58 protein-coding genes (2 of these 58 running past the window's edge) are annotated in these 55169 nt (G+C 58.3%); 36 read left to right on the top strand and 22 right to left on the bottom strand.

Features of this window, described 5'->3' with window-relative positions; genetic code table 11:
- Positions 1-1150 carry the 5' portion of a S1 RNA-binding domain-containing protein gene (locus FZX13_RS05715; protein WP_115023916.1) on the bottom strand. Its footprint begins 98 nt before the window's first position, so only the first 1150 of its 1248 coding nucleotides appear in the window; it begins with the start codon at positions 1148-1150; its stop codon lies off the left edge, out of view.
- Positions 1151-1224: 74 nt separating this feature from the next.
- Between FZX13_RS05715 and FZX13_RS05710 the strand changes: the two genes are divergently transcribed.
- The 6 genes from FZX13_RS05710 (at position 1225) to folE (ending at position 6522) form a co-directional block, all read left to right on the top strand.
- On the top strand, positions 1225-2067 hold the full coding sequence (locus FZX13_RS05710) for a creatininase family protein (protein WP_226408103.1): 843 nt from the start codon (positions 1225-1227) through the stop codon (positions 2065-2067).
- A gap of 75 nt (positions 2068-2142) precedes the next feature.
- Complete coding sequence (locus FZX13_RS05705; protein WP_115023913.1) at positions 2143-2862, top strand: aldehyde oxygenase (deformylating); 720 nt, start codon at positions 2143-2145, stop codon at positions 2860-2862.
- A 113-nt stretch (positions 2863-2975) separates the two neighbouring features.
- The gene (locus FZX13_RS05700; RefSeq protein ID WP_166016878.1) at positions 2976-4016 is read left to right on the top strand and encodes a long-chain acyl-[acyl-carrier-protein] reductase; all 1041 of its coding nucleotides are present in this window, start codon (positions 2976-2978) and stop codon (positions 4014-4016) included.
- A gap of 13 nt (positions 4017-4029) precedes the next feature.
- Positions 4030-5019, top strand: a complete 990-nt coding sequence (locus FZX13_RS05695; RefSeq protein WP_115023910.1) for an acetyl-CoA carboxylase carboxyltransferase subunit alpha — start codon at positions 4030-4032, stop codon at positions 5017-5019.
- A gap of 24 nt (positions 5020-5043) precedes the next feature.
- Entirely contained in the window at positions 5044-5751 is a 708-nt protein-coding gene (locus tag FZX13_RS05690; protein ID WP_226408101.1) for an SDR family oxidoreductase, read from the top strand.
- A gap of 9 nt (positions 5752-5760) precedes the next feature.
- Entirely contained in the window at positions 5761-6522 is a 762-nt protein-coding gene (gene folE / locus FZX13_RS05685; protein WP_226408099.1) for a GTP cyclohydrolase I, read from the top strand.
- An 11-nt stretch (positions 6523-6533) separates the two neighbouring features.
- Here folE and FZX13_RS05680 read toward each other — a convergent pair whose 3' ends face one another.
- Positions 6534-7205, bottom strand: coding sequence for a phosphoribosylanthranilate isomerase (locus FZX13_RS05680; protein WP_226408097.1), 672 nt, complete (start codon positions 7203-7205; stop codon positions 6534-6536).
- A gap of 62 nt (positions 7206-7267) precedes the next feature.
- Between FZX13_RS05680 and FZX13_RS05675 the strand changes: the two genes are divergently transcribed.
- The gene (locus FZX13_RS05675; protein ID WP_226408312.1) at positions 7268-8518 is read left to right on the top strand and encodes a site-2 protease family protein; all 1251 of its coding nucleotides are present in this window, start codon (positions 7268-7270) and stop codon (positions 8516-8518) included.
- Here the strand turns inward: FZX13_RS05675 and FZX13_RS05670 are convergent.
- Entirely contained in the window at positions 8482-9192 is a 711-nt protein-coding gene (locus FZX13_RS05670) for a lipoate--protein ligase family protein (RefSeq protein WP_226408095.1), read from the bottom strand. The two genes, FZX13_RS05675 and FZX13_RS05670, sit on opposite strands and share 37 nt — an antisense overlap.
- A 27-nt stretch (positions 9193-9219) precedes the next feature.
- Between FZX13_RS05670 and FZX13_RS05665 the strand changes: the two genes are divergently transcribed.
- Positions 9220-9987 (top strand): sulfite exporter TauE/SafE family protein, encoded by a 768-nt coding sequence (locus tag FZX13_RS05665; protein WP_226408084.1) that lies wholly within the window; start codon positions 9220-9222, stop codon positions 9985-9987.
- A gap of 12 nt (positions 9988-9999) precedes the next feature.
- On the opposite strand, the gene FZX13_RS05660 is transcribed toward FZX13_RS05665, so the two are convergent.
- Positions 10000-10470, bottom strand: a complete 471-nt coding sequence (locus tag FZX13_RS05660) for a CRR6 family NdhI maturation factor (RefSeq protein WP_115023902.1) — start codon at positions 10468-10470, stop codon at positions 10000-10002.
- A gap of 83 nt (positions 10471-10553) precedes the next feature.
- Between FZX13_RS05660 and psaM the strand changes: the two genes are divergently transcribed.
- The 3 genes from psaM to FZX13_RS05645 all read left to right on the top strand — a co-directional run bounded on the left by psaM (position 10554) and on the right by FZX13_RS05645 (position 12124).
- A complete protein-coding gene (gene psaM, locus FZX13_RS05655) occupies positions 10554-10658 on the top strand; it encodes a photosystem I reaction center subunit XII (protein WP_170951253.1) in 105 nt (34 codons plus the stop codon).
- A 140-nt stretch (positions 10659-10798) separates the two neighbouring features.
- Positions 10799-11101 (top strand): hypothetical protein, encoded by a 303-nt coding sequence (locus FZX13_RS05650; protein ID WP_115024328.1) that lies wholly within the window; start codon positions 10799-10801, stop codon positions 11099-11101.
- A gap of 69 nt (positions 11102-11170) precedes the next feature.
- On the top strand, positions 11171-12124 hold the full coding sequence (locus FZX13_RS05645) for a protochlorophyllide reductase (RefSeq protein WP_226408082.1): 954 nt from the start codon (positions 11171-11173) through the stop codon (positions 12122-12124).
- Positions 12125-12341: 217 nt separating this feature from the next.
- Here FZX13_RS05645 and bchL read toward each other — a convergent pair whose 3' ends face one another.
- The 4 genes from bchL to FZX13_RS05625 form a co-directional block, all read right to left on the bottom strand.
- Positions 12342-13232 carry a ferredoxin:protochlorophyllide reductase (ATP-dependent) iron-sulfur ATP-binding protein gene (gene bchL / locus FZX13_RS05640; RefSeq protein ID WP_226408080.1) on the bottom strand — a complete coding sequence of 297 codons (891 nt, stop codon included), beginning with the start codon at positions 13230-13232 and terminating at the stop codon, positions 12342-12344.
- Positions 13233-13382: 150 nt separating this feature from the next.
- Entirely contained in the window at positions 13383-14957 is a 1575-nt protein-coding gene (locus FZX13_RS05635) for a ferredoxin:protochlorophyllide reductase (ATP-dependent) subunit B (RefSeq protein ID WP_226408078.1), read from the bottom strand.
- 4 nt (positions 14958-14961) lie between these two features.
- Positions 14962-16239 (bottom strand): ferredoxin:protochlorophyllide reductase (ATP-dependent) subunit N, encoded by a 1278-nt coding sequence (locus tag FZX13_RS05630; RefSeq protein WP_115023895.1) that lies wholly within the window; start codon positions 16237-16239, stop codon positions 14962-14964.
- 111 nt (positions 16240-16350) lie between these two features.
- Positions 16351-16728: a hypothetical protein gene (locus tag FZX13_RS05625; RefSeq protein ID WP_115023893.1), complete on the bottom strand. Its 378-nt coding sequence runs from the start codon at positions 16726-16728 to the stop codon at positions 16351-16353.
- Between the two features lie 116 nt (positions 16729-16844).
- On the opposite strand from FZX13_RS05625, the gene FZX13_RS05620 reads away from it, so the two are divergent.
- Entirely contained in the window at positions 16845-17630 is a 786-nt protein-coding gene (locus FZX13_RS05620; protein ID WP_115023891.1) for a BMC domain-containing protein, read from the top strand.
- Positions 17631-17655: 25 nt separating this feature from the next.
- Here the strand turns inward: FZX13_RS05620 and FZX13_RS05615 are convergent, their stop codons facing one another.
- Positions 17656-18237 carry a non-canonical purine NTP pyrophosphatase gene (locus FZX13_RS05615; protein WP_226398819.1) on the bottom strand — a complete coding sequence of 194 codons (582 nt, stop codon included), beginning with the start codon at positions 18235-18237 and terminating at the stop codon, positions 17656-17658.
- A gap of 357 nt (positions 18238-18594) precedes the next feature.
- On the opposite strand from FZX13_RS05615, the gene FZX13_RS05610 reads away from it, so the two are divergent.
- The 13 genes from FZX13_RS05610 to cbbX all read left to right on the top strand — a co-directional run bounded on the left by FZX13_RS05610 (position 18595) and on the right by cbbX (position 31944).
- Complete coding sequence (locus FZX13_RS05610; RefSeq protein WP_006169870.1) at positions 18595-18906, top strand: BMC domain-containing protein; 312 nt, start codon at positions 18595-18597, stop codon at positions 18904-18906.
- A 71-nt stretch (positions 18907-18977) separates the two neighbouring features.
- Positions 18978-20393 carry a form I ribulose bisphosphate carboxylase large subunit gene (locus FZX13_RS05605; RefSeq protein WP_115023888.1) on the top strand — a complete coding sequence of 472 codons (1416 nt, stop codon included), beginning with the start codon at positions 18978-18980 and terminating at the stop codon, positions 20391-20393.
- A 59-nt stretch (positions 20394-20452) separates the two neighbouring features.
- The gene (locus tag FZX13_RS05600; RefSeq protein WP_115095160.1) at positions 20453-20794 is read left to right on the top strand and encodes a ribulose bisphosphate carboxylase small subunit; all 342 of its coding nucleotides are present in this window, start codon (positions 20453-20455) and stop codon (positions 20792-20794) included.
- A 101-nt stretch (positions 20795-20895) separates the two neighbouring features.
- A complete protein-coding gene (locus FZX13_RS05595; RefSeq protein ID WP_226408076.1) occupies positions 20896-23265 on the top strand; it encodes a CsoS2 family carboxysome shell protein in 2370 nt (789 codons plus the stop codon).
- 7 nt (positions 23266-23272) lie between these two features.
- The gene (locus FZX13_RS05590) at positions 23273-25018 is read left to right on the top strand and encodes a carboxysome shell carbonic anhydrase (RefSeq protein ID WP_226408063.1); all 1746 of its coding nucleotides are present in this window, start codon (positions 23273-23275) and stop codon (positions 25016-25018) included.
- Positions 25019-25020: 2 nt separating this feature from the next.
- Entirely contained in the window at positions 25021-25335 is a 315-nt protein-coding gene (locus tag FZX13_RS05585; protein ID WP_115023881.1) for a carboxysome peptide A, read from the top strand.
- Positions 25335-25586: a carboxysome peptide B gene (locus FZX13_RS05580; protein WP_115095164.1), complete on the top strand. Its 252-nt coding sequence runs from the start codon at positions 25335-25337 to the stop codon at positions 25584-25586. Before FZX13_RS05585 ends, FZX13_RS05580 begins: the two co-directional genes overlap by 1 nt.
- A gap of 53 nt (positions 25587-25639) precedes the next feature.
- Positions 25640-26176 (top strand): BMC domain-containing protein, encoded by a 537-nt coding sequence (locus FZX13_RS12935; protein WP_115023878.1) that lies wholly within the window; start codon positions 25640-25642, stop codon positions 26174-26176.
- Positions 26177-26287: 111 nt separating this feature from the next.
- Positions 26288-28132 carry an NAD(P)H-quinone oxidoreductase subunit F gene (locus FZX13_RS05565; RefSeq protein WP_226408059.1) on the top strand — a complete coding sequence of 615 codons (1845 nt, stop codon included), beginning with the start codon at positions 26288-26290 and terminating at the stop codon, positions 28130-28132.
- Positions 28133-28142: 10 nt separating this feature from the next.
- The gene (locus FZX13_RS05560; RefSeq protein WP_226398822.1) at positions 28143-29633 is read left to right on the top strand and encodes an NADH-quinone oxidoreductase subunit M; all 1491 of its coding nucleotides are present in this window, start codon (positions 28143-28145) and stop codon (positions 29631-29633) included.
- Positions 29630-30769, top strand: coding sequence for a CO2 hydration protein (locus tag FZX13_RS05555; RefSeq protein ID WP_226408057.1), 1140 nt, complete (start codon positions 29630-29632; stop codon positions 30767-30769). Before FZX13_RS05560 ends, FZX13_RS05555 begins: the two co-directional genes overlap by 4 nt.
- A 34-nt stretch (positions 30770-30803) precedes the next feature.
- On the top strand, positions 30804-31055 hold the full coding sequence (locus tag FZX13_RS05550) for a 4a-hydroxytetrahydrobiopterin dehydratase (RefSeq protein ID WP_226408055.1): 252 nt from the start codon (positions 30804-30806) through the stop codon (positions 31053-31055).
- On the top strand, positions 31039-31944 hold the full coding sequence (gene cbbX, locus FZX13_RS05545; RefSeq protein ID WP_226408053.1) for a CbbX protein: 906 nt from the start codon (positions 31039-31041) through the stop codon (positions 31942-31944). The genes FZX13_RS05550 and cbbX overlap by 17 nt, the downstream gene beginning before the upstream one ends.
- Here the strand turns inward: cbbX and FZX13_RS05540 are convergent.
- Genes FZX13_RS05540 through FZX13_RS05525 form a run of 4 tightly spaced genes read right to left on the bottom strand, consistent with a single transcriptional unit; the run spans position 31898 to position 35245 of the window.
- Positions 31898-33121 (bottom strand): chloride channel protein, encoded by a 1224-nt coding sequence (locus tag FZX13_RS05540; protein WP_226408051.1) that lies wholly within the window; start codon positions 33119-33121, stop codon positions 31898-31900. The two genes, cbbX and FZX13_RS05540, sit on opposite strands and share 47 nt — an antisense overlap.
- Complete coding sequence (locus FZX13_RS05535; RefSeq protein WP_226408049.1) at positions 33118-33357, bottom strand: 2Fe-2S iron-sulfur cluster-binding protein; 240 nt, start codon at positions 33355-33357, stop codon at positions 33118-33120. The genes FZX13_RS05540 and FZX13_RS05535 overlap by 4 nt, the downstream gene beginning before the upstream one ends.
- The gene (locus tag FZX13_RS05530; protein ID WP_226408048.1) at positions 33354-34847 is read right to left on the bottom strand and encodes a cobyric acid synthase; all 1494 of its coding nucleotides are present in this window, start codon (positions 34845-34847) and stop codon (positions 33354-33356) included. Before FZX13_RS05530 ends, FZX13_RS05535 begins: the two co-directional genes overlap by 4 nt.
- Entirely contained in the window at positions 34847-35245 is a 399-nt protein-coding gene (locus tag FZX13_RS05525) for an Npun_F0494 family protein (protein ID WP_226408035.1), read from the bottom strand. The genes FZX13_RS05530 and FZX13_RS05525 overlap by 1 nt, the downstream gene beginning before the upstream one ends.
- 37 nt (positions 35246-35282) lie before the next feature.
- On the opposite strand from FZX13_RS05525, the gene FZX13_RS05520 reads away from it, so the two are divergent.
- Positions 35283-35858, top strand: coding sequence for a nucleoside triphosphate pyrophosphatase (locus FZX13_RS05520; protein ID WP_226408310.1), 576 nt, complete (start codon positions 35283-35285; stop codon positions 35856-35858).
- A gap of 33 nt (positions 35859-35891) precedes the next feature.
- Entirely contained in the window at positions 35892-37643 is a 1752-nt protein-coding gene (locus tag FZX13_RS05515; RefSeq protein ID WP_226408033.1) for a mechanosensitive ion channel domain-containing protein, read from the top strand.
- Between the two features lie 561 nt (positions 37644-38204).
- On the opposite strand, the gene FZX13_RS05510 is transcribed toward FZX13_RS05515, so the two are convergent.
- From FZX13_RS05510 to rpsD, 3 genes are all read right to left on the bottom strand, one after another.
- Positions 38205-38339, bottom strand: a complete 135-nt coding sequence (locus FZX13_RS05510) for a high light inducible protein (protein ID WP_226408308.1) — start codon at positions 38337-38339, stop codon at positions 38205-38207.
- Between the two features lie 326 nt (positions 38340-38665).
- On the bottom strand, positions 38666-39292 hold the full coding sequence (locus FZX13_RS05505; protein ID WP_226408031.1) for a DUF4079 domain-containing protein: 627 nt from the start codon (positions 39290-39292) through the stop codon (positions 38666-38668).
- A gap of 61 nt (positions 39293-39353) precedes the next feature.
- Entirely contained in the window at positions 39354-39962 is a 609-nt protein-coding gene (rpsD, locus tag FZX13_RS05500; RefSeq protein WP_226408029.1) for a 30S ribosomal protein S4, read from the bottom strand.
- 76 nt (positions 39963-40038) lie between these two features.
- Here rpsD and yidD point away from each other — a divergent pair, with 76 nt between their 5' ends.
- Genes yidD through FZX13_RS05485 form a run of 3 tightly spaced genes read left to right on the top strand, consistent with a single transcriptional unit; the run spans position 40039 to position 42131 of the window.
- On the top strand, positions 40039-40317 hold the full coding sequence (gene yidD / locus FZX13_RS05495; protein WP_226397913.1) for a membrane protein insertion efficiency factor YidD: 279 nt from the start codon (positions 40039-40041) through the stop codon (positions 40315-40317).
- The gene (locus FZX13_RS05490) at positions 40317-40589 is read left to right on the top strand and encodes a glutaredoxin family protein (RefSeq protein ID WP_226408027.1); all 273 of its coding nucleotides are present in this window, start codon (positions 40317-40319) and stop codon (positions 40587-40589) included. The genes yidD and FZX13_RS05490 overlap by 1 nt, the downstream gene beginning before the upstream one ends.
- Before the next feature lie 36 nt (positions 40590-40625).
- Positions 40626-42131, top strand: a complete 1506-nt coding sequence (locus FZX13_RS05485; RefSeq protein WP_226408025.1) for a UDP-N-acetylmuramoyl-L-alanyl-D-glutamate--2,6-diaminopimelate ligase — start codon at positions 40626-40628, stop codon at positions 42129-42131.
- A gap of 19 nt (positions 42132-42150) precedes the next feature.
- On the opposite strand, the gene FZX13_RS05480 is transcribed toward FZX13_RS05485, so the two are convergent.
- The gene (locus tag FZX13_RS05480; protein ID WP_226408306.1) at positions 42151-43317 is read right to left on the bottom strand and encodes an aminotransferase class V-fold PLP-dependent enzyme; all 1167 of its coding nucleotides are present in this window, start codon (positions 43315-43317) and stop codon (positions 42151-42153) included.
- A gap of 734 nt (positions 43318-44051) precedes the next feature.
- Positions 44052-44774: a GAF domain-containing protein gene (locus FZX13_RS05475; protein WP_226408023.1), complete on the bottom strand. Its 723-nt coding sequence runs from the start codon at positions 44772-44774 to the stop codon at positions 44052-44054.
- A 186-nt stretch (positions 44775-44960) separates the two neighbouring features.
- Here FZX13_RS05475 and FZX13_RS05470 point away from each other — a divergent pair, with 186 nt between their 5' ends.
- Positions 44961-45647, top strand: coding sequence for a DUF4079 domain-containing protein (locus FZX13_RS05470; protein WP_226408021.1), 687 nt, complete (start codon positions 44961-44963; stop codon positions 45645-45647).
- 27 nt (positions 45648-45674) lie between these two features.
- On the opposite strand, the gene FZX13_RS05465 is transcribed toward FZX13_RS05470, so the two are convergent.
- The 3 genes from FZX13_RS05465 to FZX13_RS05455 are packed head-to-tail and all read right to left on the bottom strand — an operon-like array spanning position 45675 to position 48269.
- A complete protein-coding gene (locus FZX13_RS05465) occupies positions 45675-47657 on the bottom strand; it encodes a glycosyltransferase (RefSeq protein ID WP_226408019.1) in 1983 nt (660 codons plus the stop codon).
- A 31-nt stretch (positions 47658-47688) separates the two neighbouring features.
- Positions 47689-48027, bottom strand: a complete 339-nt coding sequence (locus tag FZX13_RS05460; protein ID WP_226408304.1) for a gamma-glutamylcyclotransferase family protein — start codon at positions 48025-48027, stop codon at positions 47689-47691.
- Positions 48024-48269, bottom strand: coding sequence for a NifU family protein (locus tag FZX13_RS05455; RefSeq protein ID WP_011128549.1), 246 nt, complete (start codon positions 48267-48269; stop codon positions 48024-48026). The genes FZX13_RS05460 and FZX13_RS05455 overlap by 4 nt, the downstream gene beginning before the upstream one ends.
- Before the next feature lie 80 nt (positions 48270-48349).
- Here FZX13_RS05455 and FZX13_RS05450 point away from each other — a divergent pair, with 80 nt between their 5' ends.
- The 5 genes from FZX13_RS05450 (at position 48350) to FZX13_RS05430 (ending at position 54870) form a co-directional block, all read left to right on the top strand.
- On the top strand, positions 48350-49858 hold the full coding sequence (locus FZX13_RS05450) for a malate:quinone oxidoreductase (RefSeq protein ID WP_226408302.1): 1509 nt from the start codon (positions 48350-48352) through the stop codon (positions 49856-49858).
- 264 nt (positions 49859-50122) lie between these two features.
- The gene (locus tag FZX13_RS05445) at positions 50123-51265 is read left to right on the top strand and encodes a cupin domain-containing protein (RefSeq protein ID WP_226408017.1); all 1143 of its coding nucleotides are present in this window, start codon (positions 50123-50125) and stop codon (positions 51263-51265) included.
- Between the two features lie 47 nt (positions 51266-51312).
- The gene (locus tag FZX13_RS05440; protein ID WP_226408015.1) at positions 51313-51918 is read left to right on the top strand and encodes an aspartyl/asparaginyl beta-hydroxylase domain-containing protein; all 606 of its coding nucleotides are present in this window, start codon (positions 51313-51315) and stop codon (positions 51916-51918) included.
- Entirely contained in the window at positions 51918-53513 is a 1596-nt protein-coding gene (locus FZX13_RS05435; protein ID WP_226408013.1) for a thiamine pyrophosphate-dependent enzyme, read from the top strand. The genes FZX13_RS05440 and FZX13_RS05435 overlap by 1 nt, the downstream gene beginning before the upstream one ends.
- Before the next feature lie 7 nt (positions 53514-53520).
- A complete protein-coding gene (locus FZX13_RS05430; RefSeq protein ID WP_226408011.1) occupies positions 53521-54870 on the top strand; it encodes an FAD-dependent oxidoreductase in 1350 nt (449 codons plus the stop codon).
- Between the two features lie 18 nt (positions 54871-54888).
- Here the strand turns inward: FZX13_RS05430 and FZX13_RS05425 are convergent, their stop codons facing one another.
- Positions 54889-55169, bottom strand: partial view of a hypothetical protein gene (locus FZX13_RS05425; protein ID WP_226408009.1) — the final stretch only. 283 nt of this gene lie beyond the right edge of the window; only the last 281 of its 564 coding nucleotides appear in the window; the start codon falls outside the window, past its right edge — the gene reads right to left on this strand; its stop codon occupies positions 54889-54891.

Genomic DNA, 55169 nt, shown 5'->3' with positions numbered 1-55169 from the left:
CTCCGGGGGGGCCCTCCAGCAGTGCTGTGTTGAGGCCGATGCGTCCCCGTCCAGGGTCCAGTTCTGTGATCAGGGCCGACACCCGATCACCCTGATCGAAGACCTCACGGATCGAGCGCAGGCTGCCATTGGTGATCGCCGATTGATGCAACAGACCGCTGATGCCTCCGAGATCAATGAACAGGCCATAGGGCTTGACCGCTGCAACCTGCCCTTCCACCAGTTGCCCCACTTCCAAATCCTGGAACCGTTCAGCAACGGCAGCACGTTTCTCGGATAGCACCAGCTTGCGTGTCTCGGAATTGACCTCGATGAAGGCCACTCCCATGGTCTTGCCCACCAGCTCTTGATGGTTTTCACCGTCCTGGAGTTGTGAGCGGGGGATAAAGCCGCGCAGCCCTTCGAGATCGCAGGTGACACCGCCGCGGTTGAAGCCATTCACAATGACCTGAACGACTTTCCCCTGCTTTTCCATCTCCTTCACCCGGTCCCAGCTCTTGCGCAGCTCCAGGGCGCGGCAGCTGATCGTGACCATCCCATCAGCGTTCTGCTCACGGGTCACCAGAACCTCGACCTCAAGGCCTTTCGGGAAGCGTTCCCGGAAGTTGGTCACAACGCCGAGGCCTGCCTCGCTCTTGGGCATGTAGCCAGGAGCTTTACCGCCGATATCGACATACACGCCATCGTTTTCGATACCGATCACCGTGCCCTTGATCACCTCCCCTGTCGTGCCCACGGGAGCGTTCTCGTCCAGAGCGGCGAGGAAGGCTTCTTCATCGAAATCGAAATCATCAACGCTGCGCGGTTGATTGCGCTGCTCCTTCTTGGGTTGCTGATCAGGCGCACCCATCAAGTCGGCCATGGTCATGCCTTCCATGGCACCCATGTCGAACCGGGCGTCATCGTCTGTGCTGGGAGACGTTCTTCCGTCTTGTTGGGCTGGCTTTGGCGGCATGGCTAGACCAGCCCGCTCCTCCAGGATTCGTGCTTTTTCAGCTGCTGCCTCGGCTGCCGCGCGCGCTTCTGCTGCTTCCCGTGCGAGCTGCTCCTGCTCTTCACGGCGATTAATCTGCATCACCTGCAGCGGTTTGGTCGCTGCCGGCTTTGGTGCCTTGGGGCGGTTGGGCTGCGGACTGCCGGCTGCGGGCATGGACCATCGGGGTCATCGATCGACCATTTTGACAGGCTGGGCTGGGATCAGCACCCTCCTGCCTGTGTAATTCCATGGACCAGCTCCGAAAGCGATTTGATCAGCTGACATGGCCCGAGGCAAAAAATGCTGCCACCCGGCCTGGTGCCACGGTGATCTGGCCATTCGGAGCCTGTGAGCAACACGGACCTCATCTGCCGCTGTCGACGGATGCCGTATTCGCTGAAAGCATCCTTGATTCGGTTCTGCTCGGGCTTGATCCAGCTCTGCCGCTTTGGCGGATGCCTTGTCAGGCCCTTGGTTTTTCGCCCGAGCACAAGAATTTCTCTGGCACTCTCAGCCTTTCGGCTCCTCTCATTCTGGAATTGGTCGACCAGGTGGGCATGCAATTTGCGGCGATGGGGATGCAACGCCTCGTTCTGTTCAATGCCCACGGCGGCCAAATCGGTTTGTTGCAGGTTGCGGCCCGCCAGCTGCGGGCCAGCAGCCCGTCGCTGGCTGTTCTTCCCTGTTTCCTTTGGAGTGGTGTGGAGGGGTTGGCTGAACTGTTGCCTGAGCAGGAATTGCTCCACGGTCTTCATGCCGGACAAGCCGAAACCAGCTTGATGCTGCAGATGGCCCCAGAGCTGGTCGGTTCGGATCGTCCCGTGGATGGATATCCAGCACCAGGCTCAGCTCAGGACCCGCCGGAGGGGTGGAGCCTCGAAGGAGCGGCACCCTGCGCTTGGCTCACCGACGATCTCAGCGTGTCGGGAGTGATCGGGGATGCGCGTCCGGCATCGACAGACCTGGGCCGCCGCTTGGAGGAACGTCTTATTCGCCACTGGCAGGCGCGTTTTCAGACCCTTATGGCGAGTGACTGGCCCCCCTCCCAAAGCCTGCTCACCAACCCGTCCAACGGCGCGCCCAAGTCCTGAACTTTGGACGCATGTGTCCCCAACTCTGGGGGCACTGGTTATTGTCAGTCCCACTGAAGCGGTAGCAAGCGTCCTATGACGACCCTCAACGCACCTGAAGCACCTGTGCTGGAGGGCCAAGACGCACTGCCCGATTTCACAACCGCTGCCTACAAGGACGCCTACAGCCGGATCAACGCCATTGTCATCGAGGGCGAGCAGGAAGCCCACGACAACTACATTTCTCTTGGGACGCTGATCCCTGACCAGGCTGAGGAGCTCAAGCGCCTGGCACGGATGGAAATGAAGCACATGAAGGGCTTCACCTCCTGCGGCCGGAACCTTGGCGTTGAAGCTGACCTTCCTTTTGCCAAGAAGTTCTTCGAACCGCTTCACGGCAACTTCCAAGCTGCGCTCAAGGAAGGCAAGGTTGTTACTTGCCTGTTGATCCAGGCTCTGTTGATCGAAGCGTTTGCCATTTCGGCTTATCACATCTATATCCCCGTTGCTGATCCCTTCGCTCGCAAGATCACTGAGGGTGTTGTCAAAGATGAGTACACCCATCTGAACTATGGCCAGGAATGGCTGAAGGCCAACTTCGAAACCAGCAAGGATGAGCTGTTCGAAGCAAACAAGGCGAATCTTCCCCTAATCCGCTCGATGCTGGAAGACGTGGCTGCTGACGCTGCCGTCCTCCATATGGAAAAGGAAGACCTGATCGAAGATTTCCTGATCGCCTACCAGGAAGCGTTGGGTGAAATCGGCTTCACGTCCCGTGACATCGCCAGGATGGCGGCGGCAGCTCTGGCCGTTTAGGCCAGTTCAGGACCCAATTAACGCCGGTTTTTCGACAGGCACGTTGCCATCGATACCGGTTGGCGTGGGAGCATGGTTCCTCGAGGTGTTCTTTGAGACGTCAGCGGTAGTACATGTTTGGTCTGATCGGACATTCAACGAGTTTTGAGGCCGCTCGCCGCAAGGCAATGGAACTCGGGTTCGATCACATTTCGGACGGAGATCTCGATGTGTGGTGCAGCGCACCTCCGCAGCTTGTTGAGCACGTCGAAGTCACCAGTCCAACGGGCACGACCATTGAGGGTGCCTATATCGACTCTTGCTTCGTGCCCGAGATGCTGAGCCGTTTCAAGACGGCTCGGCGCAAGGTGCTCAACGCGATGGAACTTGCCCAGAAGAAGGGCATCAACATCACCGCCCTGGGCGGTTTTACCTCGATCATTTTCGAGAATTTCAATCTGCTGCAGCACCAGACGGTGCGCAGCACCACCCTGGATTGGCAGAGGTTCACCACAGGGAACACTCACACGGCCTGGGTGATCTGCCGCCAGGTGGAGAACAACGCGCCAACTCTCGGTATCGACCTAAGTAAGGCCAAGGTCGCCGTTGTTGGAGCGACCGGTGACATCGGTTCCGCCGTCTGCCGTTGGCTGCAGGCGCGGACCGGCGTCGAAGAACTTTTATTGGTGGCGCGTCAGCAGCAACCGTTGCTGGACCTGCAACAGGAACTCGGCGGTGGAAGGATCTTGACGCTCGATGAGGCTCTGCCGGAAGCTGATGTGGTGGTCTGGGTGGCGAGCATGCCCCGGACCCTTGAGATCGATCACAACAGTTTGAAGAAGCCTTGTTTGATGATTGACGGGGGCTACCCCAAGAATCTGAATACCAAGGTCGCTGGTGGCGGCATTCACGTCCTGAAGGGTGGAATCGTTGAGTTCTGCCGCGACATTGGTTGGTCGATGATGGCCATCGCCGAGATGGAGAAACCTCAGCGCCAGATGTTTGCTTGTTTCGCAGAGGCCATGCTGCTCGAGTTCGAGCGCTGTCACACCAACTTCAGCTGGGGGCGCAACAACATCACCCTCGAGAAGATGGATTTCATCGGTGCGGCATCGGTCCGCCATGGGTTCAGCACTCTGAACCTCCATCCCAACCTGCAGGCCACTGCCGCCTGACCCCCGGAGAGCCATGCCCCGTCGCCCCCTGCTTGAGTTCGAAAAACCGCTTGTCGAGCTGGAGCAGCAGATTGAGCAAATCCGCCAGTTGGCCAGGGATTCGGAAGTTGACGTGTCGCAGCAGCTGCAGCAGCTGGAGACCCTGGCAGCCCGTCGGCGTCAGGAGATATTTCAGGGTCTGACTCCCGCCCAGAAGATTCAGGTCGCCCGCCACCCGCATCGTCCGAGCACGCTGGATTTCATTCAGATGTTCTGTGACGACTGGGTCGAACTGCATGGAGACCGTCGTGGCAATGACGATCAGGCGTTGATTGGCGGCGTAGGAAGGGTGGGTGATCGACCGATCATGTTGATCGGCCATCAGAAAGGACGCGACACCAAGGAAAACGTCGCACGCAATTTCGGGATGGCCGCTCCGGGTGGCTACCGCAAAGCAATGCGGTTGATGGACCACGCCGATCGCTTTCGCTTGCCGATCCTCACTTTCATCGATACTCCTGGCGCTTATGCCGGACTCGAAGCGGAGGAGCAGGGTCAGGGTGAAGCAATCGCAGTCAACCTGCGGGAGATGTTCCGCTTACGCGTTCCGGTTATCGCCACTGTGATCGGCGAAGGCGGTTCCGGGGGTGCGTTGGGGATCGGGGTTGCGGACCGATTGCTGATGTTCGAGCACAGCGTTTACACCGTTGCCAGCCCTGAAGCCTGTGCCTCCATTCTCTGGCGTGATGCAGCGAAGGCGCCGGATGCAGCGGCGGCTTTGCGAATCACCGGCCGCGATTTATTGGAGCTGGGGGTGGTGGATGAGGTGCTCGAGGAGCCATCCGGTGGCAACAACTGGGCACCGTTGGAGGCCGGCGCAATTCTGCGGGCGGCGATTGACCGGCATCTCGATGAATTGTTGAGCCTGTCGGAACAGGAGCTCCGCGATGCCCGCTACTCCAAATTCAGGGCGATGGGGCGCTTTCTCGAAAAAACGTCACAGGATGTCGAGAAAGCGGCTTAAAGTATCGCGGTTTGCTAACGGTTTTTGCCAACGGCTCTAATTACGGGTGCGAGCCGAGGCATTGGTCGCCGCACAGCCGAACTTCTGGCTCAACAGGGTTGGGACCTTCTGCTGACGGCCCGTAGTGCCGATCAACTTGATCAGCTCGCTGCACAGCTCAGTGAGCAGGGCGTCTCTGTGGCGTCTGCAGCCATTGACCTGACCCAGCCCGATGCGATCGCTTTGGCGATGGCTGATCTATTGCAGCGGGGGGCGACCCCTTCGGTGTTGATCAACAACGCCGGTGCTGCTTACACCGGTGAACTTCTGTCCATGCCGCTGGAGCGTTGGCAATGGCTGCTACAGCTGAATGTCACCAGCGTGATGCAGGTTTGTTCTGCTGTTGTTCCCTCCATGCGTGAGAACGGCGGACTGGTGATCAACATCAGCAGCCATGCGGCCCGCAATGCCTTCCCCCAATGGGGAGCGTATTGCGTGACCAAGGCTGCGTTGGCCAGCTTCACCCGCTGTCTGGCAGAAGAGGAGCGAGACCATGGCATTCGTGCCTGCACCCTCACCCTCGGAGCCGTCAACACACCGCTTTGGGACGCGGAAACCGTACAAAGCGATTTCGATCGTCGTGCCATGCTCTCTGTCGATCAGGCAGCAGAGACACTGGCGAATCTGGCGATGCAACCCAGCAACCAGTTGATCGAAGACCTCACCCTTATGCCGGCCGCCGGCGCCTTTTAAACGAACACCATGACCACTACAGTCCCTTTCGTTTCCAACGGCGTTTCCAACGGCGTTTCCAACGGCAACGGCAATAAGCTCTTAAACCCCCAGGTCTCAGCCCGTATTCGTGAACGGTTGGTCGAATCTGGCGTTTCCTTCCTGGCCAACGACAACATTGCTGATCACCTCCACCCCGGAGAGCTGGATCAGTTGCAGGTTGAAGTTGCAGACAAGGTTCGCGACCTGCTGCGCAGCCTCGTGATCGATATCGATAACGATCACAACACCCATGAGACGGCCGAGCGGGTCGCCAAGATGTACCTGCAGGAAGTGTTCAAAGGGCGCTACCACCAGCAACCCAAAGTGGCCAGCTTCCCCAATGTGAAGCAGCTGGATGAGATCTACACCGTTGGTCCGATCACGGTGCGCTCCGCCTGCTCCCACCACTTGGTGCCGATCATGGGCAACTGCTGGATCGGGATCAAGCCTGGAGCTCGGGTGATCGGTCTTTCCAAGTTCACGCGTGTGGCCGACTGGGTGTTTTCTCGCCCGCACATCCAGGAGGAAGCGGTGATGATCCTTGCCGATGAAATTGAGAAGCTCTGCGAGCCTCAGGGGCTTGGCATCATCATCAAGGCTCAGCACTACTGCATGAAATGGCGTGGTGTGAAGGAGCCCCAAACCAGCATGGTGAACTCGGTTGTGCGCGGTGATTTCCGCCACGATCCAAGCCTCAAGCAGGAGTTCTTCGAGCTAGTGCGTCAGCAAGAAGCGCTGCTCAGCACCTGATCAGGTCTGAATCAACCCTGATGTACTGCCTCGACAAGGGCCTTAACCTTGTCGAGGTTTTTCCATCCAGGTCGTTCTTCGAGTCGGCTCGAGGCATCCAGACCTTGAGGGTTCACTCTGCTGAGCAGTTCTGGAACCCACTCCGCACTCACGCCCCCGGCCAACCACCACGGCACTGATAGCACTGTCTCACTGAGCCAATCGAGGGGCAACCGGTGGCCGGTGCCGCCCAGTTGATCGGAGCTCCAGGCATCGAGGAGCAAGGCGTCCATATGGGTGTCGTAGTGCTCGAGCTGCTTGAGATCGTCGGGCTCGCGCACCCGCAACGCTTTCCACCACTGCTGCTGGGGATAGCGCTGTTTCAAGATCTGGCAGCGATCGCTTGATTCGCTGCCGTGGAGCTGCACCACGGAGGGCTGGCCTGCACCGCTCAGCGCTTCCTCAAGAGCCGCATCGTCGGGATCTGCGACAACCCAAACCCGATGCAGTGGCGGATGCTGCTCCTCGAGCACACTGAACAAAGCCCTGCGTTGGGATGGTTCGACGTAGCGCGGGGTGTCTTCAACGCCGATCACGCCAATCGCCTGTACGCCCATGCGCGCAATGGCGAGTGCTTGCTCAAGGTCGGTGATCCCACAGATCTTGAGGTCTGGAGTGGGGCGGGGATCACGCAAGGGCTGCATCGATTGCTCTCCCTAGGATCGTGGATGACAGCCCGCGACAGCGGCACACGACGGAATTGGCGGTGGGAGAGGGCTGGCAGTTGCTCAAAATCGGCGGAATTCCATTGCGGCTCCAGCCCAGCTGGTTGTTCGCTGTGGCGATCTTCACCACGTTGTTCCAATCTCGATATGCCGCCACGACCTCGGAAACAGCCAGCTGGGGTCTGGCTTTTCTAACAACCTTGCTGCTGTTTAGCTCCGTGCTGCTGCATGAGCTGGGTCATGCCCTGATGGCCCTGCGGGAAGGGGTGAAGGTCTTGAGCATCACCCTGTTTCATCTGGGCGGTATTGCCCGGGTTGAAAAGGAATGCCCCACAGCGATGGGCAATCTGCGCATTGCTGCTGCTGGCCCGATTGTGAGCCTTTTGCTGGCCTTCGGGATGCTGGTGGGTGCTGCAGCTCTCTCCGACACCCAGCCCTTGGCGACGCAGCTGTTGAGCCAGGTGGGGTTGCTCAACTTGATGCTGGGTCTGTTCAATCTCCTGCCAGGTCTTCCTCTCGATGGCGGGCTGATCCTGAAGGCCTTGGTCTGGCAGATCAGTGGCAGTCAGCAGAAGGGCGTTCAGGTGGCGTCGGCGTCCGGGCGGGCCTTGTCGATTTTGATGATTCTGATGGGCGGTGTCCTGCTCTGGCAGGGCTGGGGGATCAACGGGATCCTGCTGATGTTGATCGGCTGGTTCGGGCTGAGTGCCAACCGCAGTCAGACCCAGATGCTGCAGTTGCAGAACGTGCTGCGGGAGTTGAAAGTGGAGGCCGCGGCGGGCCGACGCTTTCGCGTGCTGGAGGCGGATCAGACGTTGCGGCGCCTCAGCCAGGTGCGGCTAACCGCCAGCGAGGGGGAGGGACCCGCCGATTGGGTGCTCGTCTGTAAGAGCGGTCGTTGGGTGGGCTGGATTGACGATCAGCCATTGAAGCTCTTGCCGGTGCAGCAATGGGACCAGCAGCGACTCGAGGATCATCTGCGCCCCCTCTCTGAACTGCCCTCAATCGTGTGTTCCGCCTCTCTGGTGGAAGCGGTGCCGGCCGTTGAGAAGGCATCCCAGGGACGCCTTCTGGTGATGAGTGCTGCGGGGCTTCCCTCCGGCACTCTCGATCGTATGGATGTGGGGGATGCGGTGCTGAAGCGTCTGGGGGTGAGCCTCCCCTCCGCGATCCTTGAGGAAGCGCGCAAGCGCAATGGCTATCCCCTGGGGCTGGCGATGCTCCCTCAAATGGTCCAGACGATGCAGGCTCAGAGCTACGACCAGGACGCCAGTTCGTCGTCCAACTCCTGAACTTCTTTGGTGTTCAGGGGCTGCATTTGCCAACAGAAGTCAGGCCACGACTGAATCATGCTCTGGCGTAGCTGCTGATCCAGATCCAGTCGGCTGATCTGCATCGGGGCTACTGCCGGTGCCGCTTCCCCAAACACCTCAGACCAAAGGTCGGCGGGCGGATCCAGCAGGATTTCTCCGTGCTGAAGCAGACGACCGTTCTGCCAGCGCTGGGCGCTGCCGACCCGTTTGACTCCGGATCCATCCACCAGGTCGGCCACCGTTGCACTGGCGAAACAGTTGCTGGCTTCGGCTCCAGCCGGGTCGGATCCGAAGTGCAGCGGTAGACCGAGTCCCTTGAAGCCATCAACCAACCACTGACAGGCCTGGCGGTAGGCCTCCTGGCGACGTCGTGGTGCATCAGGCCAGATCAAGGCGTAGGTGAGACCGCCGGCATGCAGCACCGCTTGGCCGCCGCTGGGGCGGCGCACCAGGCTGAGGCGGCCGCGGCGGGCCAGTTCATTCCAGTGGTCAGGCCACTGGCGTTGATGGCGTCCCAGCGAGAGCCAGGGTCCATCCCAGCGGTAAAAGCGCAATGCCGGGCCGTTGCATCGCTTTAGAAGCCAGGCATCCAAGGCCATCTGGGTGTGTCCATCCGCTTGCTGGGTGGGAAGCAGACGCCCGGTTGCGGGCATGCTGGAGGAAAGCATCGATCGCACGCCATGGTGCCCTGGTGGGATGTGCCGATCCTGATTGCCCTTGGGCTTCTGGCGGGCGGCTTGGCCGGGCTGTTGGGGATTGGCGGCGGCTTGATCTTTGCCCCGCTCCTGCTCTGGCTCGATCTCCCGCCCCATCAGGCCCTGGCCACCAGCAGTTTCGCCATTGTGCCCACGGCACTGGCGGGCACCATCACTCACCTGCGCCAAGGGCGGGTACCGACACGGCCCGGGCTCGCCATCGGCTTGGCGGCCTTTGGCTCGGCCCTGTTGTTCGGTGGCCTGGCTGGCTTTGCGGCGGGATGGATGCTGTTGGCGATGCAGACCTTGATGTACATCGTGCTGGCGTTCTGCGTTCGGGAACGGGCCGAGGAAGACGCAAGCGAGGACGTTGATGACAGCAGAGCACCGCAGTTGGCTGGTGTGGGTTGCATCGCCGGCTGGACCGCCGGGATGTTGGGCCTAGGCGGGGGGCTGGTGATGGTGCCGCTGATGAGCGGTCCTTTATCCGTGCCGATTCATCAGGCCGTGCGGCTCAGCACGGTAGCGGTGCTCTGTTCAGCCAGCGCAGCGTCTCTGCAGTTCCTGCATGAGGGCCGCGGGGTTCCTCTGATGGGGTTGCTGCTGGGTGGGGTGGCGGCCATTGCCGCCCAGTGGGCAGCCAGCCGTCTCGATCAATTTGATGCAGCTCTTCTGGTGCGCTGCCTGAAGGCTCTCGCCATCATCCTGGCGATCGACAGCTCAAGGAGGGCCCTGCAGCTCTTGCTGAGCTGAATGGCCAACTGTTCAGTTCAGTAATGACCAGAACCCTGCATCGAGCTCATAACCCAGGGCTGCGGCCATCTGGGAGAGGTTGCCTCGCATCGGCCGTCCCAGCTGCTGTTGGCAGAGGTCGTCCAGCAGCATCAAGCGATGCGTCACCCAGAGCTCCAAGGCCTCAGGATCAAAACGCAGGCCTTCGCTGCGGCTGAAACTGTGGGGCACTACCAGGGCAACATGGCGGATCAGGCTGCCCTGGTCGCGTTCAAGCAACAGTGGCAGCCAAGGGAACCGTGCATCCGCCCGCAGGGCCCAGAGGCGAGGTTCCGGACATTCCGGTAGTTCGCGCGGGTCATCCTGGGCTCGGGGCCAGTCGAAACGGAGCTCGAGCACTGGCCCTTGGCCGAGCAGTGTGTTCAGCGGCTGATCGCTCCATATCTCCAGCGGCCGCAGATCCAACGACCGGATTGCAGGGGCATCGATCAGAACCGAATCCATGGGCTGGTGTGACAGGCCTTTGCGAATGATGGCCTGCAGCCCCTCCCTCGGAGAAGAATGGGAGCGTTTGATGCATGGTTCCCATGGAAACCCTTCTCTCTGCACCTGAGGTGTTCATTGCCCTCGTGGTGGCTGCCCATGCCGCTGTTCTGGCCCTGCGTCTCTCCATCAGCCTCTACGAAGCCTGATTTCAATCGGCTCGTGATATCAACGGGCGTGGAGCTGGTCTTGGCACCGTCAACGGATTGCGTTAAAAGCGGATGTTCGTGCTGATGCGGTGACCGCCAGTCAGGCTCAAAGTTCAGCTCCCCGCACTGATGCAGCCACCATGGCTGCAGCAATTCAGCGACAGACCGACCAACAAGAACTGCAGTGCAGCCTTCTCGCCCTGGCTGCCAAGGCAGGTCTTGTTTTGTTGGGCTGTGTGAGCTTGATCCGCCTGTCGGTGGCCTATCAGGAACGGATGGACCGTCACAGTGAAATCTCGGCGGTGGTGTCGATCGAGACGGCCAAATTGGACACGCTGCAGCAGCGGTTCGATCGTCTGTTCAGTATTGGAGGAGAGAAGCGCCTGATCAGCGAGCAGGATCAGTGGATCGGCCCCAATCGCTTACGTGTGATCTGGCGCTGAGATTCGTGACCAGCGGTGTTGGGATTGAGTGCTGACCGGCAGACTGACAACCTTCCTGACCCTGTCTTGATGTCCACGCCCGGCACCGTTCTGATCACCGGCACCACATCAGGTGTCGGCCTGAATGCCACGCGCGCTCTGGTGAAGCGGGGCTGGACGGTGATCACTGCCAATCGCAGTCCGCAGCGAGCAGCGGCTGCCGCTGATGAGCTGGACCTCCCCAAGGAGCGGCTTCAGCACGTGTTGATGGATCTGGGTGATCTCGACAGTGTGCGCCGAGCGGTTGATGTCTTGCCCGAGCGGTTGGATGCCTTGGTCTGCAATGCGGCGGTCTACAAACCGAAACTGAAGCAGCCGGAGCGCTCTCCCCAGGGTTACGAGATCTCGATGGCCACCAACCATTTTGGTCATTTTCTGCTGGTGCAGCTGCTGTTGGGTCGGCTCAAGACGTCCACCCACCCCTCCAAGCGTGTGGTGATCCTGGGCACCGTGACCGCCAACTCCAAGGAGCTGGGGGGCAAGATTCCCATCCCTGCGCCGGCGGATCTGGGGGATCTCTCCGGGTTTGAGGGCGGTTTCAAAGACCCCATCGCCATGGCCAGTGGCAAGCCGTTCAAGCCCGGCAAGGCTTACAAAGACAGCAAGCTCTGCAACATGATCACCACCCAGGAGCTGCACCGCCGCCTGCACGGAGATACAGGAATCACCTTCACCTCGCTCTACCCCGGCTGCGTGGCGGATACCCCGTTGTTCCGCAACACGCCCAAGGCCTTTCAGACGATCTTTCCCTGGTTCCAGAAGAACATCACTGGCGGCTACGTCTCCCAGGCTTTGGCCGGAGAACGGGTGGCAGATGTAGTGGCCAATCCCGACTTTGCTGAATCCGGTGTGCACTGGAGCTGGGGCAACCGCCAGAAGAAGGACGGAGAGCAATTCAGTCAGGAACTGTCCGACAAGGCCACGGATCCGGAGACGGCCCGGCGGGTGTGGGAGCTCTCGATGGCCTTGGTGGGTTTGGCCTGAGCCTGATTTGCAGGGGGCTAAAACTTGCTTGCTCGTATCGGCTCTCTATCCAGGCGATGAGGCTCGGAGAGGTGGTTTGATTGAGGTGGTCGTTGCCTAGACATTCGATTTATTTCTCTGGAGTGCAATCACATTCAGGATCACACTCCAGGAAGGGCTGAAGTTAAATGGCCACGTTGGGCTGGTTTTATTGCTTCAGGACGCAGAAATAATCTCTTCAGTCGAAGCCCAGCAGGTCGAAGATTTCGCGGTCTTTGAGGGATACGGCCTCCAAGGGCTCCACCTTGTCGAGCATGTTCTGGGCTAACCGCAGGTATTCATTGCGCACAGCTTTCACTGCCTCATCGTCATCATCCATTTCAAAGATGGTGCATTTTTTCAGCCTCGACCGACGAATTGCATCCACATCCCTGAAATGGGCCATGGTGCGCAGGCCGGTGCGTTCGTTGAACTTGTCGATCTGATCAGTGTCAGCAGAGCGGTTCGCCACGACGCCGCCCAGCCTCACCTTGTAGTTCTTGGCTTTGGCCTGAATCGCCTGAACGATGCGATTCATCGCGAAGATCGAATCGAAATCGTTGGCCGTCACGATCAGGCAGTAGTTGGCGTGTTGTAGCGGGGCGGCAAAGCCACCACACACCACATCGCCGAGTACATCGAAGATCACCACATCGGTGTCTTCCAGAAGATGATGCTCCTTGAGCAGCTTCACGGTCTGTCCGGTCACGTAACCGCCGCAGCCCGTGCCCGCCGGTGGGCCACCACTCTCAACGCACTGCACCCCATTGAAGCCGGTGAAGACGAAATCCTCCGGTCGCAGCTCTTCGCTGTGGAAGTCCACCTCCTCGAGGATGTCGATCACCGTCGGCACCATCTTGTGGGTGAGGGTGAAGGTGCTGTCGTGCTTGGGGTCGCAGCCGATCTGAAGCACCCGCTTGCCCAGTTTTGAGAAGGCGGCTGACAGGTTCGATGAGGTGGTGGATTTGCCGATTCCACCTTTGCCGTAGACGGCAATCACCAGGGTCTCCTCCTGGATGTTCATTTCCGGGTCCTGGTGGACCTGAACACTGCCTTCGCCGTCCGCCGGTCGCGTCAGAGTCGTGGTCATTCAGCGACCTGTGCAAGAGAAGTCATTTTCATTCAACAGCAGCAGATGTGCAGTGGTTGGTTTTCACTAAGAAATGAAAGATCTGGCCCTTGGCTAGGTGGCAAGAGCAGAATTTCTTTCAATTAAATAAAAAGAAATGAGTGCAATTGCTCATGCCTTGAAGTGGGCTTTGGCGTCATAGAGCGTTTCGCTGCTGATCTCCCGGCAGCCCACATCGCGGGCGTAAGCCTCGGTGTTGCGACGCACCTTGCCCCGTACGAAGAAGGGGATCTTCTTCAGTTCGGCTTCCCCATCGGCTGTCCATTGCAGACAATCTTGGCCGTCCTCCGGGACGTCGCTCAATGCGGAGATGTCGGCTGCTCCGGCACCACCGGCATGGCCCAAATGGCTCTGGTGGCCATCCACGAATTCGAAGTCGTGGCGGAACATTCCGATCAGGTGTTCCTCTAGTCCCATCATCAGCGGATGCACCCAGTCGTCGAAGATCACGTTTGCCCCTTCCCAGCCCATTTGGGGGCTCATCCGGGCCGGCACGTCTTGAACATGCATCGGCGTGCTGATCACGGAGCAGGGAATCCCCAGCCGCTTGGCGCTGTGTCGTTCCATTTGTGTTCCGAGCACCAGTTCTGGCGCTGCCTCGGCCATGGCGGCTTCCACTTCTAGGTAGTCGTCACAGATCAAGGCCTCCAGACCCAGGGCCTTGGCGGCTGCCCGGACGGGCCTGGCCATCTCCCGGCTATAGGTTCCCAGCCCCACGACGCTGAAGCCCAGTTCTTGGCTGCAGATCCGTGCTGCTGCAATGGCATGGCTGCCGTCGCCGAAAATGAATACCCGCTTGCCGGTGAGGTAAGTGGAGTCCACAGACTCCGAATACCAAGGCAAGCGTGAGCGTTTGTAGCCCTCGTCAGCAGCGGGTGCCTCGAGCCCCAGCAGGGTGTGCACTTCGACGAGGAAATCGTGGGTGGCGCCCACACCGATCGGTACCGTTCGACTGAAGGGCATGCCGAAGTTGCGCTCCAGCCAGCTGCAGGTGGATTCGGCCACCTCCGGATAGAGGCAAACGTTCAGATCGGCATCGGGGATGCGCTTCAGATCGTCCACCCCTGCACCGAGCGGTGCCACAACGCCCACATCGATGCCGTGCAAGGTGAGCAGCTTCTGCACCTCCAGTACGTCGTCGCGGCAGCGGAAACCGAGCAGAGACGGCCCCAGCAGGTTCACCCGGGGTCGACGGCCCTCCTGTTTCCATGCCTGGGGGGCATGGTTGATGTCTGTCGGGGCCTGCGCTTTGAGCAGGTTGCGGATTAATTGATAGAAGGTCTCCGCAGCTCCCCAGTTCTCCTTCTTGCTGTAGGCCGGCAGCTCAAGATTCACGACCGGCATGGTCAGATCCATGCCCTGGGCCAGGGCGCCCGGTTGATCCTGAATCAACTCCGCGGTGCAACTCTCACCCACCAGCAGGGCATCGGGTTGGAAGCGGTCCACGGCTTCGCGCACATGCCGTTTCACCAGTTCTGCGGTGTCACCCCCGAGATCTCGGGCCTGGAAGGTGGTGTAGGTGACCGGCGGACGTTGCCCGCGCCGCTCAATCATCGTGAACAGCAGGTCGGCGTAGGTGTCCCCCTGGGGGGCATGGAGCACGTAGTGCACGCCATTCATCGAGGCGGCGATGCGCATGGCCCCCACATGGGGTGGCCCTTCATAGGTCCAGAGCGTTAGTTGCATGGGATCAGGCGTGCACGGTTTGGTCGGGGTTGCTCGGATGTAGACCGGGTCGAATCATTTGCCGGCGACGCAACGGTCTGGAAAACAGTTCCGCCAGGTCTCCGGCTTGGTCGATGCCGTGAATCGGGCTGAACACCAATTCGATCGACCATTTGGTGGCGATGCCTTCGGCCTCGAGCGGATTGGCGAGGCCCATGCCACAGACAACAAGGTCCGGTTGGCTGGCGCGCACCCGGTCCAGCTGTTGCTCCACGTGCTGCCCCTCCATCACCGGTGTGTCGTCGGGGAGCAAGGCCAGCTCAGCGGCCATCTGTTCACGGTTCAGATAAGGCGTTCCCACCTCCACCAACTCCATGCCGCATTCGCGTTGCAGGAACCGGGCTAAGGGCAGTTCGAGTTGGGATTCCGGGAGAAGAAAGATCCGCTTGCCCTCCAGCACGGCGCGGTGGCGGGCCAGGGCGCTTTGGGCCCGTTCCATCAAAGGATCGAGCACTGCGGCGATTCGCTCGTCCGGGAGATGGAAGGCATTGGCAGCAGCCTCCATCCAACGGCGACTGCCTTCGGCTCCCAGGGGAAATGGGGCCGTGAGCACCGTGGCGCCGCGATCGCTCAGCAAGCGTGCGGTTTCGGTGAGAAAGGGTTGGGTGAGTAGCACCGTGGTTCCCGCTCCCACCCCAGGCAGGTCAGTCGATTGCCGCGGAGGCAGGCTGTGAATTGTCTCGATGCCCATCCGCTGGAACAGGTGAATCAGCCTGTCTTCCACCGCATCGGCGAGGGTGCCCACCAGTAGCAACTGCCGCTCGTCGCTAGCGGGGAGGAGCGGAATCAGCGCCGCCAGTGCCCCGTCTTCTCCCTGGGTAAAGGTGGTTTCAATGCCGCTACCGGAGTAGTTCACCACCCTCACTCGGCCGGAGAGCTCGTCGTTCAGCCGTTCGGCGGCCCGGGCTAGATCCAGCTTGATCACTTCGCTGGGGCAAGAACCCACCAGAAACAGCGTGCGGATCTCGGGACGGCGTTGCAGCAGCTCCTTGCAGACGCGATCAAGTTCGTCGTGGGCATCGGCGAGGCCGGCCAGGTCCCGTTCGTTGAGAATCGCGGTGCCGAAACGGGGTTCGGCAAAAATCATCACCCCAGCGGCGCTCTGGATTAGATGGGCGCAGGTGCGGGATCCCACCACCAGAAAGAAGGCATCGGGCATGCGCCGATGTAGCCAGACGATCGAGGTGAGACCACAGAACACCTCCCGTGGTCCTGATTCCTTTAACAGGGTGGGCCCGGCCATGGCCGCTCCATGCGACGTTCGCCCCTCAAGCTGCAAAAGATTGGGGCTTGGATGCCAAACCCAGCGCAAACTCTTCGGGATCAGGCCTGGCCGACAGAGCTTGCTTTGCGATCAAAGGCGGCGGCGGAATCCGTCGTAACGCTCTGAACGGTCACTCTCCTCCGTTTTGCTCAAACGCCAAACGTTGCGGCTGACCCGACGGGCAACGAGGCCGCCGCGTTCCGCCCGCTCCGTTCCCGGTCGGGCTCCGAGAAGCATGCTCACTTCCGCCGTGGTCAGGGGGGCACCTGTTTCGATGGCTAATGCAGTCAGCTCTAGGCGTTGACGCAGCTGACGCAGACGATCTCTGTCTTGATTGCCTGATGCCTCCAGCCAGGGCAGATCCACCTGCCCATCCTGCGCGAGGCGTTGCATCAGGCCGAAGCTCACCATCCCAAGGGCCTGATCAGCGTTGAGATCAACTGGTTTTAAAGAAGACTGCTCAGTCATTGCAGGATCTCGAGAGGTTTTCTGGACGGTATCGGCTGTCTTTCAAGGTGCAAGACCGCTGGCTTTAACTCTTTGATGGCCCGTTTGCCCAGGATTCGTCCGTTACACTCCCCGCCATGACCCGTTTTGCCAGCTTCGATGCTCGGGAGCGGCGACGCGGCGGTAGTGCTCTCGTCACCGGGACTGAGGTGACCTCCCAGCAGGGAGGGGCAAGTTGTGTTGTCACGACGGATTCTGAGTCTCCCCGGCTGCTTCGCCAAAACAGCCAAGTGCAGTCGATCGAACTGCGCACCCACGTCTTCATCGACTCGCTGCAACCTCAACTTGCGGCCTACATGGGGTCGGTGAGTCAAGGATTTCTGCCCATTCCTGGAGACGCCTGCCTCTGGATGGAGGTTTCTCCGGGCATGGCGGTTCACCGCGTCACCGACATTGCTCTGAAAGCCAGCAATGTTCGCCTCGGCCAGATGGTGGTGGAGCGGGCTTTTGGTTCGATGGCCCTCTATCACCGCGACCAGAGCACCGTTCTCCATTCCGGAGATGTGGTGCTGGAAGCGATTGGCAGCACGATTGAGCAGCGTTCTCCAGCAGAGGTGAGCTGGACCGAAGTCATTCGAGCAATCACGCCGGACCACGCCGTGTTGATCAACCGCCTCAACCGACGCGGTTCCATGATTGAGGCCGGGATGAGCATGTTCATCCTGGAGACTGAGCCGGCGGGGTACGTGCTGATTGCTGCCAATGAGGCTGAAAAATCCTCGAATATCACTTTGGTGGACGTGAAAGCTGTGGGTGCCTTTGGACGCCTCACCCTGGCGGGGCGTGAAGGTGATGTTGAGGAAGCGGCGGCAGCAGCGATGCGCGCCATCGACCATGTCAACCGAAACGCACGATTGCGCTGATCGCTCTGCTCGCTGATCGGTGAACTCAGTTCAGGCCAAGAAGTTGGCGTAATTGAGGTGCCAGAGCTCGTGCTGCTTTGCCACGACTGCCCAGTCGGCTGAGTTGTGCCGGGTTCAGTTCGCCATAGGTGCAACGGGCTTCACGCACCCAGAGCAAGGATTCAAAGCCGCCACCTGGGTAGGCCGGTGCGCTGAGGAGCTCACCCCAGCAAATGCCCTCTGCCGCCGCTCGGCACGTCCCTGTGGGGTCGCTCAGCACCATCGTGCTGCGGAAGCAGGCGCTGCGATAAAGGGACGGGCCAAGCTCCGCAAGGATTCTCTGAACTTTGGCGTCGTTGCCTTCGGCATATCGGGCGGAGAACAGGCCAGGAGCGCACTGGAGTGCATCAACTTCAAGCCCGGAATCGTCTGCAAGCGCCCAACCTTGAGTTCGCAGTGCTGCTGCGGTGGCCTTCAGCTCGGCGTTTTCCCGGTAGGTGCTTCCTGTTTCCTCAACATCCAGATCGTCGGGTTGACGCTGAACGTGGATGGGAAGCGGACCCAGCATGGCCTCAATTTCAGCAACCTTGGTGGGGTTACCTGTGGCAATGGTGAGCTGAAGCGACAAGGGGGCCGACAAATGAGGGCCTCCATTGTGCGGGCTGATTGGGGGGGTAGGACTTAAAAATCTCTGGATTCGACCCAGCAACACGCATTTGGGTTGAACATTCCACCCCTCAGCAAGGCTTTGGGAGCATGTCGCCAGGTGAAGCTATGGAGTTTCACCACGCTCGACAACGACTTGTGCGGATGTGATCACAGGAACCACCACAGCAGACCGGAACAGTGAGGCACTGCGTGATAAGCCCAGCTTATTTAGTTCACTATGGACAGTGATCAAGAAAGTCTTCCAAATCGCTTGACGGGAAGGGTTCTGGCGGAGCAATGTCCCCAGCGAACATTCCACCTCTTTTCCCGGTAGGCAATGGCTAACGAAACCATGGGCATCGCCCTCGGCATGATCGAGACCCGCGGTCTGGTCCCCGCCATCGAGGCAGCTGATGCCATGACCAAGGCTGCCGAAGTGCGCCTGATTGGTCGCGAGTTCGTCGGTGGCGGTTACGTCACCGTTCTGGTGCGCGGCGAAACCGGTGCTGTGAACGCTGCAGTGCGTGCTGGCGCTGATGCTTGCGAGCGCGTCGGTGACGGCCTGGTTGCTGCTCACATCATTGCCCGCCCCCACCGCGAAGTGGAGCCTGCACTGGGCAACGGCAACTTCCTTGGTCAGAAGGACTGAGATCTTCCGCTGAGCCTCTGACGAGGCACGCGAACGTCTCACCCTCTTCACCGACCTAACGGAGTTTTCCCATGAGCAAGAAGTACGACGCTGGGGTCAAGGAGTACAGGGATACCTACTGGACTCCTGATTACGTCCCCCTCGACACCGACCTGCTGGCCTGCTTCAAGTGCACCGGCCAAGAAGGTGTGCCCAAGGAAGAAGTTGCCGCTGCTGTGGCCGCTGAATCCTCCACCGGCACCTGGTCCACTGTGTGGTCCGAGCTCCTTACCGATCTCGACTTCTACAAAGGCCGCTGCTACCGCATCGAAGACGTCCCTGGTGACAAGGAGTCTTTCTATGCCTTCATCGCTTACCCCCTCGACCTGTTCGAAGAGGGTTCCATCACCAACGTTCTGACCTCCCTGGTCGGCAACGTCTTCGGTTTCAAGGCTCTTCGCCACCTCCGTCTGGAAGACATCCGCTTCCCGATGGCGTTCATCAAGAGCTGCTACGGCCCGCCGAACGGCATCCAGGTCGAGCGCGACCGGATGAACAAGTACGGCCGTCCCCTGCTGGGTTGCACCATCAAGCCGAAGCTCGGCCTGAGCGGTAAGAACTACGGCCGCGTTGTCTATGAGTGCCTGCGCGGCGGTCTGGACTTCACCAAGGACGACGAGAACATCAACTCCCAGCCCTTCCAGCGTTGGCAGAACCGCTTCGAATTCGTTGCGGAAGCCATCAAGCTGTCCGAGCAGGAGACCGGTGAGCGCAAAGGTCACTACCTCAACGTGACTGCCAACACTCCCGAGGAGATGTATGAGCGCGCTGAGTTCGCCAAAGAACTCGGAATGCCAATCGTCATGCACGACTTCATCACCGGTGGCTTCACAGCCAACACCGGTCTGTCGAAGTGGTGCCGCAAGAACGGCATGCTCTTGCATATCCACCGCGCCATGCACGCGGTGATCGACCGTCATCCCAAGCACGGCATTCACTTCCGCGTTCTCGCCAAGTGTCTGCGTCTGTCTGGTGGTGACCAGCTCCACACCGGCACCGTGGTCGGCAAGCTGGAAGGTGATCGTCAGACCACCCTCGGCTACATCGACCAGCTGCGCGAATCCTTCGTGCCCGAAGACCGCAGCCGCGGCAACTTCTTCGATCAGGACTGGGGTTCCATGCCTGGTGTGTTCGCCGTTGCTTCCGGCGGTATCCACGTCTGGCACATGCCTGCACTGGTCGCCATCTTCGGTGACGACTCCGTGCTGCAGTTCGGTGGTGGTACCCACGGTCACCCCTGGGGCTCCGCTGCAGGTGCTGCTGCCAACCGTGTGGCCCTCGAGGCCTGCGTCAAGGCACGCAATGCCGGTCGCGAGATCGAGAAGGAAAGCCGGGACATCCTCATGGAAGCCGGTAAGCACAGCCCTGAGCTGGCCATCGCTCTCGAGACCTGGAAGGAGATCAAGTTCGAGTTCGACACCGTCGACAAGCTCGACGTTCAGAACTGATCGTTTCTTCGGCCGGTTGATGCAATCGGCCATCCCTTTTTCTTAAACCCAGGATCCCCATGCCTTTCCAGAGCACCGTGGGTGACTATCAAACAGTCGCCACCCTGGAGACCTTCGGCTTCCTCCCGCCGATGACCCAGGACGAGATCTACGACCAGATCGCGTACATCATTGCCCAGGGTTGGAGCCCGCTCATCGAGCACGTCCATCCCAGCAACTCCATGGCCATTTATTGGTCTTATTGGAAGCTCCCCTTCTTCGGTGAGAAGGATCTGAACGTTGTCGTCAGTGAGCTCGAGGCTTGCCACCGCGCATACCCCGATCACCACGTGCGCATCGTTGGTTACGACGCCTACACCCAGAGCCAGGGTGCCTGCTTCGTGGTCTTCGAAGGACGCTGATCCTTCGGACCCATGGTTCTGAGCCCTGACCTGATCAGGGCTCCAGCTTTTTTCGGAGGGGCAAGTGCCCTTCCACCTCACGACGACTCCCTCGGGCGGACATGGCAAGACTCTCCAGTCGCGAACTCGCATTAGAACGCCGTAAGGCGCTGACCACTTCCGGTAAGAAGTCCTCAGCTGCAGCTGGTACAGGCGCCAACCGTGTTCGCACCGTTGATGATGCCCGTCCCACCCGCACGAACGCGGCTGCAGTTGCTGAACCTGCGACCGCACCTGTTGTTCCCGCTGCTGTAGCTCCGCAGCGAACAACTGCGTTCACCGCTGCTCCTTCCAGGCGCACTTCACCGGTCAAGACGCATCGCGATGCCAGTCGTGATCTGGTGCTTGCCCGCCGTGAGGCCCTGTCCCGTCGCGGCAAAACCGCAGACACCAGCCGCGATCGCAACCGCGCTGATGTTGCCCGCCAAACCAAAGCTGCTCCCGCTCCTGCAGCCGCTGAAACCACCAAGAGCTGTGGCTGCGGAGGCAAGCGTGCTGCCGAGAAGACTGCACTGACCTCATTGAGTGCATCAGCCCCCAAGCTTGCCGTGCGGTCGGAACGTCGTGCATCGGCCCCCAAGCGTCGTGCGATCGAGAATCCCAGTCGCGCCCTCGTTTTGGCCCGCCGCGACGCCATGGCCAAGCACGGCAAAACCGCCGGTAAGCAGTCCACCAGTGCCGCTGCTGTTGCCCGTCAGGCCAACCCTGATCTCACCAGCCGTGAGCTGGCCCAGCAGGTGCGCGAGTTGCGCACCAAGGCCGGTGCACGCAACAAGCAGAGCGCCGGTGTTACGCGCCCCACCGGTCCCAACCGCCATGGCGCCAAGCAGGCTGCTGCCGCTGATGCCCATTGGAAAGTTGGTGAAAGCACCACCACTGCTGGTCAAACAGTGACCGGCACCCAGGCCAACCGCTCGGTCAAAACCACCGGTAACGAAGCCAGCACCTGCCGATCGATCACAGGTACGGAGTATCTGGGGGCTGAAGTCTTCCAGACCTTCTGTCAGACCGCTCCGGCTGCCACGACGCCAGCCAAAGTGCGTGTGACGGCCACCAGCCATGGCAACCGTGTCACCGGCAATGAAGTGGGCCGCTCTGAGAAGGTCACCGGTGATGAGCCCGGCACCTGCAAGAGCGTCACCGGCACCGAGTACATCTCGGCCAACCAGTCTGCTGCCTACTGCGGTGAAGGTGTTAGTTCCCCCCGCAAGGTGGGTCACAGCCTTACGGAACAAGGTCGTCCCGTCAGTGGCGTGATGGTGGGTCGTTCCGCCAGTGTCACTGGTGACGAAGCCGGTGCCAACCGCAGCCTCACAGGTGACCAGTACCTCGGTTCTGATCCCCTCCCCGAAGGCCGTCCGGCAGCGAAAGTCGGTTTGTCCGGCACCCTTTCGGGTACGGGAGTTACTGGAACTTTGGTGGGTCGCTCCTCCCAGGTCACCGGTAATGAATTCGGCTCCTGCCACCGTGTGACAGGTGATCAATACATCAGTGCTGAGCAGGTCAATTCCTTTTGTGGCGGCAAGCCTGAGCCTGAAGCTGCCAAAGTTGGTTTCAGCGTCACCAACCGCAACCAGGTGGTGAGCGGAACCCGCACCGGCCGTTCGGAGCACGTCACAGGTGACGAGCCCGGTAGCTGCCAGGCCGTAACGGGAACTCCTTATGCAGGCCTCGAGCAGGCTGGCCAAAACTGCGGCACTCCCGCAGTCCAAGCCATTCGTGAACGCACCCCTGTGCGTCCCGGAACCCCTTCCGCTGCGATGACTGGGATTCAACCCGGAGTCGGCGGTGTCATGACTGGGGATAAACGCGGCGCTTGTGAAGCGGTGACCGGCACTCCTTATGTCGGCGCTGATCAGTTGGCCGCTGCCTGTGGCGCTGATGCTCCTGCCGGCACCGACACCCACGGTCAATCCCCTGAGGGGGCTGCCTGGACCCGCTTCAGTGTGGTTTCTCCCGCCCGCGCTGCTCAGCAGCAGCGTGATGCACGCTCCGGTGTAACCGGCACGTCTTACGAGGAGGGGAATCGCATCACCGGCCCTTTTGACATGGCTGGCGGCAAGGTGACCGGTACCGAGCAATTTCGCTTCGATAACCGCGAGTTCCAAAACCGCCAGCAACAACGTCAGTTCCAGCCCACCGTTGCTGTCGTTAGTGAGCCCACTGACAAGCCCGCATCGCGGGTCACCGGTGAAGGCTCTTCCACCAAGATCACCGGCGATGACTGGGATCGTGGGGAGCATGTGACCGGTACAGAGGGTGCATCGGCCCGCCGTCGCAATCCCAGCCGTCCTGGTCCGATGAGTGCCATGTCCTCTTTTGAGCGCAAGCGCAACGAAGAGACCGAATGGCCTGTTAGTCGGGTCACTGGTTCCAGCGGTAACACCGAGAAGGGGTCCCTGATCACCGTCTCCGGCGGCGCACGGGGCTGATTCATTGATGGTTCGCTCCAAGCCTTTCCGTGGCGGGCGACCTCAGGCCCCCTCGGCTCCAACCCGTCTCCAGCTTCAGCAGCTGGCCAACATCACTGATCCTGCAGAGATGGCTCCGGATATGGAGTCGTCGACCCGCCAGGCTGCTTTGCAAAGGCGTCGTGCCTTAACCACCTCTGGCAAAGCAGCGCAATTGGATCGTGGTTCGGTCGCTGCAGGCCGGATTCGCTCCAGCAACGACGCTCAGCGTCCTGCTCCGTCCCAGCCCGGTTGGGTGCGGCGGGAGAAAGCAGCCACCCGGTCTGTTCCTTTCAATCTGAGTCGTAGCTCACTGCCGATCACCCATCGGCGTCATCCGCTCACGGATGCAGCGGCCAATGGCCGTCTTCAGGCCTATGAGCAGGAGATCAAGGGACGTTTCGATCGGATCGTTCCCCTGCTTCAGCAGGTTTCAGCGTTGCAGCATGAAACCGATTTCATTCCCCAGGCCCAACGGCTTTGCAGGTCAGAACTCGGTTTCGACTTGCCGGATCACATCCTTCAGAGGGCTTGGGTGCGTCCTCTCGACATGCGCGCCCTGTTCGCGTGGTGTGTCTTTGAAAGCCATCGCTTGTTCAGCGACCGCTTTTTCCAGGACGACCCCCTCAGTGGAGCCACTGGCAGTGATGCCTCCAGAGAGTTTGAACAGTTCCTGCTCGACTGCGGCATTCATCTTCTTGATCTGACCCCCTGTGCTGACGGGCGCCTTGCGCACACCGTTGCCTACGCCCTGCGCATTCCCTTCAGCGCTGTGCGTCGACGCTCCCATGCCGGCGCCATGTTTGATGTGGAAAATACGGTGAATCGTTGGGTCAAAACAGAGCATCGCCGCTATCGCGAAGGCGCTCCGAATCCCTCCACCGAACCAACCCGCTATCTGAAGGTGGTGACTTACCACTTCAGTTCCCTCGACCCCTCCCACCAGGGCTGCGCTGCCCATGGCAGCAACGATGAATTGGCGGCTTCGGCTGGTCATCAGCGACTGCTGGATTTCCGTGAGTCGGTGGAAAACAGCTTCTGCTGCGGTGCTTCCGTTGATCTTCTCTTGATCGGCCTCGACACCGACACCGATGCGATCCGTGTTCATCCCCCGAGCCGTGACAGCGAAATGGTGCTCGACCGTTGGCTTTGCGCTAGGGAGCTGCATGCAGCCACGGCATCCATGACTGCCGATCAGGCCATGGCTCAAATTGCTGAAGCCGTCGAAAGCTCCGCACCTGCCCCCATGGATGCGGGGATGGTGGCCTTCCTGACCCGATTGATCGCCAACAACATCTCCCAGATCGATTACGTGCAGGATCTGCACGGTGGTCCCTATCCGGATGCTGGACACGCGGAGCGTTTCATCGGCGTTGGTATCGGTTTCAAGGAGGTGCATCTGCGCAACCTCACCTATTTCGCCCACCTCGACACGGTTGAGGAGGGAGCTCCTGATCTCGATGTGGGGGTCAAAATTTTCAAGGGCCTGAATGTGGCGCGGGATCTTCCGATTCCGATCGTGGTGCGTTTCGACTACTCAGGCCGTGTCCCGGGAGCCCGAGAACGGGCCATCGCTGATTGCCAACGGGTGAATCAGGCCATCGCCGATCGCTATGCAGCTCTCGTTAACGAGGGTTTGCTCCACACTTGTCTCACCATTCGCGACCGTAACCAGACGGCTCCGGCCGAGGTCGTCGGTTCCACGCTCGACCCGCAACTTCCCGAGGCTCACTGATCATGCTCATCGTCAAGGTCATCAAGCCGCTCGTCTCCACCAACCGGATCCCCGATTTCGAGCACAAACATCTTCAAGTGGTTCTCGATGGCAGCACCAAGAAGGTGGCCGTCGACGCTGTCGGTGCGAAACCTGGCGACTGGGTGATCTGCGTCAGCAGCTCAGCGGCCCGAGAAGCTGCTGGAAGCAAGTCGTACCCAAGTGACCTCACCATTGTGGGGATCATTGATCACTGGGAGCCCGATCCGCCAAAGACTGCGGCGCCCTCTCCTTCGCCCAGCCCTAGCAGCAAGCCTGCAGGAGGCAAAGCCAGCTGATGGAAATCATGCAGGTGATGGGCACGTTGATCTGCTCCTACAGGGTTGCAGGGCTTGATCACATGCATCTGCGCATTCTGCGCAACAACAAGGGCAAGAAGCTGGTGGCCGTCGATCCCGTTGGTGCCCGTGAGGGCAACTGGGTGTTCACCGCCAGCGGTTCGGCGGCACGTCATGCCTGCCCTGACAACACCGTCCTCACCGATCTGACCATCGGTGGAATTATCGATTTCTGGAATCCGGACGGATAGGGACCACCCATCTCCCTCCGCCGTTTCCGTTCCGTTTCCACACCTTCACAGCCATGGCTACTCCTTCCCCCACTCCCCGTCGTCGCACCACCCGCACGTCTGCTGCGGCGAACAAGACCGTGGATGTGAAGCCAGTGGCCAGCACTTCTGCAGCAGCATCCACCCCCGCCAAAGCTGCTCCTGCAACAACAACTTCTCGCGCGACCACGACGACGCGCCGCAGCAGTGGATCCAGCACGGGTTCAGGTGGCAGATCGGCGGTGGCTAAACCCGCTGCGACGCCTTCCCCCAAAGTCCCCGGTGTGGCCTTGGGCTTGATCGAAACCCGCGGGATGGTTCCTGCCATTGAGGCAGCCGATGCGATGACCAAGGCTGCGGAAGTCACCCTGATCTGCCGTGAATATGTGGGTGGTGGCTACGTCACGGTGATGGTGCGCGGTGAAACCGGTGCCGTGAATGCCGCTGTGCGTGCTGGTGCAGATGCCTGCGAGCGGGTCGGTGATGGCCTCGTTGCTGCTCACATCATTGCCCGCCCCCACAACGAAGTGGAACCGGTTTTGGCCGGTAGTGGTGCAGCTCGCCGTAGCTGAGGGACAAAAAGCCACCTCATTGCCGTTCACAAAGAGCTCTTTTGCTGATGACCGGCCCTTAGATTCGCCGGCCATCTAGCGACCAGCTCGATCATCATCCCGCTCGCTGTTTTGACTCCGGAGCTTTCGCTACCTCAGCAGACCGCCTGGTTGATCCCGCTCTACGGGTTCATCGGGATGTTGGTCTCTTTGCCGTGGGCCTGTGGCTGGTTCCGGCGTGATGCGCATCGACCGGCGGCGTATCTGAATATTTTCCTGACCCTGGTGGCCTTCGTTCACGGAAGCCTGATCCTGCAGGAGGTGTACCAATCAGGGCCAGTGGATCTGGCCTTCCCCTGGCTCACTGTGGCCGACCTGGAGCTGGATATCAGCTTCAGTCTTTCGCTCACCAATCTGGTGGCCCTCGAGTTGATTACGGGCCTCAGCCTGCTGTCTCAGGTGTATTCCCTGGGATACATGGATAAGGAATGGGCGTTGGCCCGTTTCTTTGCGCTGCTCGGGTTCTTTGAGGGGGCGATGAGCGGCGTTGTGCTCAGCGACTCCCTTTTCCAAAGCTATTTCCTGCTGGAGATGCTGACGCTCTCCACCTATCTGTTGGTGGGCTTCTGGTATGCCCAACCCCTTGTGGTGACCGCCGCACGGGATGCCTTCCTCACCAAGCGCGTTGGAGATGTGCTGCTGCTGATGGGTGTGGTGGCGCTCTGCAGCTACTCCGGCGTGATGGGGTTCAACGATCTCTATGCCTGGGCCGCCCAGGACACCCTCTCCCCGCTGGCGGCGACGCTGTTAGGCCTGGGTCTGGTCGCAGGCCCCACGGGCAAATGTGCCCAGTTCCCCATGCACCTCTGGCTGGACGAAGCCATGGAGGGCCCGAATCCCGCCTCGATTCTCCGCAATTCGGTTGTGGTGACCTGCGGCGCGATTGTGCTGTTGAAGGTGATGCCGATCCTGCAGCTCTCTCCCATCGCTATCGGCGTGATGCTCGTGATCGGCAGCATCAGTGCGATCGGTGGCTCCCTGGTGGCCCTGGCCCAGGTCGACATCAAACGAACGCTGTCGTACTCCACCACTGCTCATATGGGTCTGGTCTTCATCGCCATTGCGCTGCAGATCCCGGTGCTGGCCCTCTTGCTCCTGTTCACCCATGCCGTCTCCAAAGCTCTGCTGTCGATGAGCATCGGTGGGGTGATTGCCTCCACCAACTGCCAGGACATCACGGAGCTGGGTGGTCTGGGCAGCCGGATGCCTGCCACCACCACAGCCTTCCTGGTGGGGGGTGCCGGCCTGGTCGGGTTCCTTCCTCTGGGTGGTTTCCTGGCGCTTGCTCAGTCGATCGAGTTGCTGAGCGTGCGCTCCGTGCCGTTCATGGCCGTGTTCCTACTCACCAATGCCCTCACTGCCGTTGGGCTGGTGCGGCTGTTCCGCCATGTGTTCATGGGCAATGCATTGATCAAGTCCCGCCGGGCTGCTGAGGTCAACTGGCAGATGGCTCTGCCGATGGTGGCGCTCACCGTGATTGTGCTGATCACGCCGTTGCTGCTGGTGCGGCTTGAGTCTCTCGATGGTTTGCTGGCCTTCCCCCTCTGGGCAGCAGCGCTCGTGGTGGGAAGCGGCCTGCTGGGGCTGCTGGCCGGCGCGGTGCTCCCCTTGAGCAAGGCCTGGTCCCGTTCGCTCAATCCTCTGCTGCGCTGGTGGCAAGACCTCTTGGCCTACGACTTTTATACAGAGCGCTTCTATCGCCTCACCATCGTCAATGTGGTGGCTGGCTTCTCCCGCCTCGCCTCCTGGTTCGACCGAAATGTTGTAGACGGGCTGCTCAATGGGGTGGCTCGTTTCTCCCTGGCCAGCGCCGACAGCCTCAAGCTCAGCGTCAGCGGCCAGAGCCAGTCCTATGTGCTCACGGTGCTTCTGGCCATCGTTCTCTTCCTCACCGCGGTGAGCTGGTTCCTCACCTGATCGCCTCGAGATGCTGCTTTCCCTTCTCCTCCTGATCCCCTTCCTCGGGGCCCTCGTGTTGATCCTTTGGCCAGGATCGCCATCGAGCGCACGCTTGCGTGATGTCTCCATCGTGGTGCTGGTGGTTCAGTGCCTGGTGAGCTTTGCGCTGCTGTTGCCCTTTGACGCAGCCGATGCCGGCCTGCAGCTGGTGGAACAGGCCCGCTGGGTGCATGCCATTGGCCTGGATTACGCCCTGGCGCTGGATGGCCTGTCACTGCCGCTGGTTCTGATGAATGGGGTGCTCTGCCTGGTGGCCGCCATCGCGTCTCGCACGATCGAGAACCGCCCCCGTGTGTATTTCGCCCTGTTGTTGGTGATCTCCGGCGCCGTGAATGGAGCCTTCTTGGCCCAGAACCTGCTGCTCTTCTTCCTGTTCTACGAATTGGAACTCATCCCCCTGTGGATGCTGATCGCGGTTTGGGGCGGTGCCAATCGTGCCTATGCCGCCACCAAGTTTTTGATCGTGACAGCGGTCTCAGGGGTTCTGATCTTGGGGGCTTTCCTCGGCATCGCCCTGGTTACCGGGACCATGGACTTCAGCCTTCGCCCCATCCTGGCTGGTGAATTGGGCATGACGGCCCAGCTGATTCTCATGGGGGCTCTGCTGATCGGCTTTGGCATCAAAATTCCCCTCTTCCCTTTCCACACATGGCTTCCGGATGCCCACACCGAGGCGTCAACGCCGGTGTCGGTTCTCCTGGCTGGCGTTCTCCTGAAGCTTGGAACTTACGGTTTGCTCCGCTTCTGTCTCGGCTTGTTCCCGGAAGCCTGGCAGGTGGCTGCTCCATGGTTGGCGGGATGGGCTGCAATTTCCGTGCTTTACGGATCCCTGGCGGCGATCGCCCAGACCGACATGAAGCGAATGGTGGCTTACAGCTCCGTGGGCCACATGGGATATGTGCTGCTTGCCGCCGCCGCCGCCACACCTCTTGGCCTGATGGGTGCTCTCTTCCAGATGGTCAGCCATGGCCTGATCTCTGGGGTGCTGTTCCTCGTGGTGGGTGTCGTCTACGCCCAAACCGGGACCCGCGACCTCAATGTTCTCCGTGGCCTGTTGAATCCCCAGCGCGGCCTGCCCCTTACCGGATCACTGATGATCATTGGCGTTATGGCGAGCGCCGGAATTCCGGGGATGGCAGGCTTCATCTCCGAATTCCTGATTTTCCGCGGCAGTCTCCAACCTTTCCCCCTGGCCACGTTGCTGTCCATGGTGGGGTCAGGCCTAACGGCTGTGTATTTCCTGTTGCTCGTGAACCGTGCCTTCTTCGGTCGCCTGGCGATTGCCCCCGGCGAGGTCGTGAATCCCCGTATCCTCAACCCCGTGGCGTTGCGGGAGCAGTTTCCGGCCATCGCCCTGAGCCTTGGTGTGCTCGTGCTTGGCCTCGCTCCTGAGCTGCTTTCGAACCTCAGTGAAGCGGCGACAACGGGCCTCAGCCTGATCACCGGAGATCTGTCATGACCCCGACATCCGTGTCCCCCGTTCAGCCCCCGGTTTTACCGGGTCAGGATGAGCTGATCCATCGGCTGCTCAGTGATACGCCTCTGCTCAAAGACACCCCCGATCATCTGCTTCAGGTGGTCAATGTCTTGGAGAGCTACGGCCTGGTTCTCGATGCTTACAGCAAGAACTTGGTTGACCAGGGCGAGAAGCAGATGCTCAACCCCTTCCCGGTGTTCCGCTTTTTCCATGAGGGGTTCAGCGTCAAGCGCCTCTGGAACCACCTGATCGGTGACCGGATCAATTTTGAATACGCCGAGTACTGCCAGAAAGCGATGTTCTGGCACGGCACCGGCGGGCTTGATGCCTACCTGGACACGCCCGAATTTGCACAGGCCTGCCAGCGAGTCATCAAGCGCAAGTCGGCTCGAGATCCGCTCCTTGCTCTGAACAACCGCCTCTATCCCGACTTCGCGCCTGAGGCCATTCGCTCGCTCACCACGATCTACTGCCTCGGTTTGTTTTGGCGGGTGATGAGTGACATCTTCATCGACCTGGCGCGTCGTTACGCGATTAAGGAAGTCACCTGCGTCAACGATGTGGTGCATCACATCCGTGACGGTTTGGTGGCGGCTGCGGGAAGCCCGATTGAATACAAGGTGTCGATCGGCGGTGAAGAGATCTCGGTGTTGCCGCCCGAAGCCGGCCTCACCTTCCTGATGGATGTGGCGGTGCCCTACGTGGAGGCTGTCTTCTTCCGAGGCATGCCCTTCTTGGGAACGGTGTCGTACAACGCCCAGGCACGACAGATCTCACCAGACATCAGTGATTTCAAGTACGGCGCCCTTTACGCCGATCCGATTCCGAGCATGGGTGCGGGGATTCCCCCCAGCCTCTGCATGCAGGACATGTACCGCCATCTGCCTGAGGAACTAAGCCTCTGGTACGACGACCACGGTCGGGGGCAGACCGATGTGCATGTGCAAATCTGCGTCAGCTTCCAGAAGTCGATGTTCTGCGTCACCAATGCCGCCATCGCTGGAACGATGCCCCATCCGCTCGACAGCGATGATCCCGAGCAGCAGGCGGCCAATCGGGCCTATGCGGAGTCCTGGGCTGGGCGCTTGATGGGCTGCCAGCGGGTGGCGCTCCTCTAGGTTTTCAACAGGTTCAGGCTGATTGGGGGCTCTGATGAATCAGTGGCAGGAGCGGAAACGACCCGTGTGCCTCGAATGTCGCTTTGAGTTCGACAGCTACGACGCCACCCGTGATTTCCTTGACAAGCTTGGCGAGCACAGCGAGGCAACCCAACGCTTCCCCGACATCAGCTTCGGGCGCACCTACGTGAACATCACCCTTCGTCCTGAAGACGACAGCCCCGATGCACAGCTGAGCGAGGCCGATCGCGCCTTTGCCGCTGAGATCGATGCCCTCCTCCGTTGATCTGGCATCGGCCTATGCCGATTCCGGGGTGGCTGAGGTGTTGGACCAACTTGATCAAGAGCTGATCGGACTCGCCCCTGTTAAGACCCGGATCCGTGAGATCGCTGCCCTGCTCCTGGTGGATCAGGCTCGTCAGCAATTGGATCTGCCCAGTACGGCACCCAGTTTGCACATGTCGTTTACCGGGCACCCCGGCACCGGCAAGACCACTGTGGCGCAGCGGATGTCGCAAATCCTGCACCGCCTGGGCTACCTGCGCAAAGGCCATGTGGTCACGGCCAGCCGTGACGATCTGGTGGGTCAGTACGTGGGCCATACCGCCCCTAAAACCAAAGAGATGCTCAAGCGGGCCCAGGGCGGTGTGCTGTTTATCGATGAGGCCTACTACCTCTACAAACCGGATAACGAACGCGACTACGGCGCTGAGGCGATTGAAATTCTGCTGCAGGAGATGGAGAGCCGGCGCAGCGACGTGGTGGTGATCTTTGCGGGCTACAAAGATCGGATGGAGACGTTCTATAGCTCCAATCCCGGTCTGTCCTCACGGGTGGCCCATCATCTGGATTTTCCGGATTACAGCGACGACGAGCTGATGGCGATCGCAGGCTTGCTTCTGGATGAACAGCATTACCAATTCAGCGCTGAGGCCGAAACAGCTTTCTGGGACTACGTGGCTCGCCGGCGTCAACTGCCCTTCTTTGCCAATGCGCGCTCGATTCGCAATGCCTTGGATCGGGCCCGTCTTCGTCAGGCCAACCGTTTGTTTTCGCGGATGGGGGAGTCCCTGACCAGGCTCGATCTCACCACGATTGAGGCGGCAGATATCCGGGCCAGTCGTGTGTTCAATGGCGAGGTGGAGGGCCACCATCCGGGAAAACATGAAGCCTGATCAGTTGAGCCATGCAGAGGCCAATCAGCAGGCCTGCCGCGCCGTGCCCCTGCAGTAGGGCGAGCCCCAGCACCAGAACAGCCAACGGCGCAGGAAGCACGTAGCGGTACAAGGCACCGGTGAGTGCTCCGCACCAGCTGCCAAGACTGCCCAAATCCGGGAGCAGCAGATGCAGCCCCATCCCGATCGCGCAGGCGACCAGGAACAGGGGAAAAAACACCCCCCCGCGCCAACCGGTTTCCAGACATAGGCCCAGCATCAGCAGTTTCACCATCGCGGAGAGCAGCAGGAGCCAGGCCTCATTCGAGTTCTGGCCTTCCAGCAGGGGCCGCATCTGGTCTTCTCCTGCGAAGGGAACCAATGGCAGCCAATGCATGCAGGCCCCCAGCAGCAAACCGGTCAGCAGCGGCCACCAGGGCCAGTGGGCCAGGAGTTGGCGACGCTCGAGCCAGCCTTGCCAGCGCAGTAGCAGCCAACCCAGCCCACAGCCGATTACTCCACCCAGTGCGCCTGCGCTCAGGGTGCCGAGGTCTTCCCCCAGAGTGCTGGGCCAGATGTAGGGGAGCCGTTGGAGCGATCCGCCGCTGGCGGCACCGATGCCATGAAATGCAGCAAAACCAGCCAGGCCGCCGAAGCTTCCCGGCAGCCAGCGGTCTAGGAAAGTCTGTCTTCTGTTCGCTTGGGGGGCTTCGGCAACAACAGCACCCCCCAGTAGTGGCGCCCCGAACATCCCGAGGCTTCCCGCCACCGTTGCCGCCTGGAGTTTCTGGTCTCGCCCGCGCCAAATCCTTTGGCTGATCAGTGCGGCCATGCGGCTCATCAGGGCCTCCGGCCCGACAGCACCTCCACCGATCTGGGCCAAGGCCGCTCCAAGAAGACCACGGCCCTCATCGCGCTTTGGAGCCTGGTCGGGATGATTCAGATCGTTCAGGGTCTCCCGCAGCTCAGGCAGCAATGTGGTGGGGCCTGGTCGATGCAGCAGCGCCAAGATCAAGCCGCAGCCGCCGCAGATGAGCAGCGACCAGCCCAGGGGCAGGCCGCGGTCCAACCCTTCGAGAATTGCGTCTCCCCAGAGCAGCCGGCTCAAGCTGTCGATCCAGCCCATACCAAGAGCGACACCGGCGCCGCTCAAGGCTCCGGTGAGCAGAGCCATCAGGCTGAGGCGAAATGGAGTCACCAGTGCGGGTCGGTGGCGAAGTCAACGGTGAGTTTCGCTGATTTCGAAGCGGGCACGGTGCTGATGCAGGCGCGCACCACTTTGCCGTTCACTTCGATCTCGCAAGCCCCACAGCTGCCCCCCAGGCAGCCGGTGGGAATGTTGATGCCTGCTCCATTGGCGGCCACCAACCAGTCCTGACCGATGCATTCCTGAGTTGTGCGGCCATCGGGCCAGCGCACGGGGATCAAGGTCATGGCTGGAGCAATGGTGCAAGGTTCACATGCTGCTCGAAGGCGTCGGCCAAGCGATCCAGCAATAGGTCACGGTGCGCGCTGTGGTTCTTGGGCTCGTTGGGCAACGGCTGGAGACCACGCTGCCGGCGAAGGCTGTTGAGCCAGGCTCGTCTCCAGGGGCCATTGTCGAGCAGACCGTGTAGGTAAGTGCCCACCACGCTCGATTCCTTCGGGCCGGGAGCCCACCAACCCAAGCCAGGGTCGCTGCTCAGCGTCTGAAGACCGGGGTCTGGGGTGGTGGTTCCGTAATGCAGTTCAAATCCCGTCAGCTGCGTGTCCATGGGCCAAAGGCTTTGGATGGTGCGTTGGCGCAGTCTTTTCGTGCCGGTGAACGTGGTCACCAAGGGCAGGAGTCCCAATCCGCTCTGGGGCCCCATCTGATCCATGCCCTCCAGCCCCTCAGGATCGATCAATGTTTGGCCCAGCATCTGCATCCCGCCGCAGATGCCCAGGACGGAGCCACCAGAGCGGGCGTAAGCCTTGAGTTGGTCGCTCAGACCGCTGTTGGTCAATGCCTCTAGATCGTGCAGCGTCTGTTTGCTTCCTGGAAGTATCACCGCATTGGGCTCTCCCAGTGGTTCACCGGGCTGAATCCAGCGCAGCCTCACGCTGGGTTCGGCCTCCAGAGGGTCGAGGTCGGAGAAATTGCTGATGGAGGGCAGCCGCAGCACAGCGATCTCCAGATCGGTGGCCCCGCGGTTGGGTTTGCGTTCCAGCAGATCGAGGGAGTCTTCTGGCGGGAAGAGATCATTGAGCCAGGGCATCACCCCCAGCACTGGAACCCCGGTGTTGGCTTCCAACCAGCGTCGACCCTCATCAAAAAGCTCTCGACGGCCGCGGAAGCGGTTGATCAGGATGCCCTTGATCAGGGGGCGCTCCACCGGTCGCAGTAGAGCGAGCGTGCCGACGACCTGGGCAAAGACTCCGCCGCGCTCAATGTCGGCCACCAGCAGGCAGTTGGCCCTTAGGTACTGGGCCAGGCGCAGGTTGGTGAGGTCGCGGCGCTGCAGATTCACCTCCACAGGGCTTCCCGCCCCCTCCAGCACCAGCCGGCCCTGGGGCCATTGCTGCTGAAGCTGCATCAGCCCGGTCCGGATGGCCTGCCAACCCGGGCGGAACCAGTCGCGGTAGTAGTGCTCTGCGCGGGCTGTCCCTACGCTCCGGCCCCCATGGATCACCTCACTGGTGCTGTCTCCACGAGGTTTGAGCAGCACTGGATTCATGGCGCAGCAGGGCTCAAGACCGGCCGCCCAGGCCTGCATGGCCTGGGAGTAGGCCATCTCACCGCCATCGGCATCCACCCAAGCGTTGTTGCTCATGTTTTGCCCCTTGAAGGGCAGCGCCTGTTCTCCCCGTCGTTGGAGCACCCGGCATAACGCCGCCGTCATCAGTGATTTGCCAGCCCCGCTTGAGGTGCCCAGCACCATGAGAGGGCGAGGAATGGTTTGCATTACAACGGCCAGTGCCGACGCAGGCTGTGACGCAGTCGATCCAGCACTGGGATCTGACGCTGCAGGATTGCAGGATCTTCATCCAGAAGTTGGCGACCCAGGGGGGTGAGCCTGAAGCGGCTGGTCAGCCCCTGCCCATCCACTTCCCGGCGCAGCACGCCCACACTGATCAACCAACGGAGGTCGTCCTCGAGAGCTTCGCTGTTGCGGAACCAGCGTTCCTTGCGGCCGTAGCGGCCGGGCTCGCTCCAGAGGTCGCCGGCATCAATGCCCTGCTGCTGAAGGTCTCGGTAGAGGGCCTCAGAAAAGGGCAGGCATCCCATGGCCCGGCAGGCCCTATTGCGGCTGCGTTGATCCAGCAGGTCTGTGGGGTGAGCGATGGCGAAGCCTCCCGTCACTGGCAGCCTAAGGAGCGTTGTTCTGTGGTGTGTTTCCGTGCTCTTGCTTGCTTCCGCCTCGCCGGCGCGTCGCCGCTTGCTGGAGCAGGCGGGAGTTCCTCATCGGGTGCGCGTCAGCGGTGTGGATGAGGCGCAGATCCACCATGCAGATCCAGCAGAGCTGGTGAAATTGCTGGCTCAGGCCAAGGCTGAGGCGGTGGCTCAGGCGCTTGATCCTGCGGGCGATGCCGAGGTCACAGCGGTGCTGGGATGCGACTCCGTGCTTAGTTTTGAGGGGCAGGTGTTCGGTAAGCCTGCGGGGCCAGGGGAAGCGATCGAGCGTTGGCAGCGGATGGCCGGTCGCTGTGGATCCCTGCTGACGGGCCATTGCCTGATGCGTCGTGGTCAGGCTGATGTGCTGGCGTGTGTGGAGACGGTGGTGCGGTTTGCGCCGCTGAATCAGGCCGAGATCGAGGCCTATGTGACCAGTGGTGAACCTCTGCAATGTGCCGGTGGTTTTGCCCTCGAGGGCCGCGGCGGACTGTGTATTGATGGCTTGGAGGGTTGCTATTCGAACGTGATCGGCCTCAGCCTTCCTTGGCTCCGAACAGTCTTGGGACAACAGCTGGCGTAGTGCGCATCATGGGGTTCCACTGAGTTGTTGCCCGTGGTGCGTTGGTTCCGGCGGCTGATCACTGTCGGATTGGCTTTGGTGCTGGCATTGCTGATCGGCCCTGTGGCCAGTCGAGCCTCCTTGATGGATTTGATGCCGCAACTGGAAGGCCAGGGTTCGATCGAGGAGCAGCTCAACCAAACCTTGGAAGGCAAGTTTGAGCTCGCCAAAGTTCGCATTCTTGGAGTGCCGGCGATCAGTGTCGCCAGCCCGGTTCCTCTCGGTGATCGCACCACCATCGCGGCATCCACACGAGCTCGGGTGATTGAAGGCAACCTTCGGGCCCTTTACGACCCCAATCAGCTGTGCAGTTTCAGCGAGCGCGTCAGCGAATGGATGCTGGATTCTCTCCTTCAGGTTGAAGATCAGATCTGCAGTGCCGGTCAGCGTTATGGCTTGGTCCGCTCAGGTGATCCTCTGAAGCTGGTGGTGCTGCGCGAAGGTCGAGGGCCCTATGAACTGGCTGCGCTTCTGCCAGGTCGTGATCAGCCGTTCCCGTTGCTGACGGTTACCACCGCTGATGCCGAGATCAATGGTGCTAAGGAGCTGGCGCTGGCCCAGGCCTGGCGCGCACGTTTGGAGCAACGCTTGAACCATTCCCGAAGGGTGTATGCGCCGGCTCAGTTGATCCGCCGCTTCCGCATGGCGTTGGTGCTGGAGCTGCTGTTGGGGCTGCTGGTGGTGGCCACCACAATCCTGTGGAACCGGATGAGGCAAAGGATTACGCGCCTGCAGCGGGAGCTGTTGGAGAAGCGGCAGCGGTTAAAGCGAGTGGAGATTCGCCTTCATGCCGAGCAGGCGCTCACGGTCGCTTTGCTGATGCTGATCATCACCGAATTGGTGTTGATGCTGGCGTTGGGCGTCAGTGCGATTCCCGGTCAGGTTCCTTTGGGGATTGAGTTGATGCTTCAGCCCTCCTTGGCGCTCGCCAAGCTTCTGGTCCTCACCTTGGCCACATTCCTGCTGCGCAGCCTCAGCATGTTTCTGCTGCGGCAGTGGATGGCCGATGTGGATGTGCCGCCGCAGGAGCAGGCCCGCCGTCAGCAGCGCTACCGGAGTCTGGTGCGGGTCACCCATCGCCTGATCGATGTGACGGGGTTGTTGTTGGTGAGCCTCTGGATCGTGCTGGATATCCCCGGTGTCCGCTCCACGTCGGCATCTCTATTACTCGCTGGAGGTGCACTGCTGGGTGCACTGGCGTTCGTGTTTCAGGGCGTATTGCGTGATTTTTCGGCTGGCCTGTTGATGCTGCTGGAGGACCGCTGTGCCATCGGCGATTGGGTGGAGGTGGATGGCATCGATGGGGAAGTGATCGATGTTGGCCTGTTTGGCACCCAGATCCGCTGCCTGGATCAGCGGGTCAACATCCTCAACAACGCATCCATTCTGCAGATGCGCAATCACACCAAGCTGCGATCCGGCAGCTTGGTGACGTTGTTGATTTCACATCGCCAGCCTGATCTGGAAGTTGTGTATCGCGTTCTCGACGCTGAGATTGACGCCTTCCGTCACGACCCAGTTTGGGGAAGTCGGTTGATCAGTGAGCCGGTGCTGCGGGGGGTGAAGCGCACCTCTGCCCTCGGTGTGCATATGCAGGTGTTGTTAATCACCAAAGCAGGAGAGCAGTGGACCACCGAGCGTGAATTCCAACGCCGTGCCCTCCGGGCCTTGCATCGTCGTGGGGTTCTCCTGGCGGACGGTTTGGAGCTTTCCTCTTCAAGCGTTGTTGATCCCGGAACCCGTTAGCCCCCTGCTTCGGCTGGCTTGGGTCGGTGCCCAGAGCTTGCACCTCCTCTCTCAGGCTCACCTTGCTGTCGCTGCATCCGGCTTTATTGATGCCCTAAGCGCGTGACCTGGCTGTTCAGTATTGGATTGCTAACCCATGAGTATCTCTGCATTCATGCCATGAAGATTTCCTGAATTGTCCTGTTGCTTGCTTCGCTGATGGCTGCTTGCAGTGGCGAAGGTCTGTTTCTGAGCGCAAAGCTTGTTTGGAGAATGCCAAAACTGAGGCAGAGCGGATTGCATGCAACAACGCTGCAGCGATTAGGTCGGACCGCGAGGCTCAATCCGATTGATTGATCCGCTCCCCCATCTGAGTACTGGGCTGGTCAGCCACTGACCCTCGTTGGGGTGCTGAGGTTGAGCCCTAAAAAGCCACAGAGGACTGGGCTATTGCTGACCACAGGGAGCTGATGGCAGTGTTGCCTCCAACGCAAATCGCTCCCACGAGCATTCCGAAGTAAAAGAGCTTGACGTACCCAAGACGTGTCTCGGGCACCCAAACATCGCTTTCCTCTCTGGGCATCAGCCCATGCCGATCTGAGAAAGGATCCCTTGGCCAGTGAGCAGTTCAGTCCCTAAGCCAATGATGAATCCCATCATTGCGAGGCGACCGTTCCAGGTTTCAGCGAAAGAAGAAAAGCCGAACTTGCTTCCCATAGCGCTATTAAAAAACGTAACAACTTTATAGGCGATCCAGGTCTTCTGGTGTACCAAATGCTGCAATCACAATGCCTAGCTCTATCCCTGCGTTGTTGTGAGCTGTCGGAGCGATGAAGCTCCGATCTCGGCTGGGGGCGTTGAGGTTGCAGCCCACCACGCCTCCATGTCCTTGGCGTGAAGTGCTGCGGTACTCATTGCGGGTCGGTGGTTCTGGTAACTGGTTAGCTACCGCTAGATGCGGGCTAGGCGGGCGTTGCGCTGCATGTTTTCCAAGCAGTCCTTTCTGGCGACCTCTCTTGCTAGTTGCTCAAATAATGCAATCGTCAGAACCCGCTCAGCAGAAGGTTCCTTGTGCCTGAGATCGCTTGCATGGCCAGCAGCAAGGCCACCAGCAGATTGCTGCTCATGTGAAGGCGTCGCGCAGTCACGGAATGACCAATTAAGGGCTGCAGCGCTGTAGAGCTCAGCAATAGGCCCGTGAGCAACAGCCCCATCCAGAAATGGGACTGCCAGAACAAAGGGCTCCAGGGAACATCGCTGAACCGTTCCACGGTAGGTTGCAGTCCCAGCAGAAGCAGGCCGCCTGCACTGGCGGCAGCCCACAGCAGGCGCTGCCAGACGATTCGGCTCGAGAGCAGGCGTCTGAAGCTGAAGAGCACAGCGCTTCCAGTGAGCAGCAGACCCAGGGGATGGTTGTTCCAGAGGCTATGGCTCAGGCCGATCAGGACTGCCACCAGTACACCGCCGGTCACCCAGGCCCCATGCTGCGCGTGCTCAACCGGCACGGTGTCCGCGATCGGGTTGATCTTCAATCGCTTTTCCCTCGCCAGAATCCCTAGCCGGATCGTGGCCCCCACCACTGGGTAGACAAACAGGATCATCAGCACGGGATGGATCAGTCCCAGCCAGTCGTGGCTGGTGAGCGCTTGCAGTGCTTGGGGATCAGCCAAAAAAAAACGCAACCCTGTCTCCAGAGTTGCGCATCGTGGATCTCTGAACAGTGGCTCTGGATCAGACCTTTCTGGAGTAGTACTCCACCACCAGCAGTTCGTTGATCTCAAGGGCAACCCACTCGCGTTCGCAGCGGGCGGTGACCTTGGCACTCAGCTTGGCTTTGTCGAGCTCCAGGTGCGTTGGCACGTTGGCCAGGCCGGGGAACTCGAGGTTGCCTTCAGCCAGCTTCTTGCTGCACTTGCGCTCGCGGATGGCGATCACGTCGCCAGGCTTGCACTGGTAGCTGGCGATGTCGGTCACACGACCGTTCACAGTGACGTGACCGTGGTTCACCAGCTGACGGGCGCCAGGCACGGTGGGACCGAAGCCGAGGCGGAAACAAACATTGTCGAGACGGTTCTCGAGCAGCTTGAGCAGGTTGGTTCCGGTGGAACCCTCCTGGGCGCGCGCTTTCTTCACATAGCGCACGAGCTGACGCTCGGAGACGCCGTAGTTGAAGCGAAGCTTCTGCTTCTCTTCGAGACGGATCGCGTATTCAGAGCGCTTGCGACGGGCTTGGCCGTGCTGACCGGGGGGATAGGACCGTTTTGCGGCCTTCCGGGTGAGACCGGGGAGGTCTCCCAAGCGCCGCGTGATCCTCAGACGAGGGCCGCGGTAACGAGACATAAGTGGGAAGGTGTTTGTTGAGATCGTGCAGTTGTTGGGCATGCTGGAACCGAAACAGTCCCAGGCATCTCCCGCGATGCACGAATCGAGCACTCTATCTGGCGGACTCGCCGACCACCTGCGACGGGCGATCAATCAGGCTCTCGCTGCTGTTCTCCTGGCTGGCATTGCCTTCTATCGGCGCTTCATCTCCCCGATGATCGGGCCCCGTTGCCGCTTCACGCCCACCTGCAGTGCCTATGGCTTGGAGGCCATCCAGAAGCATGGCCCTTGGAAGGGTGGCTGGCTGACCGTGAAACGGCTGCTGCGGTGCCATCCCTTCACTCCCTGTGGATGTGATCCGGTGCCCGATTGATGCATAAGCTCACGCTGTTCAGCCGCACAGGATGCTGTCTGTGTGAAGGCCTTGAATCCCGCTTGCGCGCCCTCGATCTTGTGGGGATATCGATCACGTTGAAGGTGATTGATATCGATGCGCCAGGAACGCCCCAGGATCAAAGGGCGCGTTACGACCTCGAAGTGCCTGTGCTCGCGCTTGATGGTTGTGAGCTGCCCCGGGTTTCCCCGCGTCTTACTGGTGAGGGACTGTTGAATTGGTTGCAACGCTGCCTGTCCACGGCGCTCTGAACGGCTTAAAACTCCCTCAAGAAGCGTGGAGAGGGGATGACTCAGGCGTTGCATGCCCTGTTGAGTGATGCAGGGATCGCGGTGCCACAAGGCCTGGGCAATCCCACACTGGAGGCGATCACGACTGATTCACGCCGGGTCGGGCCGGGGAGTCTCTTCCTTGGGCTTCCAGGGGAGCAAGTCGATGGGGGAACGTTCTGGGCCCAAGCACTCGAGGCAGGTGCCGCCGCAGCGGTCATCGGACCTGGGGCTGCTGCAGCCCATCCTCCTGGAGCTGATGACCCTGTGGTGGTGATTCAAGAGCCGGTGGCGCGCCGGATCGGTGAGATTGCCGCTGCGTACTGGGATCACCCTTGCCGTCGGATGGCCTTGATTGGTGTGACGGGCACCAATGGCAAAACGACCACGACACATTTGATTGAGCATCTGGCCGCCTCGGCGGGCCAGCCCGTGGGCTTGTTCGGCACCTTGGTCAACCGCTGGCCCGGTCACAGCATCACGGCCACCCACACAACTGCATTTGCCGACCGTCTGCAGGGGCAACTCGCGGAGGCCGCATCTGCCGGCTGCGGCCTGGCGGCGATGGAAGTGAGTTCCCATGCCCTGGCGCAGCAGCGGGTGGCGGGCTGCCGCTTTGCCGGCGCCGTGTTCACCAACCTCACGCAGGACCACCTCGACTACCACGCCTCGATGGAGGACTACTTCGAGGCCAAGGCAACGCTTTTTGCCGATCCTTTGTTGCTCGATGGTGGGGGGCGCGCTGTCGTGAATAGCGATGACCCCTGGGGTGCGCGGTTGGCCGAACGCCTGGGCTCCGCCTGTTGGCGCAGCTCGCTGGAGGATCCATCGGCTGAACTGCACATGACCGAATTGCAGATGACGGGGGCTGGCGTGGAGGGACGCTTGATCAGCCCTTTGGGAGAGGGACGCTTCCGCTCGCCCCTGCTGGGACGCTTCAACTTGATGAACTTGCTTCAGGCGGTTGGGGTGCTGCTTCAGCAGCAGTTGCCCTTGCCGGTTTTGCTGGAGGCCATCGGCCGTTTCGGCGGTGTGCCTGGACGGATGGAGCGGGTGATCGTGGACGGGGTGAACGATGAAGTGCTGCCGCCGGTGTTGGTGGATTACGCCCATACCCCGGATGGCTTGGACAACGCTCTTTCAGCAGCACGTCCGTTCTGCACCGGCCGGCTGATCTGTGTGTTCGGTTGTGGTGGTGACCGGGATCGCGGCAAGCGTCCCCAAATGGCCGCAATTGCAGCCCGTCTGGCGGACCGCGTGGTGGTCACCTCCGATAACCCCCGTACCGAGGATCCTCAGCAGATCCTGGATGACGTGGTGGCTGGGATTCCGGCCGGCATTGATCTCGTTGTGGAGGGAGATCGGGCTAAGGCCATTGCCTTCGCCATTGCAGAGGCTGAGGCCGACGATCTGGTGCTGGTTGCCGGCAAGGGGCACGAGGACTACCAGATTCTCGGCACTGAGAAGGTGCACTTTGACGACCGCGAGGAAGCGGAACAAGCCCTGAGCCAGAAGTTGCTCTGAAGCGGTTGCTCTGAAGCGATCAAAGGGCGCTGATCGCTGCCACCAGGGCATTGATGTCATCGCCCGTGGTGCTGATGTGGGTGCAAGCTCGTAGGCAACTGGGGTCGGCTAAATCGCGAATCCAAAGCCCTTTGGACCCCAACTGCTTCACATGCTCAGCGGGGGATACGTCGCCGTTGATCTGGAAGCTCACCAGTCCGCTGGCGGGCGCCGTTTCCAGCAGGGGTGTGACGTGGTCTAGCCCTTGGAGTGCCTGCCAGAGGTTTCCGCTGAGTTGTCGAATGCTGTCCCAGCGTTGGTCGGCTGCCCCCTGTCGTTCCAGAAGTTCAAGGGAGCAGCGCAGGCCGGCCATCAGGGGCACGCAGCTGGTAGCCACTTCAAAGCGGCGGCTGTCGTTGTGAAAAAGATCGCTGCCGTTCAGATCGGCCTTGCTTTCATCGCGCAGGCTGCGCCAGCCGATCACGGTCGGAGCGGCCTCGGCTACCACACGTTCTGAAAGTGCCACGCCTCCCAGGCCTTCGGGCCCGCAGGCCCACTTGTGCCCGGTGAAGGCATAGATATCGGCTGCGGCAGCAGCTTCTTCGACGGGAATCTGCCCGAAGCTTTGGGCTGCATCCACCAACAGGAAGGGTTGTTGTGGGTGTTGGTTGAGCTGTTCGGCAACGGCGGCAATCGGCATCACCTGTCCCGTGTTCCAGAGCAAATGGCTCAGCACCACCAGCCGGGTGCGTGGGGTGAGGGCCTGTGCAATCGCCTCCATCACGGCTGCATCGCAGTGGGTTTGATCACCACGCAGATGCTTCACCTTCAGCAGGTCAATGGCGAGGTTCTGGCGCCTGGCCAACTCAACGCAGGCGCTGACCACACCTGGGTGTTCGCAGTCGCTGATCAGCAGTCGGTCGCCTTCAGCAAAGGGCAGCCCCCACAGCGGCAGCACGCAGCCGCTGGTGACGTTCTCCGTGAGGGCCAACCGATGGGCAGGGACGCCACAGCACTGGGCCAGAAGGCGTCGGGTGCTGTTGACCTCCGAGGCGATGAAGGGCCAAACATCCGCTGTGAATGGCCCCAACTCCTGAATGCGTAACCAGCTCGCCGTGATGGCTTCCAGAGATGGGTTGGGCAACGGCCCTTGGCCGCCGTAGTTGAAGTACGTCTTGTTCTGCAGGGCAGGGCAGAGGTCACGCATGGTCGCGGCACTGGCGTGAGCCGAAGGATGGGTGCCACCACGTTGGCAAGACCATCGGGCCATAGCCAGGCGATAGACGCTGAGCCTGCTGCGTGATCGTTTCAGGGTTGGGTCAATGAATTCAGCACCACTTTTTTCTGAATTTTTTTTCCGCTGTTCGTTCCATCTGCCATCCAGACCAGCGTCGCCATTCGATCTCAGCTGCCGTCAAGCATTGATCGGCGAGCGATTCCTTTTGGTTCTTGGGTATGGCAAATCGGATGGGGCAAGCAGGACCAGCGTTCAACTCAATCTCCCGACATGAACCAACCCTGTCTTGCAGCTTGGTTGCGTGATGGTTTTGTTTGATACCGAACGCAATCGATCAGTATTTCAACTCAGTTTGCATCGCAATCCTGTGGGCCTGGAAAGCTTCAGCTGGCCTTGAGGTACACCTTGCGACCTTTGGCGTCCACTTTGTATCGACCACCCCGAGGGCCGATGTGAATCACATCTGATAGCGATGTGTTGATTGGGGTTGGTGGTTCCAGGCGTTCTGCTTCGACGACTGGAGATGCGGAAGTGTCTGGGGTCTGCGTTTGCAGGTGTGGCGCAGCTTTGAAAATATTGAGCCCGAGCTTGCGATACAGAAAATCTGCAATTCGCATAACGCATTACTAGAACTACAAATTTATTTTCCGGTGATGTCAAGTGTTTGTGGTGTTGCTTCTCTCAATCACTCATCTTCAATGGATTCAACCGTGCCTGTTCGAGGGATCGAGTCCGCTCGTTGGGACGTCTGGGAAGTGCTCGTTCATGCACTCGGGGCAGATGCCATGGCTGAAATTCAGCGTGCTGTGCTGCATTAGGAACCGTTCGATCGGTTGCCAGAATCCTTCGCTGTCGCGGATGGATTTGCAGTAGCTGCAGGTGGTGACCAAGCCCTGATGGTGATGCATCTGGCAGAACTCATCCATCAGGGCCAGTGAGCGGCGCCTGAGTTCCAAAAGAGTGGTGGCCTGCTCAGCCAGGCCTTCCATCACCTTGTATTGCGAATTGGTTAATGATTTGGGAATGCGATCAATGACACAAAGCGTTCCGATGCGGTGATTGATATCGGTTTTAAGGGGGAATCCTGCGTAGAGGCGGATGTGAGGTTCTTCCTGAACGAGAGGGTTGTCGCGGAATTTTTCGTGAAACAGTGCGTCCTCAACAACTAGCGGTTTGGAATCGAGAATCGTATGGGCGCAAAAGGAAATGTCCCGGTCTGTTTCGCTGGCCTCAAGACCCACCTTTGATTTGAACCACTGACGTTTTTCGTCCACCAGAGAGATCAGGGCAATCGGCGACTGGCAAATCTCTGAGGCCATTCTGGTGATGTTGTCAAAAGCCTTTTCAGGCTTTGTTCCCAGAATTCGATATTCACTGAGTGATCTCAGCCTGGCTGCTTCGTTGATCGGCTTGGGTGCTGTCCGCATTGGTTCAGCTCGCTAGGCATGCCTGTGGTCTAAGGCATTCATTTTTTATTTTCTGTAAATATGCAGTGCGATATTTTGCGCTTTGTTGATTTTCATTTGATCGATTAATTAAATTTGCAAGGTGGCTACTTGAAGCATCACGGTTGCTGGCCATCCTTGAGCTCGTAAGGGCATGGACACTGGCTTGTGACCATCACTGATTGGCTCTGGATTCTTCATCCCGCCTTGGCGGTTGTTCTGATTTATCCCCTCATCGGAATGGTGGTGCGTCTTGCCTGGCAGACCCGTCAGAGGCGCGTTGCCAAGGTGAAGCATTCACCGGTGGTTGGCCGGGATCACAGTGATCTGGGCCGTTGGCTTTCGGCGGGTGTGGTGCTCCTGGTGCTGATCGCCTTGACCGTGGTCATCGCCACCAAGGAGCCACTCGCTGATTTCTCTGGCGGCGCCGGTCGTGCCTTACAGCTGAGCATCGTGCTGCTGGGGACGGTGGTGAGCCTGATCGCGCTTTGGCGAAGCAAGGCTGCCGCCCTGCGCCTCAGCTTCAGCTTGATCACATGGGTTGGTGTGCTCACCCTGGGAGCCCAGCCGGAGGTGTGGCGACTGTCGGATGATCCCCTCTCGCCGGCGTTCTGGCAGTCCCATTACTGGGCTGGTGTTGCCGTCACGGGGCTGATGTTGTTTTCTTTAGCGGCCCGGCCTGAAATCGTGCGGGACCTTCGCCTGCGCCGACTGCATGTCACGGCCTCGGTGTTGGCGGCGTTGCTCTTCGTGATGCAGGGCATCACCGGTACGCGGGATCTACTGGAGATTCCTTTGAGTTGGCAAAAACCAGCGGTCTACGGCTGCGACTTTGCTCTTCAGCGTTGTCCTTAAGCCCTCTCCAGAGCTGTTGCCCCGAGATCAGGAGCGTCGTGGCACAAGAGAACGGTTGAACGCCTGAGGAGCTGAGCCGCCGCAGAGCAATCGTTTCAGCAGCACCAGCAGTCCTAAGACTTCCCGTCGAGGCCTCCGGTCCGGCCAGACCCCATCGCTGCAGAACAACCAGCGGATCAGGCTGTGCCGTTGGGGTTCGCTGAGGTTGCCCCAGTCCAGACCTGCTCGTCGCTCTTGGATCTGCAGTATCACCAGCGGCAGAGGCGGGACGGCCGCTGTCCAGTGCAGCTGGCTGCCATGGATCAAGGGCGGAACCTCTTTGGCGAAGCCCAGCTCCACGCCGCTTTCACTGATGGCGGTGATCCGACAGGGATGGCGATGCCCCCCGGAATCAATCACTTCCGCCTCGTGATCCAGGCTGAGCCACGGTGCAGGATCGGTCTGGGGAGGGTTCCAGCAGGCGCGAAGAGCGATGAGGGTTCCCAGCAGATTCAACCCAGCCCAGACCAGCCCCAATTGGAGCGGTCCGAGTTCACCCCAGCCCTCGAGCCATAGCTTCTGAACGAGTCCCAGCAGATTCGCCAGATTGAACAGACTGAGCACGATCAGGGGAAGCGCCAGAAACCAGGCCCAGCCGCCTTGGGAGCGCTGGCGATGTTTGGGGGTGACCCGGAATCCAACGGAGGCACCCAGGACATTGCAGATCAGGCTTACCACCAGTGGAACAGTGAGCACCCAGCCGGTCAGTTCGGTCAGCAGGGCTGAGCGGCTGTTGCGGTTCAGCCAGCCGATGCTGAGCAGCACCGTTCCCCACAGCGGCAGCATCAAGTCGATGATGGCTCGCTGATCCAACAGGATCGGTGCAATTCCAAACAGCCCATAGCTCAACGGCATCAGCATCAGCACCAACCTCGGCAGGTTGTTGAGCCAATGGACGACGCCCTCCAGGTAGGCCAGCCTCTGGCCGGGGCTTAGGCCATGAGCCCGTAGCGGGCCATGGGTTAGTCCCAAACTTTGCAGGGTGCCGTTGGCCCAGCGTTGCCGCTGTTGCACAAAGTCCTCCATGGACTCTGCGGCCAGTCCAGCACTGAGCTTTTGCTGGAGGTACTGCAGCTTCCATCCCTGCGCACGCAGGGCAATGCCGGTGACGTAGTCCTCCGACAAGGCACCCTCGATGAAGCCACCGATCCCATCGAGGGCGTGCCGCCGCACCACGAAGGCTGTGCCGGCGCAGACCACTGCCCCCCAGCCGTCTCGTACCGGTTCAATCCAGCGATAGAAGCTCTCCTCATCCGGTAGCAGCCACGATTCCATCCGCAGGTTTCGCATCACCGGATCGGCATTGATGAATGACTGCGGCGTCTGCAGCAGGGCCACGTCGGGGTCCAGTAGGAAGCCGATGCTGCGTTCCAGGAACCGGTGCTGGGGGATGAAGTCCGCATCGAACACCGCCACCAGTTCGCCATCACAGCGGCCGAGCCCGGCGTTGAGGTTGCCCGCCTTGGCGTGCCGGCGTTCGGGACGATGCAGGTAGCGACAGCCCAGTCGTTTGGCTAGCCGCTTCACCTCCTCACGGCCAGAGTCATCCAGAACCAAAACGCTGGTATGGGCATAGCTCTGCTGCGTGCAGCCCAAAAGCGTTCGTTGCAGCACCGCCAGCGGCTCGCCGTAGGTGGGAACAAGGATGTCCACATGGGGCCTCCACTCCGAGGCCTGCCAGTCTTGATGGCGTTTTTGGGCTTCCCGACGTCGATCCAGGAAGCGACGCCAGGCCAGCCATAGCGGCAGCAGTCCGGTGATCAGTAGCCAGCTCTCTGCCAGCAGCAACAGGCTGCTGAGGCTGGTGGAAACAGAGCTATCGAGATTGAGGCTGGCGGTACAGCGCCAATACAAATAACGAAGGGTCAGGACGCTGATCAACAAAATCAGGCTGCGTCGAGCCCACAGCGGAGACTCCGCTTCCGGCCGCTGGATCAGCGCCAACGGCCAGAGCAGTAGCAGCAGGCTCACTCCACGGCCAGGCGTTGGTTCTTCGGCAACGCTAAGGGGGGTGCTGGAACGACTGAGGAGGGATCTGCTGGAGATTCCCTTGAGCCGCTTCGTAGAGCCACACGCTGCGGCCATCCCGAAGGATCACGTTGGTGCGTTGGTACACCTCAGGCACCTCTTCCCAATCATCCAAATCAGGCCAGCAAGGCTCGGGCACCCAGTACACCTCTCCTGAGATGGCCCCGTCCCCCCTCTTCAACATCGGGTAACCATGGTGCTGGATCTCGAAGAAGCCATCGACGATGCCGTCACGGTCGCGTTTGGTGACCTTCAGCAAGTGATGGGCACTGCCGTTGCTTTTGAGTGATCCGTAGACGAAGAGGCGCCTCAGAGCACCTGCACCACTTCACTTACTTCGGGAATCGATTCGCGCATCTTGCGTTCAATGCCCATCTTCAGGGTCATCGTGCTGCTGGGGCAGCTGCCGCAGGCTCCCTGCAGACGCACCTTCACGATCGGCCCATCCAGTTCCACCACTTCAACGTTGCCGCCGTCGGCCATCAGGAAGGGACGCAGTTCATCCAGCACCTTCTCCACGTTCTCCAGCGTGAGGGCCATGGTTTCAGTGCTCATCGGGAGGAACAAGACATCAAGGCCCCAAGGTTACGGAGTGGCCCCATATGGTGACGAGAGCGGTTAACCCTCCAGCTCCGGTGCAGCACGACGGTTCGTTCAACCCAGAGGCCCGTTACGACGCTGTGCTGGTGGGCGCTGGAATCATGAGCGCCACCCTGGCGGCGCTGCTGCATGAACTGGATCCGCAGCTGCGGATTCTTCTGGTCGAGCGGCTCGAGGCGCCTGCCCTGGAGAGCAGCGCTGCGGTGAACAATGCCGGCACCGGCCATGCCGCCAACTGCGAGCTGAACTACACCCCTCTCCAAGCGGATGGCTCCGTCGCGACGGCCAAAGCGGTGGCCATCAATGCTTCGTTTGAGCGCAGCCTTGAGTTCTGGGGCTCGCTGCAGGAGCGGGGCGACCTCGACGCCGGCAGCTTTCTGCACCAGGCGGCCCACATCAGTGCTGTGTGGACGCCGGAGAACATTGCCTTTCTGCGTCAGCGCTTCAACCAGCTAAAGGAGCTGCCGGCCTTTGCTCGGATGCGGTGGAGCGAGGAGCACAGCGAGCTCACCGAATGGATGCCCCTGGTGATGGCGGGGCGCGATCTCAAGCAGCCATTGGCGGCCACCCGGATTGATCGCGGCACCGACGTGGATTTCGGCAGCCTCACCCGGGCCTATCTGATGCCGTTGCAACAGAGCGGTGCGCTCACTGTTGAGTACGGCACCCAGGTGCAAGACCTCAAACGCTTGCGCCGCAGCGACATGACCGAGGCCGATTGGCGCGTGCTGCTGAAGGGGCCCTCCGGCAAAAAAGAGGTGCGGGCACCCTTCGTCTTCCTCGGTGCCGGCGGGGGGGCCCTGCCGCTGCTGCAACGCTCCGGGATTCCGGAGGCGGCTGATTTTGCAGGCTTCCCGGTGAGTGGCCTCTGGCTGGTTTGCGGTGATGCGCAGCTGGCTAATCGTCAGCTGGCCAAGGTGTACGGAAAGGCGGCGGTGGGGGCCCCACCGATGTCGGTGCCCCACCTCGACACGCGCTGGATTGATGGCAAGCGGTCGCTGTTGTTCGGACCCTTTGCGGGCTTCAGCAGCAAGTTCCTCAAGCAGGGCTCCCTGCTGGATCTGCCCGCCTCCGTTCGCGCCACCAATCTCCTGCCGATGCTGCAGGTGGGTGCCACCAATTTCGAATTGGTGCAGTACCTGATCAATCAGCTGCGCCAGAGCCCTGCGGAGCGGCACGAAGCGTTGCAGCAGTTCATGCCCACGGCCCGCGTTGAAGACTGGTCACTCTCGGTGGCTGGCCAGCGGGTGCAGATCATCAAACGCAGCAAGCAGGGCGGAAGGCTGCAGCTGGGAACGGAGGTGGTGGCCTCCGGTGATGGCTCCATGGCGGCATTGCTGGGGGCCTCCCCGGGAGCAAGCACGGCGGTGACGATCATGTTGGAGGTGCTGCAGCGCTGCTTCAAGCAACGGCTCAACAGCGACGCCTGGCAGCAGCGGTTGCAAGCGTTGTTGCCCAGCATCCATGAAGAGCCACAGCAGGATCCGCAGGTGCTGCACCGGATGCGTGAGCGCAGTGATGCCTTGCTGGGACTTACCGGCTGATCCCCATTGCCCCAGATTCACCTAGGAATTGCACAGTGACACCATTCGACTGCCACAGGCAGGAGCAGTGTTGCGAAAGCGGGATTTGCTAGTGCTGCTGTTGAGCTGTGATGAATGAATGGATGTCGTAAGCCTTCCATATGAAGCCTTGGCGTCAATTGGTTGCTGCAACCACGAACCAAGTCTATAAAACTTAAAAAAAAGGCATTTTTCAATGATTTTTAGAACTACTCCTCCGATCCACGGCTAGCTTAAGCAAAAAAAATGCGGAGCGAAACATTAAAAAATATATTTTTAAGCCGTCGCCCTGCATTTTTAAACTCTGAAATCACAGATATCGATAATGTTTTTTCATTAAAGAGGCTTGAGGCGATTTTGCAAAATCCAGACTCGCTAAAGCACACAATCCTCGCCAAGGTATCGGATGAAACTCTGACAGCTCCTCAACATCTTGATTTGAGCATCCTTCTCAAAGCGTTAGAAAAGAGTGTATCCCTCAAATTAGAGAGTATTCAATTATTTGATTCTAAGCTTGAGTCTCTTAGAAATAAATTCTTTGATTGCCTGGACCACCCTTGTGATATTAATTGTTATCTAACTCCTCCATTCGCGCAATGCTTTAATCCACACTTCGATGACCACGATGTGTTTATTCTGCAGATAGAAGGGGAGAAAGTCTGGAAAGTTGATAACGCATCGAAGGAGTACTATCCTCTAGAATCTGAATCATTTAGGAGTAAAACTTATCAATATTCAGATCCACAAAGTTTGACCTTGAGAAGAGGAGACGTCTTGTTTATACCTTCTGGTCACGTTCATCATGCACAAACATTAAACGGTTACTCACTCCATTTGACAATTGGGGTGCATCAGATGAGAGCCATCGATCTTTTGCATGAGTTTCTTAAAAAGAGGAAAAATGAAAATAAACGTATATTCTTCAATGAGCCTGTCGCACAATCGAAAGAAGTTCAACATGATTTTGATGATGAAATCGAAAAATTAATGGTTGGATTTCAACATATTCCTGATGCCCTTCTTTCACAGCACGAGAAAGAGTGGAATCGTAAAAAAATGCTCGATTGGGCAAGGCAACCCTCTGGCCAACAAATTGAAGCTTTGATGCATTCGATGAGCTATGACAGTTCGTCGTGTTCTGGTCTGCTGATTAGAGGGACTCCTCATATCAAAGTTGAACAACGCGATGAAGTCGTAGTTCTTAGTAATAAGGATTCACATGCGTTGATACCTATCCAATACTGGAAGGATTTGTCCAGGCTCTACGAATTAAGTACATGGCATCCATGCAATTCAATTTTGGATGGACAGAGTTTTATGGCTATGAACCACTATCTCCAGGATTTAATTGTAAAAGGTTTGATAGAATGTCAATTCAAGCATTTATAGGTGATAAATATGAATAATACAATCCAATGAAAACATCATCATCAGAGATGAGTGGCTTCCTCGATCCACCAGCTCTTAGCTTCCATCCTCTAGTAATGGATCAAATTGAGGAGATCGCCAATGAATTTATACATGATTCATTGGATTTGTCTTTTTTGAAGATTCGTGTGGGATATGAAAAAACATGGCATCAAACAATTACTGATGTTGATGACCTCTCTCCACCTATAGAAAAGTGGATTAAGGAAGGTGGATTTCATCAACAGCAAATTGGTTATGATTCGAGAGATGGAAAATGGCAGACGTTTCCTCTATTTAAAGCAGATGAGCCTGAATTATCTGAGACAATAAGTGCATTTTTGCCAAAGACAATCGCACTTTTACGAGTTATTCCAGGTCTACATTTTGCCGCATTCTTTAAGCAGCCTCCTTTGGCTGCCGTAAAACCACACGCCCACACCTTAAACCATGCTATTTGTCATTTTTTGCTCACTGATTTAGAACGAGGTCGTGCTTGGATTCAGGTCAATGGGCGCAAACAGTATCTACAAAATAAGGGAGATTGCATTGCTTTTAATTACATGCATACTCACTCATCATGCAATGAAAGTGAATCAGATCGGATTAATCTTGTTCTAGATGTGGTTTTATAATGGAAATTATCGAGAGTCTTATAGAGTCTTTGTTGGCATGCAATATAAAAGACGTATTCACATTGTCTAATGACTCATTGATTGATATTTTAGCCGCATTTGAAAAGTCAAACTTTAATATTCATTGCTTATATTCTGAAGAAAATATACCAATAGCCGCAGGAGCCTGCGCTACCTATACAGGCAATACAACTGTTGTATTGCTTTCAGATGGTTTTTCAGTTAACAAATCAATTAATTCACTTATTGCTACACGTATAAAGTATTGCCCAGTGCTTTGTATTATTATTGATAATAATCAGGATTCAGCATTAGCATTAAAGGAAAATAATGTAGAATCACTAAAGACAGACCCTTTCCTTGCAAAATATGGTTTTCAACAAATAAATCCTAATCTACTCAATCAGCCTTCGAATATGATCGCGCACTTAAAGCAGATCCATATAAAAAATGTGCCGCACCTTTTACGGATAAGGTTATCTTCTAACATATATCCCACTCCAATTCCACCACTTATGCGACAAAAAAGAGATATTATTCACTACCTTAAAAGATTACTGCCAAACCAGTCTGATCACTCATCAATCCAACCAACCATTAATGACTTTATTGCCAACAAACATGCGATAGCGATTCTTGGCAACCAGATACATAAATCTAATGATCAAGCAAATGTGAGGAGGCTCCTCCAAGCGTTGCAAATACCTTATGCTTCGCTGCCAAGTACTAAATCTTTTGTGCCCGAAAATAATGAAATGTATCTGGGTACATATTATGGCAACCTAAGTTCGTCATATCTGATTCATCATCTTCGTGATGTAACACATATTTTAAAAATTGGAGTTGAAGACTACCCCTATGATTTTTACCAGTCTGACAAATATTTGGTGGAAGTTACTAGATGTCTAAATCCTACGTTCTTTTCAATTAATGCCGACTATTTTTTCCTTGATCAGCAAATTGAGGAGAACAAGTTTTTGTCTAATCCAATTAATGGTGATGTTTATGATAGACAACTTTTAAACTCGACAGACCAAGAAATTCTGGATCGCATAACGTATACATTGTCCCTTCCCTCATTTTGCCCAAAAGTCATTGTGGCTGATGTTGGCGTCACTTGCTTGTCCTCTTTAGGTATCAGGTTAGGCCCGACGGATGCTTACTTCTCTAATCATGCATCAGCTTCAATGGGGCTTTCTCTTGCATCTGCGTGCGGAATTTCAATCGCAAAACCTTCAACACCAGTTTGGATTCTCATTGGTGATGGCTCCTTACTCATGGCACTCAGTGATCTTGTATTCCTTGCAAATCTAAAAAATAACATTAATATTCTTCTTCTTGATAATCAACAATATCTGACTGAGAATCTTCGCTACAAAACTAAGCATCACAGTACACCACCCATTAACTGGGAATCCCTTTCAAAGAGTCTAGGGATTGATCATTTTTTTAGAGTTAATACACAAGAGCAGGCTGAAACCTGCCTAATCGAGTCATCAAATTTACCTAATACTACTTTCATACAGATCTGTTTAAATAATAAAAATAAGTTTGATTCAACAATCCTTGGTTCATTAAATTTTCTAGATAAATAATATGTCAATGAATGAGTTCAGCACGATTATTATTGGTGCTGGAATATCTGGATGCTTAGCGTCTTATCGTCTGCAGACAAGGCTGAATCAGTCGCAACCACCTGTCCTATTGATAGAACAATCATCCACTGTGGGTGGCCGTATTCACTCTGTTGACGACGGTTCAGGAACTTTCATGGAATTTGGTGCAATGAGAATATCTGAAAATCATCAAGAGGTTATTGCTCTGTGTGATGAATTAGGAATAGAGCTTGAAGAATTCTACGGAATTTTTAATCAAAATTCTTATATATATATTAACGGTTTCGCAAGACGTCTAGGCCACCAAAATCCTCACCCTGACGATCTCTTACAATCAGCTTTATCATCTTTTACCCATCGTCATCCATCCAATAAAAATGATACTCATTCGAATAATTCACTTTTAAGTTGTCTCGAAGTTGATTTCAAATGCTCATACCTTCAACTCTCTTTCCAAGCCGTTCTGAAACATGTAATGACTACAAGCCAGTATGAATATTATCGGAGTTTGATTGGATATGATTATTTGTTTGGTCATGACATAAGTTTTTACGGCGTTTTGTATAGCAATAGATGTTTCACACAAAATTCAAAATTCTATCGACCTAAGGTCTCAATGAGCGAGATCACCGATCAACTATCTACGCACTTTGTCGATTCAGGTGGATTTTTAAAGTTAAATTGTAAGGCATTATCAATTTCAAAACAAGATGACTTTTATTGTCTCATAACTAGTGATGGAGTCTTTAAGGCTAAAACAGTAATTTCTACAATGTCAATTAAACAATGTCTGAACTTTGATGGTCTTGAATCGACTGGTATTAGCCGATCCCTACTATCAACATGCTCTCAATGCGTTGGGCAATATGCTTCCACAAAAGTATTTGCACTATTCGAGCAATCACGTTTTGATAACCTTAAATTGGCCCCTGTATTAAATTGCCAGGTATTTCGTACGGATCTACCTTTAAGGCAAGGTATATATCCAAGAATAAATAATCAAAATCAAACATCAATGCTTGTTGGCTATAAAAACAATGGATTTGATGATATTAATATCGATTCCTTGACGACATCGGAATGTTCTGAGCTCCTGTCTAAAATCAATGGATTTACAGTTGCTAAACCAAAAGAGATCTATTCATATAATTGGTTACAGAGTCCATCTGGATTGGCCAGTCATTATTTAAAAATTGGGAACAACTACACTGATTTCCTTCCATTAGTGAACACCGGGAGTGAAAGAGTCTATTTTATTGGTGAAGCTTTTTCAACTCAACATGGTTGGATTGCTGGTGCCATTGAATCTGTAAATAATCTTCTGGAAAAGATCTAATTGTCTAGTATCCATACATTAATCGGATTTTAACTCGTTTTTCAATTCTCCTAAGGTCAGCATTGAACCCCAGCTTAAGATTGTCCTCTTTCCTTTTCCATAATTATGAACGGCATGAGGAATAGAAGTATTAATCAATGTTGGTTTGGTTAAACTAAACTGATCAATTACATCCAATTTGCCGTGAACGATTGCTATTTGATATTCTGGAACTGTTTCTATCTTGTTTCGAAAAGGTTGCGGATCACTGTAGAAATATGTTGTTGATTGTATATCACAATTGAGTATCGGTATATTAA

This window comes from Synechococcus sp. MU1625 (assembly GCF_020514205.1).
Lineage (GTDB): Bacteria > Cyanobacteriota > Cyanobacteriia > PCC-6307 > Cyanobiaceae > Parasynechococcus.
The sequence above is the reverse complement of the archived record's forward strand: the minus strand, read 5'-3'. Positions and strand labels throughout refer to the sequence as shown.

Bases quoted from the DNA above. Each gene is read 5' to 3' on its own strand.
- FZX13_RS05490 (WP_226408027.1), top strand. From the start codon at position 40,317: ATGCATAAGCTCACGCTGTTCAGCCGCACAGGATGCTGTCTGTGTGAA.
- yidD (WP_226397913.1), top strand. From the start codon at position 40,039: ATGCACGAATCGAGCACTCTATCTGGCGGACTCGCCGACCACCTGCGA.
- FZX13_RS05605 (WP_115023888.1), top strand. From the start codon at position 18,978: ATGAGCAAGAAGTACGACGCTGGGGTCAAGGAGTACAGGGATACCTAC.
- FZX13_RS05595 (WP_226408076.1), top strand. From the start codon at position 20,896: ATGGCAAGACTCTCCAGTCGCGAACTCGCATTAGAACGCCGTAAGGCG.
- FZX13_RS05650 (WP_115024328.1), top strand. From the start codon at position 10,799: ATGGCTGCAGCAATTCAGCGACAGACCGACCAACAAGAACTGCAGTGC.
- folE (WP_226408099.1), top strand. From the start codon at position 5,761: ATGACCACTACAGTCCCTTTCGTTTCCAACGGCGTTTCCAACGGCGTT.
- FZX13_RS05550 (WP_226408055.1), top strand. From the start codon at position 30,804: ATGAATCAGTGGCAGGAGCGGAAACGACCCGTGTGCCTCGAATGTCGC.
- FZX13_RS05535 (WP_226408049.1), bottom strand. From the start codon at position 33,357: ATGACCTTGATCCCCGTGCGCTGGCCCGATGGCCGCACAACTCAGGAA.
- FZX13_RS05510 (WP_226408308.1), bottom strand. From the start codon at position 38,339: ATGGGAAGCAAGTTCGGCTTTTCTTCTTTCGCTGAAACCTGGAACGGT.
- psaM (WP_170951253.1), top strand. From the start codon at position 10,554: ATGGAAACCCTTCTCTCTGCACCTGAGGTGTTCATTGCCCTCGTGGTG.
- FZX13_RS05480 (WP_226408306.1), bottom strand. From the start codon at position 43,317: ATGCGTGACCTCTGCCCTGCCCTGCAGAACAAGACGTACTTCAACTAC.
- FZX13_RS05455 (WP_011128549.1), bottom strand. From the start codon at position 48,269: ATGAGCACTGAAACCATGGCCCTCACGCTGGAGAACGTGGAGAAGGTG.
- FZX13_RS05680 (WP_226408097.1), bottom strand. From the start codon at position 7,205: ATGCAGCCCTTGCGTGATCCCCGCCCCACTCCAGACCTCAAGATCTGT.
- rpsD (WP_226408029.1), bottom strand. From the start codon at position 39,962: ATGTCTCGTTACCGCGGCCCTCGTCTGAGGATCACGCGGCGCTTGGGA.
- FZX13_RS05660 (WP_115023902.1), bottom strand. From the start codon at position 10,470: ATGGATTCGGTTCTGATCGATGCCCCTGCAATCCGGTCGTTGGATCTG.
- FZX13_RS05530 (WP_226408048.1), bottom strand. From the start codon at position 34,847: ATGCAAACCATTCCTCGCCCTCTCATGGTGCTGGGCACCTCAAGCGGG.
- FZX13_RS05705 (WP_115023913.1), top strand. From the start codon at position 2,143: ATGACGACCCTCAACGCACCTGAAGCACCTGTGCTGGAGGGCCAAGAC.
- FZX13_RS05635 (WP_226408078.1), bottom strand. From the start codon at position 14,957: ATGCAACTAACGCTCTGGACCTATGAAGGGCCACCCCATGTGGGGGCC.
- FZX13_RS05585 (WP_115023881.1), top strand. From the start codon at position 25,021: ATGCTCATCGTCAAGGTCATCAAGCCGCTCGTCTCCACCAACCGGATC.
- FZX13_RS05620 (WP_115023891.1), top strand. From the start codon at position 16,845: ATGACCCGTTTTGCCAGCTTCGATGCTCGGGAGCGGCGACGCGGCGGT.
- FZX13_RS05695 (WP_115023910.1), top strand. From the start codon at position 4,030: ATGCCCCGTCGCCCCCTGCTTGAGTTCGAAAAACCGCTTGTCGAGCTG.
- FZX13_RS05665 (WP_226408084.1), top strand. From the start codon at position 9,220: ATGGTGCCCTGGTGGGATGTGCCGATCCTGATTGCCCTTGGGCTTCTG.
- FZX13_RS05485 (WP_226408025.1), top strand. From the start codon at position 40,626: ATGACTCAGGCGTTGCATGCCCTGTTGAGTGATGCAGGGATCGCGGTG.
- FZX13_RS05630 (WP_115023895.1), bottom strand. From the start codon at position 16,239: ATGGCCGGGCCCACCCTGTTAAAGGAATCAGGACCACGGGAGGTGTTC.
- FZX13_RS05645 (WP_226408082.1), top strand. From the start codon at position 11,171: ATGTCCACGCCCGGCACCGTTCTGATCACCGGCACCACATCAGGTGTC.
- FZX13_RS05430 (WP_226408011.1), top strand. From the start codon at position 53,521: ATGAATGAGTTCAGCACGATTATTATTGGTGCTGGAATATCTGGATGC.
- FZX13_RS05610 (WP_006169870.1), top strand. From the start codon at position 18,595: ATGGCTAACGAAACCATGGGCATCGCCCTCGGCATGATCGAGACCCGC.
- FZX13_RS05710 (WP_226408103.1), top strand. From the start codon at position 1,225: ATGGACCAGCTCCGAAAGCGATTTGATCAGCTGACATGGCCCGAGGCA.
- FZX13_RS05475 (WP_226408023.1), bottom strand. From the start codon at position 44,774: ATGCGGACAGCACCCAAGCCGATCAACGAAGCAGCCAGGCTGAGATCA.
- FZX13_RS05590 (WP_226408063.1), top strand. From the start codon at position 23,273: ATGGTTCGCTCCAAGCCTTTCCGTGGCGGGCGACCTCAGGCCCCCTCG.
- FZX13_RS05435 (WP_226408013.1), top strand. From the start codon at position 51,918: ATGGAAATTATCGAGAGTCTTATAGAGTCTTTGTTGGCATGCAATATA.
- FZX13_RS05445 (WP_226408017.1), top strand. From the start codon at position 50,123: ATGCGGAGCGAAACATTAAAAAATATATTTTTAAGCCGTCGCCCTGCA.
- FZX13_RS05580 (WP_115095164.1), top strand. From the start codon at position 25,335: ATGGAAATCATGCAGGTGATGGGCACGTTGATCTGCTCCTACAGGGTT.
- FZX13_RS05440 (WP_226408015.1), top strand. From the start codon at position 51,313: ATGAGTGGCTTCCTCGATCCACCAGCTCTTAGCTTCCATCCTCTAGTA.
- FZX13_RS12935 (WP_115023878.1), top strand. From the start codon at position 25,640: ATGGCTACTCCTTCCCCCACTCCCCGTCGTCGCACCACCCGCACGTCT.
- FZX13_RS05600 (WP_115095160.1), top strand. From the start codon at position 20,453: ATGCCTTTCCAGAGCACCGTGGGTGACTATCAAACAGTCGCCACCCTG.
- FZX13_RS05670 (WP_226408095.1), bottom strand. From the start codon at position 9,192: ATGCCCGCAACCGGGCGTCTGCTTCCCACCCAGCAAGCGGATGGACAC.
- FZX13_RS05555 (WP_226408057.1), top strand. From the start codon at position 29,630: ATGACCCCGACATCCGTGTCCCCCGTTCAGCCCCCGGTTTTACCGGGT.
- FZX13_RS05560 (WP_226398822.1), top strand. From the start codon at position 28,143: ATGCTGCTTTCCCTTCTCCTCCTGATCCCCTTCCTCGGGGCCCTCGTG.
- FZX13_RS05625 (WP_115023893.1), bottom strand. From the start codon at position 16,728: ATGACTGAGCAGTCTTCTTTAAAACCAGTTGATCTCAACGCTGATCAG.
- FZX13_RS05700 (WP_166016878.1), top strand. From the start codon at position 2,976: ATGTTTGGTCTGATCGGACATTCAACGAGTTTTGAGGCCGCTCGCCGC.
- cbbX (WP_226408053.1), top strand. From the start codon at position 31,039: ATGCCCTCCTCCGTTGATCTGGCATCGGCCTATGCCGATTCCGGGGTG.
- bchL (WP_226408080.1), bottom strand. From the start codon at position 13,232: ATGACCACGACTCTGACGCGACCGGCGGACGGCGAAGGCAGTGTTCAG.